This window comes from Aliiglaciecola sp. NS0011-25, from assembly GCF_040370605.1.
In the GTDB taxonomy this organism is placed as follows: Bacteria; Pseudomonadota; Gammaproteobacteria; order Enterobacterales; family Alteromonadaceae; genus Aliiglaciecola; species Aliiglaciecola lipolytica_A.
This window is the reverse complement of sequence record NZ_BAABWR010000007.1, coordinates 57,672-115,342: the sequence shown is the minus strand read 5'-3', so window position 1 is coordinate 115,342 and position 57,671 is coordinate 57,672. Positions and strand designations below refer to the sequence as shown.

48 protein-coding genes (2 of these 48 cut by a window edge) are annotated in these 57,671 nt (G+C 39.7%); 17 read left to right on the top strand and 31 right to left on the bottom strand.

All coding sequences use genetic code 11. The features are described 5' to 3' along the window. From ABWV72_RS07940 to ABWV72_RS07870, 15 genes are all read right to left on the bottom strand, one after another. Positions 1–1,136: the 5' portion of an asparagine synthetase B family protein gene (locus tag ABWV72_RS07940; RefSeq protein WP_353369820.1), read on the bottom strand. Its footprint begins 616 nt before the window's first position; the window shows 1,136 of its 1,752 coding nt (coding positions 1–1,136); its start codon is at positions 1,134–1,136; its stop codon lies beyond the left edge, outside the window. A gap of 34 nt (positions 1,137–1,170) precedes the next feature. After that, positions 1,171–2,625 carry an oligosaccharide flippase family protein gene (locus ABWV72_RS07935; RefSeq protein ID WP_353369818.1) on the bottom strand — a complete coding sequence of 485 codons (1,455 nt, stop codon included), beginning with the start codon at positions 2,623–2,625 and terminating at the stop codon, positions 1,171–1,173. Continuing rightward, positions 2,618–3,610, bottom strand: coding sequence for a hypothetical protein (locus ABWV72_RS07930; RefSeq protein ID WP_353369816.1), 993 nt, complete (start codon positions 3,608–3,610; stop codon positions 2,618–2,620). Before ABWV72_RS07930 ends, ABWV72_RS07935 begins: the two co-directional genes overlap by 8 nt. Positions 3,611–3,619: 9 nt before the next feature. Beyond that, positions 3,620–4,318: a tetratricopeptide repeat protein gene (locus ABWV72_RS07925; RefSeq protein WP_216048106.1), complete on the bottom strand. Its 699-nt coding sequence runs from the start codon at positions 4,316–4,318 to the stop codon at positions 3,620–3,622. Between the two features lie 10 nt (positions 4,319–4,328). Continuing rightward, a complete protein-coding gene (locus tag ABWV72_RS07920; protein WP_216048105.1) occupies positions 4,329–5,660 on the bottom strand; it encodes a putative O-glycosylation ligase, exosortase A system-associated in 1,332 nt (443 codons plus the stop codon). Positions 5,661–5,739: 79 nt separating this feature from the next. After that, positions 5,740–7,098, bottom strand: coding sequence for a phenylacetate--CoA ligase family protein (locus ABWV72_RS07915; protein WP_353369813.1), 1,359 nt, complete (start codon positions 7,096–7,098; stop codon positions 5,740–5,742). 3 nt (positions 7,099–7,101) lie between these two features. Beyond that, positions 7,102–8,310 (bottom strand): glycosyltransferase, encoded by a 1,209-nt coding sequence (locus tag ABWV72_RS07910; RefSeq protein ID WP_353369811.1) that lies wholly within the window; start codon positions 8,308–8,310, stop codon positions 7,102–7,104. 2 nt (positions 8,311–8,312) lie between these two features. Further along, positions 8,313–9,509: a TIGR04063 family PEP-CTERM/XrtA system glycosyltransferase gene (locus ABWV72_RS07905; protein WP_252729130.1), complete on the bottom strand. Its 1,197-nt coding sequence runs from the start codon at positions 9,507–9,509 to the stop codon at positions 8,313–8,315. A 12-nt stretch (positions 9,510–9,521) separates the two neighbouring features. After that, on the bottom strand, positions 9,522–11,420 hold the full coding sequence (locus ABWV72_RS07900) for an XrtA/PEP-CTERM system amidotransferase (protein WP_353369809.1): 1,899 nt from the start codon (positions 11,418–11,420) through the stop codon (positions 9,522–9,524). A 10-nt stretch (positions 11,421–11,430) separates the two neighbouring features. Next, positions 11,431–12,573 carry a TIGR03088 family PEP-CTERM/XrtA system glycosyltransferase gene (locus ABWV72_RS07895; RefSeq protein ID WP_353369807.1) on the bottom strand — a complete coding sequence of 381 codons (1,143 nt, stop codon included), beginning with the start codon at positions 12,571–12,573 and terminating at the stop codon, positions 11,431–11,433. Between the two features lie 45 nt (positions 12,574–12,618). Continuing rightward, positions 12,619–14,073 carry an exosortase A gene (gene xrtA / locus ABWV72_RS07890; protein WP_353369805.1) on the bottom strand — a complete coding sequence of 485 codons (1,455 nt, stop codon included), beginning with the start codon at positions 14,071–14,073 and terminating at the stop codon, positions 12,619–12,621. Further along, complete coding sequence (locus tag ABWV72_RS07885; protein ID WP_353369803.1) at positions 14,070–15,263, bottom strand: TIGR03087 family PEP-CTERM/XrtA system glycosyltransferase; 1,194 nt, start codon at positions 15,261–15,263, stop codon at positions 14,070–14,072. The genes xrtA and ABWV72_RS07885 overlap by 4 nt, the downstream gene beginning before the upstream one ends. A 6-nt stretch (positions 15,264–15,269) precedes the next feature. Further along, positions 15,270–16,316 (bottom strand): FemAB family XrtA/PEP-CTERM system-associated protein, encoded by a 1,047-nt coding sequence (locus tag ABWV72_RS07880; protein ID WP_353369801.1) that lies wholly within the window; start codon positions 16,314–16,316, stop codon positions 15,270–15,272. After that, a complete protein-coding gene (locus ABWV72_RS07875; RefSeq protein ID WP_353369916.1) occupies positions 16,317–17,129 on the bottom strand; it encodes an XrtA system polysaccharide deacetylase in 813 nt (270 codons plus the stop codon). Positions 17,130–17,157: 28 nt separating this feature from the next. Further along, positions 17,158–18,567: a TIGR03013 family XrtA/PEP-CTERM system glycosyltransferase gene (locus tag ABWV72_RS07870; RefSeq protein ID WP_216048097.1), complete on the bottom strand. Its 1,410-nt coding sequence runs from the start codon at positions 18,565–18,567 to the stop codon at positions 17,158–17,160. A 158-nt stretch (positions 18,568–18,725) separates the two neighbouring features. Between ABWV72_RS07870 and ABWV72_RS07865 the strand changes: the two genes are divergently transcribed. The 4 genes from ABWV72_RS07865 to ABWV72_RS07850 are packed head-to-tail and all read left to right on the top strand — an operon-like array spanning position 18,726 to position 23,658. Next, positions 18,726–19,361: an XrtA/PEP-CTERM system exopolysaccharide export protein gene (locus ABWV72_RS07865; RefSeq protein ID WP_342804807.1), complete on the top strand. Its 636-nt coding sequence runs from the start codon at positions 18,726–18,728 to the stop codon at positions 19,359–19,361. A gap of 50 nt (positions 19,362–19,411) precedes the next feature. Continuing rightward, the gene (locus ABWV72_RS07860) at positions 19,412–21,016 is read left to right on the top strand and encodes an XrtA system polysaccharide chain length determinant (protein WP_216048095.1); all 1,605 of its coding nucleotides are present in this window, start codon (positions 19,412–19,414) and stop codon (positions 21,014–21,016) included. Further along, complete coding sequence (locus tag ABWV72_RS07855; RefSeq protein WP_342804809.1) at positions 21,013–22,032, top strand: XrtA-associated tyrosine autokinase; 1,020 nt, start codon at positions 21,013–21,015, stop codon at positions 22,030–22,032. Before ABWV72_RS07860 ends, ABWV72_RS07855 begins: the two co-directional genes overlap by 4 nt. 12 nt (positions 22,033–22,044) lie before the next feature. After that, positions 22,045–23,658 carry a TIGR03016 family PEP-CTERM system-associated outer membrane protein gene (locus tag ABWV72_RS07850; protein WP_353369797.1) on the top strand — a complete coding sequence of 538 codons (1,614 nt, stop codon included), beginning with the start codon at positions 22,045–22,047 and terminating at the stop codon, positions 23,656–23,658. 746 nt (positions 23,659–24,404) lie between these two features. On the opposite strand, the gene ABWV72_RS07845 is transcribed toward ABWV72_RS07850, so the two are convergent. Beyond that, complete coding sequence (locus tag ABWV72_RS07845; RefSeq protein WP_216048092.1) at positions 24,405–25,490, bottom strand: XrtA/PEP-CTERM system-associated ATPase; 1,086 nt, start codon at positions 25,488–25,490, stop codon at positions 24,405–24,407. A 201-nt stretch (positions 25,491–25,691) separates the two neighbouring features. Between ABWV72_RS07845 and ABWV72_RS07840 the strand changes: the two genes are divergently transcribed. Beyond that, entirely contained in the window at positions 25,692–26,534 is an 843-nt protein-coding gene (locus ABWV72_RS07840; RefSeq protein ID WP_353369794.1) for a mechanosensitive ion channel family protein, read from the top strand. Between the two features lie 80 nt (positions 26,535–26,614). On the opposite strand, the gene hldE is transcribed toward ABWV72_RS07840, so the two are convergent. Both hldE and trhA read right to left on the bottom strand, forming a co-directional pair. Further along, positions 26,615–28,042, bottom strand: coding sequence for a bifunctional D-glycero-beta-D-manno-heptose-7-phosphate kinase/D-glycero-beta-D-manno-heptose 1-phosphate adenylyltransferase HldE (gene hldE, locus ABWV72_RS07835; protein ID WP_353369792.1), 1,428 nt, complete (start codon positions 28,040–28,042; stop codon positions 26,615–26,617). Between the two features lie 65 nt (positions 28,043–28,107). After that, positions 28,108–28,758 carry a PAQR family membrane homeostasis protein TrhA gene (trhA, locus tag ABWV72_RS07830; RefSeq protein ID WP_353369914.1) on the bottom strand — a complete coding sequence of 217 codons (651 nt, stop codon included), beginning with the start codon at positions 28,756–28,758 and terminating at the stop codon, positions 28,108–28,110. 85 nt (positions 28,759–28,843) lie between these two features. Between trhA and ABWV72_RS07825 the strand changes: the two genes are divergently transcribed. Further along, positions 28,844–29,206, top strand: a complete 363-nt coding sequence (locus tag ABWV72_RS07825; RefSeq protein ID WP_353369790.1) for a GIY-YIG nuclease family protein — start codon at positions 28,844–28,846, stop codon at positions 29,204–29,206. A 15-nt stretch (positions 29,207–29,221) separates the two neighbouring features. Here ABWV72_RS07825 and ABWV72_RS07820 read toward each other — a convergent pair whose 3' ends face one another. Then, complete coding sequence (locus ABWV72_RS07820; protein WP_342804812.1) at positions 29,222–30,124, bottom strand: DUF350 domain-containing protein; 903 nt, start codon at positions 30,122–30,124, stop codon at positions 29,222–29,224. A gap of 317 nt (positions 30,125–30,441) precedes the next feature. On the opposite strand from ABWV72_RS07820, the gene glnE reads away from it, so the two are divergent. Then, complete coding sequence (gene glnE, locus ABWV72_RS07815) at positions 30,442–33,318, top strand: bifunctional [glutamate--ammonia ligase]-adenylyl-L-tyrosine phosphorylase/[glutamate--ammonia-ligase] adenylyltransferase (protein ID WP_353369787.1); 2,877 nt, start codon at positions 30,442–30,444, stop codon at positions 33,316–33,318. A gap of 64 nt (positions 33,319–33,382) precedes the next feature. Here glnE and ABWV72_RS07810 read toward each other — a convergent pair whose 3' ends face one another. The 3 genes from ABWV72_RS07810 to ABWV72_RS07800 all read right to left on the bottom strand — a co-directional run bounded on the left by ABWV72_RS07810 (position 33,383) and on the right by ABWV72_RS07800 (position 36,631). Then, positions 33,383–33,994, bottom strand: coding sequence for a TcpQ domain-containing protein (locus ABWV72_RS07810; RefSeq protein WP_216048086.1), 612 nt, complete (start codon positions 33,992–33,994; stop codon positions 33,383–33,385). 29 nt (positions 33,995–34,023) lie between these two features. Continuing rightward, a complete protein-coding gene (gene lpxL / locus ABWV72_RS07805) occupies positions 34,024–34,956 on the bottom strand; it encodes an LpxL/LpxP family Kdo(2)-lipid IV(A) lauroyl/palmitoleoyl acyltransferase (RefSeq protein WP_353369785.1) in 933 nt (310 codons plus the stop codon). Between the two features lie 148 nt (positions 34,957–35,104). Further along, a complete protein-coding gene (locus ABWV72_RS07800; RefSeq protein ID WP_353369783.1) occupies positions 35,105–36,631 on the bottom strand; it encodes a M20/M25/M40 family metallo-hydrolase in 1,527 nt (508 codons plus the stop codon). Between the two features lie 332 nt (positions 36,632–36,963). Here ABWV72_RS07800 and ABWV72_RS07795 point away from each other — a divergent pair, with 332 nt between their 5' ends. Further along, the gene (locus tag ABWV72_RS07795; protein ID WP_353369781.1) at positions 36,964–40,533 is read left to right on the top strand and encodes a response regulator; all 3,570 of its coding nucleotides are present in this window, start codon (positions 36,964–36,966) and stop codon (positions 40,531–40,533) included. Positions 40,534–41,278: 745 nt separating this feature from the next. On the opposite strand, the gene ABWV72_RS07790 is transcribed toward ABWV72_RS07795, so the two are convergent. Next, positions 41,279–41,923, bottom strand: a complete 645-nt coding sequence (locus ABWV72_RS07790; protein WP_342804816.1) for a GNAT family N-acetyltransferase — start codon at positions 41,921–41,923, stop codon at positions 41,279–41,281. Between the two features lie 283 nt (positions 41,924–42,206). Here ABWV72_RS07790 and ABWV72_RS07785 point away from each other — a divergent pair, with 283 nt between their 5' ends. Next, on the top strand, positions 42,207–42,437 hold the full coding sequence (locus ABWV72_RS07785; protein WP_216048081.1) for a DUF2789 family protein: 231 nt from the start codon (positions 42,207–42,209) through the stop codon (positions 42,435–42,437). A 70-nt stretch (positions 42,438–42,507) separates the two neighbouring features. Here ABWV72_RS07785 and ABWV72_RS07780 read toward each other — a convergent pair whose 3' ends face one another. Beyond that, entirely contained in the window at positions 42,508–42,870 is a 363-nt protein-coding gene (locus ABWV72_RS07780; RefSeq protein ID WP_216048080.1) for a DUF3192 domain-containing protein, read from the bottom strand. A gap of 231 nt (positions 42,871–43,101) precedes the next feature. On the opposite strand from ABWV72_RS07780, the gene ABWV72_RS07775 reads away from it, so the two are divergent. Next, a complete protein-coding gene (locus tag ABWV72_RS07775; RefSeq protein WP_353369778.1) occupies positions 43,102–43,326 on the top strand; it encodes a hypothetical protein in 225 nt (74 codons plus the stop codon). Between the two features lie 849 nt (positions 43,327–44,175). Here the strand turns inward: ABWV72_RS07775 and syd are convergent. Further along, the gene (gene syd / locus ABWV72_RS07770) at positions 44,176–44,718 is read right to left on the bottom strand and encodes a SecY-interacting protein (protein WP_353369776.1); all 543 of its coding nucleotides are present in this window, start codon (positions 44,716–44,718) and stop codon (positions 44,176–44,178) included. 164 nt (positions 44,719–44,882) lie between these two features. Between syd and queF the strand changes: the two genes are divergently transcribed. The 7 genes from queF (at position 44,883) to ABWV72_RS07735 (ending at position 51,835) form a co-directional block, all read left to right on the top strand. Beyond that, positions 44,883–45,734 carry an NADPH-dependent 7-cyano-7-deazaguanine reductase QueF gene (gene queF / locus ABWV72_RS07765; RefSeq protein WP_353369774.1) on the top strand — a complete coding sequence of 284 codons (852 nt, stop codon included), beginning with the start codon at positions 44,883–44,885 and terminating at the stop codon, positions 45,732–45,734. A gap of 21 nt (positions 45,735–45,755) precedes the next feature. Then, complete coding sequence (ppnN, locus tag ABWV72_RS07760) at positions 45,756–47,111, top strand: nucleotide 5'-monophosphate nucleosidase PpnN (protein ID WP_353369772.1); 1,356 nt, start codon at positions 45,756–45,758, stop codon at positions 47,109–47,111. 88 nt (positions 47,112–47,199) lie between these two features. Next, entirely contained in the window at positions 47,200–47,574 is a 375-nt protein-coding gene (locus ABWV72_RS07755; protein ID WP_216048075.1) for a DUF3192 domain-containing protein, read from the top strand. Positions 47,575–47,608: 34 nt separating this feature from the next. After that, the gene (locus ABWV72_RS07750) at positions 47,609–49,321 is read left to right on the top strand and encodes a hypothetical protein (protein ID WP_353369769.1); all 1,713 of its coding nucleotides are present in this window, start codon (positions 47,609–47,611) and stop codon (positions 49,319–49,321) included. Positions 49,322–49,465: 144 nt separating this feature from the next. Continuing rightward, positions 49,466–50,473 (top strand): isocitrate dehydrogenase, encoded by a 1,008-nt coding sequence (locus ABWV72_RS07745; RefSeq protein ID WP_303498879.1) that lies wholly within the window; start codon positions 49,466–49,468, stop codon positions 50,471–50,473. Positions 50,474–50,682: 209 nt separating this feature from the next. After that, positions 50,683–51,270, top strand: coding sequence for a CCXG family PEP-CTERM protein (locus ABWV72_RS07740; protein WP_353369767.1), 588 nt, complete (start codon positions 50,683–50,685; stop codon positions 51,268–51,270). Between the two features lie 241 nt (positions 51,271–51,511). Beyond that, positions 51,512–51,835, top strand: a complete 324-nt coding sequence (locus ABWV72_RS07735; RefSeq protein ID WP_216048072.1) for a ComEA family DNA-binding protein — start codon at positions 51,512–51,514, stop codon at positions 51,833–51,835. 42 nt (positions 51,836–51,877) lie between these two features. On the opposite strand, the gene galU is transcribed toward ABWV72_RS07735, so the two are convergent. The 6 genes from galU to ABWV72_RS07705 all read right to left on the bottom strand — a co-directional run. Continuing rightward, positions 51,878–52,771 carry a UTP--glucose-1-phosphate uridylyltransferase GalU gene (gene galU / locus ABWV72_RS07730; protein WP_303498875.1) on the bottom strand — a complete coding sequence of 298 codons (894 nt, stop codon included), beginning with the start codon at positions 52,769–52,771 and terminating at the stop codon, positions 51,878–51,880. A 1-nt stretch (position 52,772) separates the two neighbouring features. Beyond that, positions 52,773–54,113 (bottom strand): UDP-glucose dehydrogenase family protein, encoded by a 1,341-nt coding sequence (locus ABWV72_RS07725; protein WP_353369764.1) that lies wholly within the window; start codon positions 54,111–54,113, stop codon positions 52,773–52,775. Positions 54,114–54,282: 169 nt separating this feature from the next. Then, positions 54,283–55,149, bottom strand: coding sequence for a glycosyltransferase family 2 protein (locus ABWV72_RS07720; protein ID WP_353369763.1), 867 nt, complete (start codon positions 55,147–55,149; stop codon positions 54,283–54,285). Continuing rightward, positions 55,146–55,976, bottom strand: coding sequence for a glycosyltransferase (locus ABWV72_RS07715; RefSeq protein WP_353369761.1), 831 nt, complete (start codon positions 55,974–55,976; stop codon positions 55,146–55,148). The genes ABWV72_RS07720 and ABWV72_RS07715 overlap by 4 nt, the downstream gene beginning before the upstream one ends. Before the next feature lie 250 nt (positions 55,977–56,226). After that, positions 56,227–56,919: a sulfotransferase family protein gene (locus ABWV72_RS07710; protein ID WP_353369759.1), complete on the bottom strand. Its 693-nt coding sequence runs from the start codon at positions 56,917–56,919 to the stop codon at positions 56,227–56,229. Between the two features lie 117 nt (positions 56,920–57,036). Further along, a protein-coding gene (locus tag ABWV72_RS07705; RefSeq protein WP_353369757.1) for a glycosyltransferase family 2 protein crosses the window boundary here: on the bottom strand, positions 57,037–57,671 show its 3' portion. 499 nt of this gene lie beyond the right edge of the window; only the last 635 of its 1,134 coding nucleotides appear in the window; its start codon lies off the right edge, out of view; it ends in the stop codon at positions 57,037–57,039.

The window sequence follows — 57,671 nt, the reverse complement described above, 5'->3', positions numbered from 1 at the left end:
GGCAAAGCAACTTTAGCTTGGGCAATATAGCTAGCTACTTTTTTGAACAATGGAAGTTTACGTGTGAGTTGGTTATTCAGCAGAAAATCTAAACCATTCGCCAACCATTTTGGTAACTTCGTATAATGCTCAAATACTTTTTGTTTTGCATAGCGCTCATTACCGGCAAAAAACTCATCGCCACCATCACCTGCAAGCAACACGTCTATGCCCTTGTTTTTAGCGAATGTTGCACAAAAATAAGCAGCCATTGCTGAAGAATTACCAAATGGTTCATCAAAAAATTGTGCCACTTTAACAAATTCTTTAGCGGCTTCTTCTGGTTTTAAATACAAGACTTCATGATTTGTATCGAAATGCTTAGCAGTGATGAGTGCATATTCTGTTTCGTCATAACCCGGCACTTTAAAGCCAATTGAAAAGGTCTTCGCTTTTTCAGGTGTGTCCTTTTTGCCTTGAATTTTAGCCAGCATACCTGCCACAGTTGAGCTGTCTAATCCGCCACTTAAAAAAGCACCAACATTATCGCTTGAATGAGATTCTACGGCGGTTTCAATAGTACTTAAGCATGTTTTTAACGCAGCTTCAGGATCATCAAGTTGTGTGGCGAATTCAGGGCAATAAAGTAACTCACTATTTACAATACCGTCAGAGCCAAAATATATAGCTTTACCCGGTTCAATTTTAAATACGTTTTCATAAACTGTAGTAGGTGCAGGGATACAGTGGAAATAAATATAATTGTATAAAGCTTGTTTGTTTATTTGTAATGAGACGTTTTCAAGCGCTTTAATGGCTTTTAACGAATCACTAATATAAAGTTTGTTGCCCAACTTAAAATAAAAGCATGGTTTAGTGGCTAGGTGGTCTGTTAACACAATAGCTGGTTGGTCTTTTTCATAGATAACCATCCAAAACTGACCTGATAACTGTTGATAAAAAGCGGATAGCGAAGCGCTTGCTAAATACGCCTCTAAAACAGATTTGGAGTCTGCTTTAAGACCATTTAACAAAACATAACCATGAAAGATGATGTTGCCTTCTGGTGAAGTATAAGCACTTGTCTGCTTGTGATGATGAACGAACAACTCAAATTCACTGCCATCGGCTATTTGATACCAATCCGCTAATTGCACGCTGATTTATCCTTTAAAAAATTACGAAACAAAGTTAGTTATACCCAAAAGCTTTATTAAACACTAGGCTTTCCAGTGTATTTTCAGGTCGACCTCGAACCACAAAAAGCAACACAATAGTGGCTAAATAGCTAACCCCACCGAGGGCAACTTTGGCTAGCAACACTATAAACAAAGGCCAATCAAGCACAGGGAATAACTGCAAGACAACAAACATCACGAAAGCTCCTGTCAATGCTGGCCACCAGCTGTATAAAATACGTTTTAAAGTTATTTCTAATTCACGACTGATACTCACTAATACCATTGGTAAAGCTACCAGAGCACTAAAGAACAACATTTTAGGCAAGTCAGAAACTTGTCCATAAGAAAGCGTCAATACAATAGTGGTAATTAAAATGATATTCCGAGCCCACATCAATCGATTGGAAACGACTTCTTTTTCCATCATGACCAAAAACTGCTCACTAAAAAACATCATTATACCGCCAATCATCGCATATAAGCTAAACCACTGTAGCAGTGGAATTGCGGCAAGCCATTTATCGCCTAAAAATACCGGCACAAACTCTTGTGCAACCATTGATAATCCAATACCAACAGGTAGAAAAACATAAACAGCAGCAGCAAATGTGACTAATAATATGTCTTTGAAGTTAGCGCTTTCTCTAAGTACCGATAAATTAGGTATTAGGCCGCGGATCACTGGCATCAGCAATTCTTTTGTGAATAAACCGGCTAGATTAACTGCAATATGATAAAAACCTAAAAATTGCGCAGAGGCAACTCTTCCAACAATAGCAACATCAGCCTGATTATTAATATATCTAGCAATGCTCAATGGTACGGTAGCCTTAGAGTATTTGAGCATGTCCCGCCAGTTATACAAACTAAATTTCGGTCGAAATGGATGTAAAAAATAACTTAAACCGCAGCCAAACACTGAAGATATCAATTGACCAAACACTAGCGCCCAAAAGCTCTGCAAATACCACGCAAAGCCTATTGTAGCGGTAAGATAACTTAATCGAGTCCATATGGTTAACACAAAATCGACTTTAAAGTTCATTTCCTTTTGGGCGATTATAATTCCAAAATTATTTAATCCTTGAATAACCCGAACAAGCGCTAAGCAATAAATAACCTCAGTAAGTACAGGTTGATTATAAAAATCAGATATAAATGGGGCAAGTATCACTAGAGGAATTGCAATGACAAAAGCCTGGATAATCCCAACGGTCCATGCGGCGTTAAAAACACGAGTATCATGTTCTTTATATCTTAATATATAAAGATTCAAACCAGCCTGAGTCATTGACTCTAGCAAGGCAACGACAATGGTCGCCATTGCAATAATACCAAAATCAGCTGGAGCCAAAAGTCTGGCGAGTACAAATGTGCTCACCATTCCAATCAGTTTAGAACCCCATTTAGATAAAATAGACCAGATAATACTAAAAAGCGTATTGGTCTTAACTGTCTCAGTCATAATTGAAAGGCAAAATCCCGTAGATAGCGTCGATTAGACCATCAGGCGATGAATAAACTTTTTCGACTTTCCGTGTGCGTATATTTAATGCGACCACTAATGAATTGTTACCAGAGGAATATTTAAAATTTCCTTTTGACAGAAACTTAATTTTTGATTTCAGATTTGTTTTGCGTAATTTTGAATAGCCGACATAAAAAATATCGCCTTCAACATGTAAACCTCGGCACCAGCCCATAGGTCGATTTAATGCCCCGCCAAAGGGATCATAAGTCTCGATGACTTTCTTTTCGATTGGATCACAAAAAACCAGGTTTCCATCTACACGGGTAAATATCAACTTGTTGTCATACCAAATACCATCATGGACACTAACATCGCCCCCTAAACTGATATCAATCACATCATCAGGATTAGACAAGTTCACAGCATCTTCTTGGGTACAGCGCGTAGCCCATAAATCATCTCCAATTTTGAATACAAAATTAGGATGGCTATCATGTGGACGAGTAGAATGAACTAATCGATAATCAACCGCTTTATCAAATCTATGCCAAGGGTTTTTCCCTTGTGTATTTAAAATTGATTTAATTTCTCCACTCTCAATATCCATAACAACAACGTTATCTAGACCTGTAGACGTAACAACAAGATCGCCGTTTAAAACGTGGGCTGAATGAATATTATGAAAGCACGGGTGAGAAAAAACAGACAATAGCTTTAAATCAGGCAAGCTATAACAGTGAACTTCTGTGTCTGTTGGCAACCATAATTTATCGCCATCGATACACCCCGCTGTAAATTGTAAATTAGGATGTTCATCTGGATAATTATCGCCGCCTTCCGTTTTTGTGAGTATTTGAGAAAACTCTCCAGACTCTAGATCCAATAATACTAAACTGGCCTTTCCATAATATTTACCTTCCCCCAACTCAAAACCATTTGAACGTAAACAGCCTCCTGACAACATCAGTTTCTTAGACACCCTCAACTCCTAGTTATTTTGTGCTTTTTCTAACTCAGCGATCTTCATTTTTAAACCCGGTAAAGGATAGCCCAATTTGTAGGCTGCTTCGGCATACTTTTTAGCATTGGCAAGATCGTTTACTTCAGCATATGCAAGCCCAACGTTATATTTTGCCTCTGCAGATCCTGGTGAAAGTTTGTCAGCCTCCAAGAATTTTTCTAAGGCTTTCTGATGCTCACCTCGGCGATAATAATAAATTCCCCAGGTTAAATAGGTAGAGGCTTGTCCTGGATAAATTTTAGCGGCTCGTTCAAAAAAGCATCCAGCGTCATATTTAGGTTCATCTGTATTTAAACTAGCTTTGAAAGAGCGGGAATTTTCCCACTGATATTCATAGCGAGCATAAGCATCTAGAGCAACAGGATGGTTAGGTATTGACCCCAGCACAAATAATAAATCACCAGGTTGTTTACTGGTGCTACCTTCTATTAATCGTCGCACCTTTTTAGTAAAGTGGGCTGATTCTACTAAGTATAATAACCCCCCTCGGTATGTTCCGGTACTTTGTCGCGTTTCTGCCGCATAATAGTCAAATGGCTTACCACGCCTCCACCCCATTTTCATACAATCAGATTTAGCAAAGGCTTCAGCAATTGGCCCAAAAGCCAACAAAGCAAAAAGCACTGACTGTATCAGTGTCGTTTTCGTTATTTTAATTTTAGCCATATTTAAGTTCTTATATCTGTTTAATAGGTTGTTTTACTGTCGACCGATTTTCGGTCACTTTCTTGGCATTCACTATATGAATTGAAATTGCGCAAACCACACCAACTATCGTATAAAATAAATCAAAATAAGCCAAACTCACATTACCACCAGTAATACAATATCCAACGAGTGTCAGCGTCAGCGCCTTACTTAAATTAACTAGCCATACTTCATTATTTTGTTCTGCCCATTTTTTATTTTTAAAATTCATCCTTAGTGTACCCAAGAGTATCATCAAAAAGATAAACAAACCGCCAAACCCATGATCACCCAGCACCTGCATGTAAATATTATGAGCTGCCTTTGCACCCAGTTTAGGCGGAATTGGCGGTGTTTCTATTGGCCCAAAATTCGGTGTCATTGGCGCATAGTAACGCCATAACGGAGTATCTTTAACCGCATGAAAACCACCTCCAGTGAAAGGGTTATCCAAAGCAATTAAAGTAGAAATTTTCCAAGCCCATAATCTACCAATAAACGAGCCATCTTCACTCGCAGCAGTTGACACCGTATTTTGCCTTTCTTTCCATTCTCCTGGAGCAAAAGCAAAAAAGACTGGGATGATGATTGCGGCTATTACCCCATACAAAAATTTGCGCTTTGAAGTCCACCAAAACGCTGCACCAAGAATCACCAAACCAATAAATCCGCCACGAGAATACGTACCAATAATAGCCAATATATTGAGTAATAAGATGATCTTTAAGCCACGTTTTACTACAAAATTTTCAGTCACTGAGATCAGATAAATAACCAGTGGTATACACATATTTATCGCTACTGCTAAATCATTCCGATCGTGAATAATTCCTGCCTTACCCACAATTCGGTGGCTACCACCAGATAACATGAATTTAACAGCCTCCATTGCTGCAAAGGAGGATATCGCCAATACAATAGCCCAAACCATTGTATTTATGTGCAGTCGCTTATAGATAGTTAAGGTGATAAAAAAGTAAAGTAGGATTACTTTAATAAATTGATTCCAATAATCCCAAACGAAATAAGAATAGGATGTCTGATTCGTCGCAGTGGAAAGCAGTGTCCACAGGGCAAATAGTAACACCCAAAAAGTTAAGCCATTGAATTTCCATTGTTTATACTTTTGGACGATGATATACGAAAGCGCAGTGATAACCACTATGGTTAGATTCAAACGAAAGTGACTAGAAAAACCAAACGCCCATTTTGCCGGTGCGGTAAGTGCAATCCACACCCATGCAGCCGTGCCAATATAGGGACGTTTAAAACTGTAATAAATGGCAACAAATAGGAAACCAACAAGGAGCAGATCACGCATCAGTCATCATCCTGCATACTCGACCACCAAAACATATAACAAATAGCTGCAATATCAGCCATAAGATACAAACTGTCTATCATGTTACGCTCACTTTGCTGATTACATATCGATATTTGCCGGATTTCTCAGGGGCAATTTCGGTTAAAGGTTCTACAGTAACAGATACTTCTGCGCCAAGTCTTGCTTGAATTCCGGTAATAATAATATTCTGCGTCTGCTCATCGACTTCACCATTTTTTGATACAACTTGCACATGGGTATGTTGCATCGACTCTTGCACAATTTTAAACGCTTCGACGCTTTTGATATCCCTGAGAATATAAATTAGAGAAAGGCCATGCAAAATTGTCCCATCTGCAGCTACAACAAAATCGGTACTGCGCCCTTCAATTGATTCAAGCATGGGTAAACCGCGTCCGCAGGCACATTTTTTATCGGACATAATGGCAATATCACCGGTCCGATAGCGGATAAATGGAAACTCGGATGTCCCCATATGGGTAACAACAATTTCACCAGATTGTCCTGCCGGCAGCGGATTGCCCTGAGGATCGATTATCTCCACGACTATATCTTCATAAGACAAGTGCATGCCGCCTTCAGGACATTGGTGAGCAATGAATCCAGCATCTCTACCACCGTAACCATTAGCGACTGGGCAACCAAACACTTGTTCAATACTTTCGCGCTGATAGGGGTAAAGTCTTTCTGAGGTAACAAACGCGACCTTAATGCCTAAATTGTTCATTTCCATTCCATGTTGCTTAGCGGTTTTCGCCAGCAAATCGAACACCGAGGGATAACCAAATAGCATTTTCGGTTTAGTATCTCGAATGGTTTTTAAAAATGACAACAGCTTTTGTTCGGTCATATCAAATGCAGGAATTAATTCAGAGCGAAACAACCCATCACGAATCAAACGCACCCTATCTTGCGCTCCTAACTCAATGGGTGACCCCCAAGCAACAATCTCTTTATCGCCAATATCCACATCCCACCAACGCGTGGCACGCCACTTTTCTGCTACGTCGTGGGATACTCGTTCATTGCCTAATAAAAAAATGAGAGGCTGACCGCTTGAACCTCCAGTATTAAATCGCGCTAAAGGACCGGCAATCTCAGATTTTAGTTTTTCAAAATTTGCCGAAATAGTGGCTTTGTCTAAAAACGGCAATTTGACCAGATCTTCGGCGCTTTGTATGTCATTAGGACTGATGTTCGATGAATCAAACATTTGACGATAATAGGGCACATTTTTATATACGGTTTGGATAAAACGCTGCAACCGATTCGATTGTTCCTGCTTCAAGGTTTCTTTATCAAACCACTGGGACTTTTCTAACGATTTTCGAATTTTAACCGTATCATGCTTTTTAAGCTTTTCATGCAAAGGAAACAGCACATTAGAGACTATTTTGGTATACATTCCAGACATAAACTAGTGCTCCTTTGGGCTCAATAAATTGTTATAAATATCCATAATTTTAGCCATTCTGGTATCCCAATGATTTTGCTGTGCATATTCAACGATAGCCTGTCGATCCCACTCTTTGTTTAAGCCTTTTTTGAGTGATGTCAGCAGCGCCAAATGATCATCAAAAGGCACTATCTCGCCAACATCGTCACTATTTATGACTTCACTATTACCGCCAACGTCACTGGCGATAACAGGCGTACCGCAGGCCATACTCTCTAGAATAACATTGGCCCAACCTTCATTGGCAGTCGAAAGCACAAAGAGATCTGCAGATGATAGAGGATTACTGAGCTTATCGGGAGGTAGTGAACCTAAAAACTTAACCTGACTCTCCACCCCTAACCTTTTGACCTGTGCACGCAATTCAGCTTCAATATTACCTTCGGCACTCGCTCCACCGACAATGAGATAAACCAAATTAGGATAGATTTTTAATAATTCAGGAAGACATTCAATAACCCGATGAAAGCCTTTTCGTTTGACCAAACCGCCTACCGTAATAAGCACTTTAGCATCTTCTTCGATTGCCAGAAATTGTCGCGCTTTATGCGGACTCATCGCGGAAAACTTATGGGTATCAACCCCATTCCCTACAACCGTAAATTTATTCCCATCAGCACCTAGAGATACGGCAAGCTGTTTTAGTGAGTCGGCGACACAAATCATGTGATCAGCGTCTTGCCATGCTTGCAGCATTAACTTCAACTTATCAGGATCTTTGCTATGGGTTAACTCTGTTCCGCGCAATGTGATAGTGACTTTTTTATTCATGCGCTTAGCAAGTTTAGTCGCAGCTAATCCATCAGGATAAGTAAAGTGGCTATCGATAATATCAATTTTGTGTTGTTGCTCTAATTTTTTGAGTACTTTGTAAGCCGCTCGGGCCATCATCGCCCCATCTAACTTTCGAAAAAACTTCGGAATAGATAAAAATCGAGGGAAATGAACGGTGATCCCCTGCTGAACTTCCTTTTTTTCAGGCATAGGGCGATAATTAGGTTTGAAAAACCGAATCAAACCCTGTCCTGGAAACCATGGAACAGGGCTTATCACTTCAATGTCGGCATACTCTGCCACGCGAAACATTCTTTCACGCACAAACAAGCCAGATTGTTTGCGCACTGAGTTAGGGAATAAAGAACTCAAGACAACAATTCTTGGGCGTTTCATTGTCACTTACTCAGTAAATTTTCGTAAATAGACTGATAATTGGCAACTGAGTTTTTCCAGTTCCTAATTTGCATCACAAAATTACGTCCATTCTCAACCATTGCAGGCCAAGAATCACGATTTGATAAAACCTTTATAGCTGTATTGGCCAGCGCATCAATATTGCCACTGTCAAACAACCAACCGGTTTTGCCGTCTTCAATCAATTCTTTGTGCCCCCCCACATCAGAAGCAAGAACAAGTTTCCCTTGCGCCATAGCTTCCAACGGTTTAAGCGGCGTCACCAATTCAGTTAAACGCATGGGTTTTCGTGGATAAACAAGTAAATCAACCAAACTATAATATTTATCTACTTCAGAATGAGGAACGCGGCCAGGCATAATCACATGCTCTTGCAAACCAAGTTGTTTAATCTGATTTTTTAAATTCTGTTCTTGAGGTCCGCCACCCACTAACAAAAATACAGCATTAGGAATAGTTTTAAGAATTTGTGGCAAAGCGGCAACGATTAAGTCTAATCCTTCGTAACCGTAAAAGGATCCAAGGAATCCCAGCACCACTTTGTTATTTAAATTGTACTGTTTTTCTAATGCTTGATTACGCTCAGTGATAATATTGAATTGTTCAATATTGACTGCATTGGGTATAACGGTAATCTTACTGTCTGCAATGCCCCGAGCAAGCAGATCTTGACGCAGACCTTGGCAAATAGTGGTCACAGCATTCGCTTTATTAACCACGTGAGTTTCCATTTTTTGTGTCAAACGATAACGTAAGTCGCCTTCTTTACAGGTACCGTGATCAACCGCTGCATCTTCCCAAAAAGCACGAATCTCATAGACTAAAGGTAGTCCGGTTTTGTTGGCTGCTTTGATAGCTGCCAAACCATTTAAGGCCGGTGAATGAGCATGCAAAATATCCGGCTTCTCAATTTCAATCGCTTCTAAAATACGATCTCGCAGAGGGTTCACTAAGGATAATTGATTTAACACGGGGAGTTTGCTGCTTAACCCTGTAGGTGGTTTAGTTCGATAAAACCTTAAACCATCCACATCTTCAATTTCAGCTTCACATATCCCTTGTTTAGCGCTAGTAACATGACAAGTTTCCCACCCTCGAGCACGCTGCTGATTCAAAATAGAGCGAGTACGAAAAGTATAACCACTGTGCAACGGGATGGAATGATCTAAAATGTGCATTATTTTCACGGCTTACTGCGCCTTTTGTTGACGTAAAAATGACTCAAACATCATTAATGTCCACAATGACGCGCTGTTGTCTCGTCGCCCAGAAATATGATCATTAATCAATCGTTGTAATTGTGACTTGTTGAAATAACCTGATTCAGTCATCTGTTTAGATAAAACCCCTTCATACAATCGTTCTTTCAGAGGCCCCCTAAACCAATTTGCTAAAGGCACGGCAAACCCCATTTTTTTGCGATACAGAACATCATGGGGAAGATGCGGTTCTAATGCCTTCTTGAATGAGAGTTTTCCGCCCCCGTTAGCAAGGTTTTTATTGGTAGGCACGTTAAACGCCCATTCAACAAATTTGTGATCGATAATTGGCACTCGAACTTCAAGAGAATGTGCCATGGAAGCCCTGTCGACTTTAGTTAAAATATCGCCAACCAAATAGGTTTTCATGTCGATATACTGGGCTATTTTGGTTTCATCCAAATGTTTAACTTTATCACCGTATTTTTGGAAGATTTCCAGCGAAGTGTAACCATTAAGACTTTGTTTATAGTCTTCTGAAAATAGTTTGGCTCTATCATCTGCACGCAGAATACTCATGGTGTTGTGATAGCCCTCTACAGTATCCATTGCCATGGATTGAAAGGTTGTTTTAGCCCGCAAAAATTTAGGAGCCCAATCCGCTTTTGGATATAACTTGCCTAGTGGACCAAAGATTGGCTTGCGCAAACCCAAAGGTAATAAGTTACGAATTTTTTCTTCGGCCTGATGCATTCTGTAGCGACTATAGCCTGCAAACAACTCATCGCCACCATCACCAGAAAGCGCTACGGTAACGTGTTTCCTCGCTAATTCGCAGACTCTAAATGTAGGAATTGCTGAACTATCTGCATAGGGTTCATCGTATAAATGCGCTAATTGATCGACTAAATCAAAATCATCTTGGCCAACCACTTCAACACGATGATTGGTTTTATATCGATCTGCGACTGATTGTGCATATTCTGTTTCGTTAAATTCTTTTACATCAAAACCGATTGCACAGGTATTCACAGGTTCCGTTTGCAACTGCGACATCATAGCGACAACGGCACTTGAGTCTACGCCTCCGGATAAAAATGAACCTAAAGGTACATCAGCAACCATACGAATATCGACCGCTTCTTTGAGACGCTCTACAAGTTGCTCATCGATTTCCTTCTGATCTAGCGGATGGTCATAGTTTACAGGTACATCCCAATACTCTTTAGATTCTGGTAACCCTCTATCACCTTTGTGCAACATTAAGGTGTGACCAGGTGACAACTTAAAGGCGTTTTGATAAATAGTGTGAGGCTCTGGTACATAACCTAGGCTGAAGTAGTCTTCAATAGTGGTATTTCTAAGATCACGATTAAAAGCTGGGTGAGCTGTGATGACTTTTAATTCAGAGCCGAAAATAAACTCACCGCTAGGTAATAGACTGTAGAAAAAAGGTTTAATGCCTAAACGGTCACGAGCAATAAACAAACACTCTTTTTGTCTATCCCAAATCGCAAAGGCAAACATCCCTCTTAATTTATGTACACATTCTTCCCCCCACTCTAACCAAGCATTAAGGATAGTTTCAGTGTCACCATGGGTATTGAATGTGTAACCTTTAGCAGAAAGCTCTTTATGCAATTCTTTAAAGTTGTATATTTCGCCGTTAAAGACAACACAAGCACGCTTATCAGCGCTTAACATCGGTTGAGGGCTGCCTTCTAAATCGATAATAGATAGACGTCTGTGAGCAAGCGCCACGCCTGGGTCAAAAAAGTAATCACCTGCATCAGGTCCTCGATGAATTTGTCGATCATTCATCTTTGCAATCAAATCAGCATCAACTCGGGTTTGATCTGACAGGTGAAAAATACCAGCTATTCCGCACATTCGTTAATCCTCAACCACTAAAGGCTTGATAAAGCTCATTATATTTCCCAACCATTGTATCTATACTAAAGTTTGCCACGCAATGGTTTCTTACGATAAGGCCATTTTTATGCTTAAGTTCAGGTGAACTAACATATTGACTCATCGCCGAGACTAGTGCGTTAATATCATTAACTTCAACTAGATGTGACTTTTTTAAATCTGCTGCAATCAATTCAGGATTTCCACCAACATTGGTGGCAATCACCGGTAAGCCGCTTGCCGATGCTTCAAGAATAGTGTTCGAAATCCCCTCAGCTAAGGAAGGCAATACAAAAACATCCATACAGTTCATTAGTTGCGCCACTTCGGAACGATTGCCAGCGAACCAAACTTGCGATGACAAATCTACTTGTTGTGTCCTAGCCAACATTTTTTCCATCAGCACGCCATCACCAACAATGACTAAACGGAGACGCTCTTTATGTTCAGGAAATTGACCAACAAGCGCGATGAATGCTTCGAGTAAAAAGGGTTGATTTTTAACTTCGGCTAAACGACCTACAGTGCCAAAAACAAGCATGTTTTCGGTAGCGAAATGTTCAGGAAATAAGCTGAGGTCAGAATTTTGAGGGGTAAATTTATCGACATCGACACCATTACAAATATGTCGGATGTCATCAGTATAAACACCAATCGTATCGCGCAAATAATCAAAGGCTTCAGTAGATAACGCAACATACTTATGAATATAGGTTTTCATAAAGCGCCTAAGCATTTGGTATTTTTTGTTTTGCCCATGCATATCATTGACATCCCAACCGTGTTCACCATGAATACGGTATGGCACCCTGCACCACCATCCTACCAACTGATTTTCGATAGTGGCAGTATTACGAGTGTGCAGAATATCTGGGTTGAGCTTTTTTAATAATTTACGCAATTTAAAAAAGATACTTATGTCGTTACCATCTTTTTTTGCTAAATCAAAAAATTCGACGTTTTGAGTTTGAATACGTTGACAAAAAAGCTCAGAATAACCTTTCAAAGTAACAATTGTATGTTGGTACTTTTGAGAGTCTAAACGATTTATCAGATTGACCACACCATTCTCTAATCCACCGGTGTCAAACCGGTAAATGATATGCATGATGTGAATCTTTTTGAAATCCATGTCGATGTTATTCCCTACTCAATCTCAATTTAGCTAGAATTGTCTTCACTCAGTCTTGCTTTCATTCAGTAATGATTGCAATTCATCATTAAAAATTTGCTGCGACATATTCTCTAGCACTTGTTTGGTTTTTTCATTCTTGTCATCAGGAACTGACAACATAATCAAGTAGCCATTTTGAGCCTGACCAAACAGCGCCTGAATGGCTTGTACCAATTTAATCTCTAAGGATTTGTGTGTCACCCGCCATGGAGTGACATAGGTATAACTTAATAAACGTTTATTCCCATAATTATCAATTATTTGCATCGAGCGATAAGTTGGGTTTCTATCTTCCGACACAATTGACCATTTTTCGATGTTATACAGTTTATTGCGTCCGTTAATCAATTCTTGTCCCTGAATATTCGCATTGTAATACGCAATGAAGAATTCAACGTCACGATTGGTGCCACGATAAACACTGGTTGGATTATGAAAAATCGGCAACCAAGTTGCAGTGTTGGACGTCTCATCGAGATTAAAGCTTGCGGCAAAATCTGGGTTAACAGGACTGACTGGATTCTCGAAAGCTGATTTATAACCTATGCTTACTCCGAGTATGAATACCAACGCTACTACAGGTTTGATTATCGAAGAAACGGGATAATCTGGTCCAGCTTCATTTTCTAGTTTTTCAGTTTTCGGAAGCGGATCAGCCCATCTCCCCCCAACAGTAAACATAATCAGAATAACCAAACCAAAAAATAACCAACCATAAATAAGGTGGTCGACCCCTGTAGCATATTTCATGTCCGACAAATGAGCGATCATCACTATGCCGTAGGCTCTTATTCCATTAGCCAGTAATGGTAAAAAGATTGAGAACAGGATAAAAATCAGACGTTTCTTAAGACCGTTATAATTCAAATACGCAAACAACGTACCTAGAGTAAACGAAGCGATTAAATATCGAATCCCCGAACAGGCTACCGCCACTTCAAATAGACCTCCTGGAATAGCGATATAGAGTCCTTCGCGGAATACTGGAATACCGGTCAATTGGATCGCAAAAACAGTAATATCAGCGGTTAACTCTTGTAACTGGGGAATCAAAAACTCACCTGCAGGAACGCTGAATAGCCAGAAGAACGATGTAAATAGCAGGATACGCGCGACCTGATTGCCCATCACGCACCAAATCATCATAGGTAACATAGCAAAGCTTGCTAACTGCTCTATTACTAAAACTTGCGCCATGCTGCCAAATAGCCAAACAAAAATAGTGCCGACTACAAAAATTAACGATATATAGGAAGGTTGAAGTGTGGCGTTATTTAATTTAGTCCATTTAAGTTTAATCAGGTAAATACAGATAGGTAAAATAATAAAACAATGGGTGAAGGTTTCTGAACGAATCCATATGGCGACTGTTGACGAAATACTGTCAAAGAAAACAGCTCCCCAAACAATAAATATCGCGATTAAATATTTGAAGATACTACTTTTCCAAAATGTCATAATTCAACCTTAAATAATCCAGCTAACTTGCTCATAGTGGCAGTCCACTGTAAATTTTCCATAATCCACTGTCGATTTTCGGGTACTTCTGCAGGAGTATCCAAATAATGACAAACCGCTGAACAAAATTGCTCTGCATCATCAGTCACTCTGATATGTTCGTTTTTAGCCTCAATCCCTTCTATTGCCATACTTGTTGCCACTACGGGCTTAGCCATAGATAAAGCCTCTAACACCTTGTTCTGAATCCCTCTGGCGATTTGTAAAGGAGCCACAGATACTTTGGCGCTGCGTATAAAGGGTCGAACGTCTTTCACTCTGCCGGTAACCACAATACCATTAGTATTGTTTAACGATTTAACCTGCGCAGTTGGGTTGCCTCCAACCACGTAAAAATTCGCATTTGGGTGCAACGCTCTGATTCTAGGCCAAACGTGATTGACAAACCATATCACCGCATCGACATTTGCCCAATAATCCATTGCACCAGTGAATACCACATCCACCTGTTCGGTTACCGCTTCAATGTCGCTATCAGGTGAAAAGTAATCCACGTCAACACCGTTCAACAAACCTTGTACTTTGCCATGCTGAAGCGTTGGCAATTGTTGTTTAAATAGCTCAGCTTCAGGATCAGAAACAAATAAAGCATGCTGCGAACGCTCGCAAACTCGATTTTCAAATCTTTTTAATTTCTGATGCTCTCGTCGATAAACCCAACGACTGATGCCGGTCTTGTTGTCTGCGTACTGTCGCCATTTATCTGAATCTACATCCACATAGTCGACAACCTGATGAATCCTTTGTTGATGGGATGAAGTAAACATAGCCATCACCGAAGAGTAGATGAACACTTGTGTAATCTGTTGCTGGGGCAACGTTTTATCTACCCATTGTTGCATCTTAGAGTTTGCGTAATAGGGTTCAGAAATTGACTTACCGCTAATAAAAGCAGTTAATCCTTTGATTTTGGACCAGGTTTTATTCTGATTAATGAGAAAGACTTGCTTGCAGTATTTATCCATCTTTGATGCATATTGCCAATCGTAGGGATCATCCACGAAACTGCCTAAATAAATATCAAATCGTTCGCTCAATACTTTGAGCATATTAAACGAACGAATTTTGTCACCTTTATTGGGTGGAAAAGGAATCCGGTGACACAAAAAAAGCAGCGGCGGCTTATTCATTCGCTTCTATCCCAAAAATTTGGATAGAAAGGGTCCAATGCGACGACTCAACCAAACAGGCAGTTTTTGCCACATTTTGATAAAGAACTGATACTTTGGATTATTTGGACTTAAATTAGGTAATGCTTCAGCTTTTACCAAATGAAATTGATAGTGCAACGCAACCGGTTCCATACCCCAGGTACGTTTGTACTTAAACGCACCTGAGTCGTCTTTACTTCGACCAAAATCAAAATAATTGCATTGTTTATTTTCCAACGCATGGCACATCAACTGGTAATACATAAAGTCATTACTTTTCAGTGCTCTGGCATCAAACAAGCCTCCACCATAAAAAGGTAAGACTTGATTTTTGTAATAAAAACTAAGCACCGAAGAAACTGCTTTATGGTCTTTCTCTACGGTCAATACGTCACAGTTTTCAGCAAACTCTTGTTTTAATGCCGCGAAATACTTTTTCGGAAATACTGGCGTCCCTAAGTTGCGAACACTTTCAGAATACACATCGTAGGCTGTTTTAGTATCCTCTTCGATACGAAAACTAAGATCATTTTTTAAAGAATGCCTAACAACGGCTCTTTGTTTCTTTTTGATACCCGCTAAGATCGCTTCTGGTGTATCAGCGAGCCCCCAACCAAAAGAGGAGTGGGCGCATTTTTCCGTTAAATCAGGATTATTGCGCGCAAATGGATAACGCATTTCTAAATAATCCACCCCAAGATTATGGGCGAGTTCAATAGCCTGCTTTTCTAAAAATAATGTGGCCTCTTCAGAGTCTGAAGCAACACCGCCATAGACACAGAATGGCGTGGAAATGAGCGCATGACCAAAGAGTAAACTTTTTTGTTCAACTAAGGGTAGAACGCCGACAATAGTGTTATCAATGGTTGCATAAATATAATGACAGGAGTGACCGTAAACCGACTCAATAACTCGTTTCCAACCTGTTAAATGGAAAAAAGTGCCGGTATCAATACTATCTACAAAATCATTCCATTTTTGCGACTCTTGCGCACCGTCACCTAACTTACAAAGTTGGTAGTTTTCCGTCACTTATGCTACTCCATACACGTCTTTCATCGTTGACCAATTAAAGTCTGCCAGTAATCTTTCTAATTTTGCCTCGGTTTTATCCAAATTGATATAATGTCTAAAACGCGATTTTAATGGGGCATTAGTTAATCTTGGCTGCGCACCATCAATCTCCCAAGGATGAAAATAGAAAGAGTAAGGTTGTTTTTCCTGACTCAAATAGCGATTCATTAACATTCGAGTCATTTTATACGGATATAATCGAAAATAGCCCCCACCTCCAATAGGAATTTGTTTGCCCATTAGCTTTAACGTAGGGATAGGAATTTCGATAATATTTTCTGGTCGTTGGTAAGCAAACCTAGGCCAATCAGGTGTACCGTACAAATCATGTTTAACCGGATAAGTGCTAGAGCTATATTTAAAGCCCAACTCTGCTAACACTTCAAACGCCCATTCGTTATCATAACCAATAGAGAAACTTGGTGCCCGATAACCGATAACAGGCTCACCAATTAAATCTTCTAAATGATTTTTTGAGCGGGTAATGTCGGCAGTGAGTTCTTTACGGTTCTGCTGATAAGCTCTTCGATGTGCGTAACCATGGCTAGCAATTTCATGGCCTTGGGCATGAATATCTTTAATCAGTTGCGGATAAAGCTCTGCGACCCATCCAAGAACAAAAAACGTAGACTTCACATCGGCTTTAGCGAAAACATCAAGCAACCTGCGCGTATTAGCGTCAACACGGGGTTTATATTGATCCCAGTCTTCAGGCTTGATAATTGAGTCGAATGCAGAAACGTGAAAAAAATCTTCAACATCAACTGTCATAGCATTTAGCGCCGTATTTTTTACCACTTCATCGTCCCTTTCCGAACAATACAACTTCCACTGTTCGAATAAAAATAAGCATATCTAACAATAAACTTTGATGTTTCACGTAATAAAGATCGAATTTTAACTTTTCCATCGAATCTTCGACACTTGCGCCATAAGGATAATTGAGTTGTGCCCAACCTGCCAGTCCCGGCTTCACGTTATGGCGTTGATTGTAATATGGAATTTCCCTTATTAATTGTTCAACAAACTGCGGACGTTCTGGACGAGGGCCAATAAATGCCATTTCGCCTTTCAGCACATTAATTAATTGCGGTAATTCGTCGATACGATATTTCCGGATGAAAGCACCAATACGAGTTACCCTACTATCATTTTGTGAGGCCCATTTTGCACCGTCTTTTTCGGCGTCAGGGCGCATGCTGCGGAACTTTATTATTTTAAACAGCTTGCCATTTAAGCCCACTCGCTCTTGTTTATAAAAAACTGAAGTGCCTGTCCGGCGCCCGTCATCCAAATAAATAATAACCGCGGTAAGTAACATGAAAGGCCATGTGAATAGCATCACAAATATAGCAACAAATGCATTGATGCCATATTCAAGAATATCTCGTAAATAATTTTGGGAATTAAATCCATTTGAATACACGACCCAACTTGGATACATCAGATTCACCACAATCTGACCCGTTTCACGTTCCATGAAATCAAGTAAATCGGTAATTTCCACACCGCGCAACCTGCAATCAAATAAGACTTCAATTGGCAACGTTCCTCTGCGTTGGTCACAGGCAATAATAATTTCGTCGATTTCATTATCAATTACATAATTACGGAAATTATCATCGATTTTAACGTGTACTAAGCGCTCGTTACGGATACCGTCCTCACGATTGTCTCCAGGGATAGGGATAAAACCTAATAACTCGAATCCCAACCTATCAACATCTCTACGCATTCTTTTTTCAATAATTGAAGCTCTTTCACCGGCTCCAATTACCACGATTCGAGTGCGTCCAAGTCCAAGTAGACCTAAACGATTGGTAAAATAACGGAATGTGACAAGAGATAGAATCACTACTCCAGCAGCGACTGGCAGGAAGTAAGGATGCATCCTCAGCTCTTCCATAAAGGTACTGGTTATTACTTCTACAACGAAATAAGTTAGGGCTAAGCTAACAAAGATTCGTCTTATAATGCCACGGAAGGTTTCTCTTAATTTGGCTTCATACAATCCCACAGAGAGAGATGAAACCAACACTAAAAAGGTCATAAGAGAGATATTAGCCGCTAGTTTTAAAATGCTTGGAGATTCTACATCTAGAATACTCACTACTAAAAAGTTTGCTAAGTACGCAGAATAAGAAACGATCACTGCTTCTGCGAGAACAAGAGCATTGGACCTTTTATTTTGTTTGTTGGTCGCTGCCATTAGCTCTTACCTATGGATTTTTTTGCTAAATTTATCATATGCTAAACGAATTATTTGAGATAGACTAACTTTCCTGGTCAGCCATTATAGAGATTATAACGCTCGGGTAAATGGCTGATTTGCTACATTTGTTTCTGTTTGGATAGGAAAGACATAATATGAAAGCAAGTAGAATAGCTCAATTATTGATTGCAGCTGCTGCATTTACGGCGTTAAATGCATGTACCAGCTCAGGCAATTCTTTGCCTCAAGCAACTACAAGAGCATCTTTAACCACGAATATAGACGACTACAGTTATTTGATCGGTCCAGGAGATAACCTTTCGATTTTTGTATGGCGTAACCCAGATGTATCCGGATCATTTTTGGTTCGTCCAGATGGCATGATTACAACTTCATTGGTTGAAGACATCCCAGTTTCCGGTAAAACCCCTACAGCTCTAGCCCGTGACTTAGAACAGGAACTTGGCAAATATATACGTGATCCTATCGTGACAGTCAGTGTCAGTGGTTTCAACGGCCCTTTTAGTGAGCAAGTTAGAGTAGTTGGCGAAGCATCTTCACCGAGAGCTATTAGTTACTCTGAGGACATGACGTTATTGGATTTGATGATTCAAGTAGGCGGTCTAACTGAATTTGCAGACGGAGACGGTGCCAAATTAATCAGAGTCGTAAATGGTGAGCAAAAGGAATTCTCAGTGAGATTGGATTCACTGGTTAAAGAAGGGAATATTTCAGACAATGTAGATATCCTTCCCGGTGACATATTAATTATTCCAGAAGCTTGGTTTTAGGCTTTACAGTTAGTAATAATTAGTAAATTAAAGGTTAAAAAGACTTATCTATGTTAGGAATTCAGGAAGCGATAGATCAAATCCACACCTATGTAAAAGGTGTCTGGATAAAGAAACGCTATATCATCATATCGACTTGGTTAATATGTCCACTCGGATGGGCATATGTGGCTAATTTACCAGACCAATATGCATCATCTGCGCGTTTATTTGTTGATACCAGTAGCTTGTTACGTCCACTTTTGAGGGGGCTCGCTGTATACAATAACCCCAGTGAACAAGTTAATCTTGTAGCGCGAACCTTATTGAGTCGTCCAAATTTAGAAAAAATAGCCAGGGAAGCGGATCTTGACATTACCGTGACCACCCAAGCTGAAATGGATGACTTGATAAATAACATGCGCAGGGATATTAAGCTCAATAGTACTGCTGAGCAGAATATTTATAGTATCAGATATAATTCCCCTTCCCCTGAACTAGCGCAAAAAATCGTTCAAATAACACTCAATGAATTTGTCGAAAACTCGTTAGGCAACAATCGCCAAAGTAGTGACTCTGCAGAAGAGTTTATTAATCGCCAAATTGAGGAATACGAGCAACGACTTGAAGAAGCTGAACAACGATTAGCAGCCTTTAAAGTTAGCCGCATTGACCGTGCCCCAGGCTCTAGCCGTGACTATTACAGTCAATTACAACGTCAAATAAGTGAACTACAGTCCACTGAATTACGCATTTTAGAACTTAACTCCCAATTAGAAGCGGCTAAAGCGCAAATGATTGGCGAGGCTCCAGTTTTCGGTTTGGCAGCCCCAGATTCTCGTGTGGCTCCTTCGATTTCTACTAAGTATGATAATCGAATTGCAGCCCTTGAAAGTAGCATTGATGACTTACTTATCCAATACACAGAAATTCACCCTGAAGTCGTCAAAACCAAAAACTTACTTGAGAATTTATATGACGAACGTGAAGCGCATATAAAAAGTTTAAGTGATGTGGCTGAAGAAACTGGCTCCTACAGTCAATTTGGGAATATTAACCAAAATCCCGTTTATCAAGAATTAAAACTTTCTGTTGCACAGTATGAAGGCCAATTATCTCAACTGAATGTTCGAGCTGATAATATTCGAGCGAAGATCGCCGAGTTAGAGAAGATTGTTGATTTAGTTCCGCAAATTGAAGCGGAAGCTCAAGGTCTCAACCGAGATTATGAAATTACTCGGGAAAAATACCTCGAGTTAATAAGTCGCCGTGAACAAGCTGAACTATCACGTAAAGCTGAAGCAACTTCCGATGATGTACAGTTTCGTGTAATCGATCCTCCTACCCTGCCTACCAAACCTTCTGGGCCAAATAGAATATTGTTTTATTCAATGATTTTATTTGTCGGTTTTGGCACAGGTCTTGGTATCGCGTTTTTAGTTAGCCAAATTAACCCTGTTGTACTTAGTCCTAGTCAATTAGTAAGTAATTTTGGTATTCCTGTATTTGGTAAAGTTTCCCATATCGATGCAAAGGCTATCGCTAAGGTAGATCGGCGTAGAATGCTTGTATTTAGTGCTTCAAGCCTTGCATTATTGTTGATATTTATTGGATTAGTCTATGCTGATATTGTGTACGGTAGATTGCCTATTTATCTTTTGGGGAATTTGATATGAGTACTATAGAAAAAGCACTACAAAAGAATAAACAATTGAAGGCTGAGAATTCAGAGAAATCAACTCTAGAAGCAGCTCAAGAAAAAGCCCAGCAAATAGCCCAAAACGCTAAGAGTGAGGCAAGCAGTGAAAACAGTGGTTTAGAGTCTAAAACTGATTTAGATGTTAAAAATGAGAGCTCAGCAGCTCAACAAAGCGACATTCTTACACAAACAGATGAAAGACAAGAGCCTGTTATATCTGATAAAGAGCCAGAAGTATTGTCCTACGAGACGTCAAAGGAAAAATTCATTCCTTTAACCCATATTCAAAAAGAAGGTTTTGTCTCTAACATGGGACGCAATACCATCAATGAAGAATATCGCGCGATAAAACGTAAAGTTTTGAGTAACGCTTTTGGTCCTTTGTCAAAAACTTTGACCAACGCAAATATTGTGATGGTAACGAGTCCGAACCCAAATGAAGGCAAGACATTTACGGCCATTAACTTAGCGTTAAGTATAGCCTTGGAACAAGATAAAACAGTGTTACTGGTTGATGCAGATGTGCTTAGACCCAGCGTAATGAAAACTATCGATCAACCATTTGAAAGTGGTTTAATGGAGTATTTGTTAGGGGAAGTAGATGATTTAGCAGACGTTATTCATCATACCAGCTTAGATACTTTGAGAATCATCCCTGCGGGTAAATCTCACCATTTGTCTACCGAGCTTTTGGCCAGTGAAAAAATGTTGGAGTCCGTGAGTGAGTTTGCAAATCGTTATCCAGACCGTGTTGTAATCATAGACAGTCCTCCTTTATTGGGCATAAACGAAACTGCCATATTAGCGAATCTAGCAGGGCAAGCTGTGGTTGTAGTGCAGGAAGGCAAAACCTCATTAAATAGATTATCCCAAGCCGTTGAGCATCTTAATCCAGACATGGCTAAAGGATTTGTGCTTAATAAGTCTAAACAAAATAATAGTAACGGTGCAGGATATTACGGTTATTACTATGGTAGCGATGAGAAAAAGTAGTAGGGAAGAATTTTGAAATTAGTTTATGTTTTTGCATCTGGAACGCTTGCTTTTTCAACGCTAGCCAATGCTGAGTTAAAATTCAATTCTAATTTTATGGCGTCTTATGTAAATGACTCGTCTAAATCTGAGGCTTTTTCTCGTCGTAAGTCCAATATTTTAACCTTGCAACCCTCTTTGGGAGCCGTGTACACAGCTAAAAAAGTACAAGGCGCTGCGAACGTTAAATATATCAAAGTTAACAATAATGCTAGTGGTGGAGCTAGTGATATCGAACTTAATCAAAACAATACCTTTACCAGTTTTGATTATAACGGTCGATTAAATGTGATAGAAAATGTGCTTACTCTCTCGGCAGTTGGTGCGCAGTCATATAATAATACCATTGCAGGAAACGCTTTGGTAAATGATGAGTTATTTGGAAGCCAAGAGTTATCTAAAACGCAAAGAAATACTGCCAGTTTCAATTTTAATTTGAGTCAAGGAGATTGGATTGGTTTAGGAATGGGCGGCAGTTATTCCAATGTAAAAAGTGATAGACAAGTTTATACCGATAGTAAATTGGACAGTGACAATACATCCTTAAATGCTCAAATCTACTCTGGTGATGAAGTAAAATTAGTTAACTGGAACCTTGTTGGTACCTACAATGAAACAAATGGTTCTGGTTTCAACGATTCTATATCACAAATGTATCAAGGCGATTTTAGAGTAGGTTTGTTTAGCGAATTGAACCTGGTATTCACCGGGCAAAGTGAAAAAAATGAAATTAGTAGTACTGATACAGATTCTACAAGTAACTTTGATTACAATAGTTATGGTTTAGGTTTATCTTGGTATCATTCTGCACAGCGCTTTATCGATGTGACTTACAATCGTTCCACGAGAGACGAGGATGAAACCCAAGGTTTCTTGGGCCTGAAATTTAATTGGCGCTTCACTTCAAGAACATCTATACACGGAGAATACGGACGCCGATTTTATGGAGAAAGTGGTAGCTTAGGGCTAAGTCATAAAACTAGAAAAATTCGTACCGAAATAACTTATGAAGAAGATGTAACTAACTACACGCGGTTAATTGCGGGTGACGTTATTACCGGTTCTTTTGTTTGCCCTATTGGATCTAGTGATATATTGCAGTGCTTTCAGCCTCCCTCTATAAATTATGAACTGCAACCTGGGGAAGAATATTCGAACTTCAGTTTTATTGTTCCTGAAATTAGTGAAGCCGAAATACTAAGAAAAAGTTTTATAGCAAATATTGGTTACAGCTTCCGTAAAGTAAATTCTAACCTGACGTTTAGAAATACAAATACAGAATATTTAGACGGCTCACGGGAACAGCAAACCCAAACCATATCGTTGAATAACAGCTTACAAATGAATCGTAAGTCGACGCTTAGCGGTTCTTTAACTTACACTCGTTTTGATAATACAGTAGATGAAGATAGATTGAGCGCAGATAACGACGAAGTATTAAGTGCAAATATCAACTTCACTCGAAAAATAAATCGAGATCTCAACGCTACGATTAGTTATCAACATACACTTCGTCGCTCCCCCGTGCAAAATCGGGATTTTGATTCTGACCGAATTTCATTGCAGCTAAAATACAAACTGTTTTAATTCTGCGGTTGGTGTATAAGTCTCGACTTAACTTAAACTAACATTGATTTAAAGTTATAGTAATTTAAGATTATTTAGGATTAGTCAACTGCGGCGAAAATAGAAGTGTTAAAGAGGATAGTTCTTAATACGAGGGTAAATTATTGTTAAGAACTCAATGCTAGTTCCTCATCTCTTAATTCAGCTGTAATGTATATATCTTTATTTTTACACATCAAAGTAGCTTCAAATCAAAGTAAGATAAATAAATACTGCCTGCGTTATAAATACGTTTTTAGGAATTAATTACCGAGAAAATGGGACACGCGGAGGATTAATCGACCGATAAATCCGCAGCCAATAGCTAACTTCCCTCAACAGTCACTCAACTAATATATCTTTAGTTTTAATCAATGAGCGCGGTAAGGTTCTGTCAAATAACTTTAGCGCTAGCCAAAACCCAACTTAAGATAGATACAGCAATTAATACGGTAAATATTTCTCGATTATATTTACCGTGAAAATACGCCTTTCTTCTATTTCTAAATTGGTCGTGAAATCTAGCCCCACTGTTTCCTGTACTTTTTAACGGTCTCATGGCTCCCCCAAAATATCGGTAAAATAAATACTCCAGAACTATTAGAGATTAATACACACAATTAGTTCAAATTTCAACCAATTAATTTCATAGGTAAAATTGTAAAACCACATTTTTAAACAATTTACCTATTAATTCAATCAATTAGTTGAAATTTCAGGTCTAGTTTTTAGTCATCCGATTTCAAGCGAACATAAGTTTTATATTTTTTCTTTAATAAATTGTCGATATAGCGAGTCAATTTTATTTTATGGCTGATAGCGTTATCTAATGCGTCAGTCAATTCATTCAACATGGTTTTGTAATATTGTACATCTTTGACTCTGCCATCAGGTGTCAACTCAGACATCACCTCAGCCCCACCGTCAGTCTTTGGTTCGGGGGCTTTGGGCTGCGGTTGTCCTGCAGCAGGCAATGGTGTTACCCCTGTCCCCTCTTCGGGACGGAACATTTCATCAGCCACTTCTGCAGTCACGGTATCAACCGCCTTTTCATCTAAATACGTCAGCTCTTCTAAAAATCCATATAAAAGAATGCGATCCATTAGTGTATTTATTCTACGAGGAACGCCGTTGGTAAATTGATATATTTTGTCAAAGGCACCGTCTGCAAACAGTTTGTCATTTTCTAAACCCGCATGTTTTAAGCGGTACTCAATATATTCCCTGCACTCGGGTTCATTGAGAGGCGCAAGATGACATGATGCAACAATACGCTGACGAAACTGCTCCATATTGGGTGCTCTTAGAATCGGTTGCAATTCTTCTTGCCCCAATAAAAAGCTTTGTAGCAATGGTTTACCTTGTTGTTGAAAGTTCGACAGCATTCGCAACTCTTCAATTGTTTCCAACGGTAAGTTTTGCGCCTCATCCACAATCAACAGTGCTCGCTTGCCTAACTTGTGCAAATCAAATAAGTACTTTTCCAAGTCTTTTAGAATGTCAGCTTTGGTTTTATTTAACGTATCGACTTCAAATTTACTAGCAACCATTTTTACTAATTCATCTGGCGACAGCTTTGGCGTCACAATTTGTGCAGCCACAATATCATCTTCGATGTTATCAAGAAGACTATTAGCAATAGTTGTTTTACCGGTACCTATATCACCAGTAATTACGATAAATCCTTCCGCCTGCGACAATCCATATTGAAGATAAGACATAGCTCTTTTGTGCCATTTACTGGCAAAAAAGAAACTAGGATCAGGTGTAAGTTGGAAAGGCTTCGACGAGAGTCCATAATAATTTTCATACATAGCGCAAAATCACCTGAGATACTGATTACTTTTGAGGTGAGTAGCTTAGCGGGGTGTGCTGCAAGTCGCAAATTTTTTATACAAAATGACGATGCTTAAAAGGAGAAAACTACCCTTTTGATATATGCAAATAAAAATTTATGCTTTTCTTTTAAACTTTGCAATACTCTCAATTCAAGCAACCTTCAAGCGGTAAAAAAAATGGACGAAACTATGCAAAATGGCTCAGATACGATTGATATGATCACTGAGACAGGAATAGAGTTATCAATGACCTATGGGCCAAAGCTAGTGCTCGCCTTGGTGGTATTAATTGTTGGATTTTGGGTCATTGGCGTGATTTTAAAGGGCATTGACCGTGCTTTGGCAGGGGCTAAAGTTGACGAGACCTTAAACAAATTTTTACACAGCATAATCAGTGTCACGCTTAAATTAATGTTAGTAATAGTGTTTGCCTCAATGATAGGGGTAGAAACAGCGTCGTTAATCGCTATGCTTGGCGCAGCTGGTTTGGCTATAGGACTCGCACTACAGGGCAGTTTGGCCAATTTTGCTGGCGGGGTGCTGATTTTATTATTTAAACCTTTTAAAGCCGGTGATGTCATTGAAGCTCAGGGGTTTTTAGGTAAAGTCAAAGAAATTCAAATTTTTAATACGATTGTGCTGACTCTTGATAATCGAAGGGTAGTCATCCCCAACTCATTACTTTCTAACGGTTGTGTTACTAATTTATTTTGCGAAGAAAAACGTCGTGTAGAAGTCACTTTTGGGATTAGTTATGACGATGATATTGCTAAAGTAAAACAAATTCTAAAAGATGTATTAAGTGCTGACGAACGCATTTTAACCGATCCTGAGATGGAAATTTTTGTTTCTGCACACGCCGACAGCTCTATTAATATACTCACCCGTTGTTGGGTAAAAAGTGAAGACTATTGGCTGGTGCATTTCGGACTACATGAAAAAGTGAAATACGCGTTTGACGAAAACGACATCACAATTCCTTTCCCACAACGGGATGTGCATCTATTTCAAGCTAAGTAAACTGGCAGCAATTAGCTGCAGTAGATATGCAGCAATGAGCACTGCAGATACCTAAATAACGAACACTACGGATACCTAAATCAGGTATCCGTGGATTGCACTATTGTTTTGATGATACTTGATGTAGACACACCGTCTTCGAAATTCAGTACTTTCACTTCCCCACCGTTTGCCATAACTTGCTTGCCACCGGCGATTTCAGAAACACTATAGTCCCCACCTTTGACCAGCACGTCCGGTAACAATTCGCTAATCAAACGCTCGGGAGTGTCCTCATCAAATTCAACCACCCAATAAACTGACGCTAAACCAGCCAATACCGACATACGTCGATTAACGTTATTCACCGGTCTTCCAGGGCCTTTTAAAAGACGCACTGAATCATCGGAATTCACTGCGACAATTAATTTATCACCGAGTTTTGCGGCATTTTCCAGATAAGAAACGTGGCCTGCGTGGAGAATATCAAAACAACCATTGGTCATCACAATTTTATCACCACTACGCTTGGCACTGTGAACAGCAATGGACAACTGCTGTTGGGTCATAACCCCTCGACCATAATGCTCAACTTTCTCGACTGCTTGACGCAACTCAGAGCTACTTACCGTGGATGTTCCTAACTTTCCAACCACGATGCTTGCTGCGGTGTTCGCTAGAAAACTTGCTTCAGAAAAACTGCAACCAGCAGCAATTGCGACAGACAAAGTTGAAATAACAGTATCCCCTGCCCCAGTTACGTCATACACCTCTTTGGCTTTAGCTGGGAAGTGAACTTCATCCTGATTGCCTTGCAAAAGCGTCATACCGTTTTCTGAACGGGTCAACAAGAAGGCATCTAAATCTAAGTTTGAGATAAGTTGCTGCGCTCTCTCAACCAGAACACTTTCGTCATGACACTGACCAACAATGGCTTCGAATTCACCCATGTTCGGTGTCAATAACGTAGCTCCACGGTATTTGTCGAAATCGTCCCCTTTAGGATCAACAACCACTGGCACATTGTGCTGTTTAGCAAGAGCTATCAGCGTTTCCACATCGCTTAAAGCGCCCTTAGCATAGTCAGACAGTATAACTAAATCGGCGTTCTCTAAGTGCTGAATAAAGCGTTCTTGCAATTGAGCTTTATCTACGTCAGCAAAACTCTTTTCAAAGTCCAAACGAATTAATTGTTGATTTCGACTCAATACCCGAAGCTTGGTGATGGTATCAAATCCGGATATTTGACAAAAATCGCACAAAACACCCAAAGAATTTAAGCCGCGCTGCAGAATCTGAGCAGATTCATCCTGCCCAGTCATGCCCAGCAATGTCACATTAGACCCTAGCGCTGCCACATTCATTGCTACGTTTGCAGCTCCTCCTGGCCGGTCTTCGATATCACGAATCGCCACTACAGGCACTGGGGCTTCTGGAGAAATACGTCCTGTAGGACCGGTCCAATATCGATCGAGCATGACATCGCCCACGACTAGGATACGACTTTTCGAAAAATCAGGTAACAGCATAAACCTATTCCGTAACTAAACTTAATTAGCTGAATTATACTTAAGTTAAAAGGAATTGCTTTACTCTAAATAACAAAATAGTAAATAGCGAAATAATGACAAGCACACCCAGCAATAACAAACAGGTGCCAAATGGCATGGGTAAACGCCAGATGTTTTTTAACGTAGAAAATTACGCCTATACTAAAAAACAGCCCTCCGGCCACCAGCAGTAATAGGCCATATGCTGCCAAATTTTGGTATAACGGGTAGACCAAAATAACCGACAACCATCCCATGACTAAATACGTGATAACAGATACTTTAGGAAAACGATGACGAACAAAACACTTAAACACCACGCCGAATATTGCAATCGACCAGATAACAGCTATTGAAGTCCATCCAACCCAACCGCCAATACTGATGGCCAAAATCGGCGTGTAAGTACCAGCTATCAACAAATATATTGCACTATGATCCAATAACTTGAAAAATTGCTTGGCATGGGGGCCTCTCACCCAATGATAAATTGTCGACGACAAAAACATAATGGTTAAGCTTGCCCCATATATAGCAGATGATGTCACCGATGTTGCTGTGTCACTTCTTAAGACAAGATATACTAAACCGATAATCGCGAAAACTAAGCCAATAGCATGACTCACAACATTCATGACTTCTTCTTTGTGGGAATAAGCTTGCTCGGAAGTATTGACTAATGGAGCCGGTCTCACGATTAAATCCTGTTCTAAGGTTGACAGAATTTTAAGTGTACTCACTGAGCGTACACTTGTACACTGAATTATTTATAGGCGAACGATGGTAGAAAAACAATGGTCGATTTACATGATCGAAAACCGATTAGGTATGAACTATTGCGGAATTTGCACTGATTTATCTAGGCGATTCTATGAACATGCCAGCAACTCCAAACGTTGCGCAAAAGCGTTACGGGGAAAAGGCCCGTTAGTATTAAAATATGCGGCAATAGTCGGCGACCATTCAAGCGCTTTAAAGCTCGAGTATTGGTTCAAAAAACAATCAAGAACGATAAAATTGAAAATAATTAATGGGCAGTTAAATCTGCCATCAGACCCAATCAAAGTTGAGCAGAGCCAACTAAATGAGCTTCAACAGCAAATCGAAAATAAATTGATGACGGGTACCTCTCCTGACACTTGAATAATTAATGTCAGACTAAGTAAACAATCCGCTTACGATTAATGCAAGGCCGACACTGAGCACCATCTCAATACTGGCTACACCTACATTGTGCTGCTGTTCAACCTCCTGAACTAAATTCAAACCAGCCAAAATAACCTTTTTGGCGATAATCACCAGTACAACCAATGATAAAGATAATCCCATACCGACAATCAACCAGCCGGTTAAATTACTTACGTAACCGGTTGGATTATAAATCAGCAGGTTACTACTAGTTGAAACAACGATTGCCGTTGCAAGTAAATTTCCCGAATGCTGAACCGCAACAGCCAATTGACCTTTGCCAATGGTTTGCTGGAATGTGCTACTTTGATTAGTGGCCAGAAAACGACGTTCATAAATGCGTGTTCTGATTAACAAAATAGCTTGGGTAACGATAAATCCGGATATGACCGCAAACAAAGCGTTTAAATCGGTGCCAATAACCCACAACATAACGTTACTGACAATCAAGGCGGTAGAAACTGAGCTAGCGGCATCTATCATTGCAACGCTGGTATTTCGCTCTTTGATCATTTCTTCTTTGTTAATGCGATTTAAAATAATCTTGTCGTGTAAAATTCTGCCAATTTTTATCAAAAAGATACCGACTAAACCATACAACAACATACTCAAAGCAGCTTCTTGGTAGCCATTTGTGTCAGAGCTCGCGGCAGCCGCAGATAACACCAAACATAGCGCTAACATACGTCCAGCTACACTAATGCCGAAGGCTATATTATCTTGCGAGCCAAGTTCCTCGGTGGTACTTACTGATGCCATTTTTCCCGACATTAACCGCAAGGCAAATAAAAGGCAAATAGCGATGCAAATATCAATCCCCAGATAAACCCAAGTCTCAGGTGATAATGGCACTAAGTTAACCAAATCTTGCATAAACAATAATTCCAAACTTCTAATGTTTCAATTTTCATATTAACAGTTTAACGCTAGAAAACACTAGGGTTGTTAGCGTTACTGCACGAATTTTACCCGCTGCTTTTGTGCTTTATATTTGGCATCCCTCACAATTCATTCGTGAAAAATCTTGTCGCCCTAGTGAAATACAATCAATTAATATAATTAAACGTTAGAAACAAATTAAAAGTTCAGATCTAGTACAGAATTGATTTAACCTTTTGATTGTAGCGACACATGATATAGCATTGATATTTATGATCATTCAAGACAACTCCAATTTGGTTGCAATCACTATGAATACTTCTTTCCCGTTGGTAAATAAAACCGCTGAAAAAAACTGGCAACAGTTATCTGAAATATCCGCTATTGAACAGCAACCAAGTGCAATTCAGAAAAAGATAAAACAGCTTCTAGGATTAAGTGACTTTATCAGTGACGCCTTACTTGCTGATCCACTGAAGCTAGAGCCACTCATACAAACACTCGAAAATCCCACGCAGAATTTTGAATATAAACAATGGCTAGCAGAGCAGTTAGAAAAAGTAACCAGCGAGCCTGAACTGTTAGATTGTTTGCGGATATTTCGAAAACAACAAATGATGGCTATTGCAGGTTTAGATTTATTAAATCTACAATCCATTGAACGTTCATTAACCCTTACCTCGGAGTTGGCAGATACTCTCATCAACGGAGCCTATTCTTGGTTATATGATAATTTTTGTGCCCGTTATGGCACCCCTATGGGCGACTTTGGGCCCCAGCCACTATTAATTTTAGGGATGGGTAAGTTAGGCGGCAAAGAGCTCAACTTTTCTTCCGACATAGATCTGATTTTTTGCTACCCAAGCAAAGGAGAAATAGATAATGGCAAAAAATCCCTAGAGCATCAGCAGTTCTTTAGCCGACTTGCACAACGCCTTATTCATGCCCTGAACCACACCAATCAGCAGGGGCAAGTGTTTCGTGTAGACATGCGATTACGTCCCCTAGGTGAAAGCGGCCCCTTAGTCATGCACATGGCGGCTTTTGAGGACTACTATCAAGAACAAGGTCGCGAATGGGAACGCTACGCCATGGTCAAAGCTCGCATCCTCAACGATCAATCTGAATATGCACAAGAATTACACGACATACTCAAACCTTTTATTTACCGACGATATTTAGATTACAGTGCTATCGACTCCCTCAGAGATATGAAGTCGTTAATCAATCAAGAAGTTAGACGTCGCGGATTGACCAATAATATTAAACTGGGTTCTGGCGGGATTCGTGAAGTGGAGTTTATTGCGCAGAGTTTTCAACTTATCAAAGGTGGTCGAGAGCCGCGCTTACAATTTCCAAGTTTACTCTACACCCTTGAGCAGTTGACGCAGTTAGATCTGTTACCTGAAAAAGAATCCTTGCAGCTTAAAGAAAGTTACTTGTTTTTGCGCAAAGTTGAACATTGTCTGCAACAATTTGCAGATAAACAAACCCAAGTATTACCAGAAACAGCGTTAGATGAAGAGCGTCTTAGTAGTATTATGCAATGCAAGGATTATTCTGAATTGCAGCAACAATTGAGTAAGCATTGCAGTTGGATAAATCAGCAGTTTCAAATGTTAATTGGTGATAACCCAAGTGACAATGATGACCAAGACCTGACTCACATTAGTGCATTTATGGATGCATGGAAGTTAGATCTGAGCATACAAGAAATATCAGATTTATTTGATCAATTGGCCTCACCAGAAACCTCGCAATTACTTGCACAACACATCAATGAATTAAAAAGTCAGGTTGAGAAAAAGCATCCATCACCAAAAGCAATTGTCGCCTTGAATACTTTAGTCCCGCAGTTGTTAGCGAACATTATTAGCCTCGATGAATCGAATATAGATGGCAGTGAATTATCGGTGTTACTCGACCGAATTAATCATATTCTATTAACGGTTTTAAGAAGAACCACCTATTTACAATTACTGGTTGAAAATCAAGGAGCGCAGCATCAGTTAGTCAGACTGTGTTATGCAAGCCCATGGATAGCCGAACAAATAGCAAAATATCCAATTTTACTGGATGAACTCCTCAACCCAGCGTTGTTATATCACCCCACAGAATTGCATGAATACCCAGATGAATTGCGCCAATCACTGTTGCGAGTAGAGCCGGATGATCTTGAACTGCAAATGGAAACCCTAAGGCAATTTAAACAAATCCAACAACTTAAAATTGCAGCCGCAGATGTCACCGGTGTGTTACCCATAATGAAGGTAAGTGATCACCTCACCTATTTAGCCGAAGCAATCATTAGTGAAGTGGTGAATATGGCTTGGGAACAAATGAAGGAAAAATATGGTGTTCCTGAAGGCAGTTCTGAACAAGATAAAAAGTTTGCAGTAATAGGCTACGGCAAACTAGGGGGAATAGAGTTAGGTTATGGTTCAGATCTGGATTTGGTCTTTGTTCACGAATGTGATTCACAGACCGTCACCGATGGTACTAAATCAATAGAAGCCAACCAGTTCTACACGAAATTAGCGCAACGTATTATGCACTTATTCATGACCAAAACGCCGTCAGGTCAATTGTACGATATCGATATGCGCTTGCGTCCATCCGGCAATGCTGGTTTGCTGGTTTGTCATATAAATGGCTTTGAACAATACCAATCGCAGGAAGCGTGGACATGGGAACACCAAGCTCTAGTCCGCGCAAGAGTAGTAAATGGCACGGTAGAATTTACCCAGCGCATTGAGGCTATTAGACGGGATATCTTGTGCCGCCCCAGAGATAACCAAACTCTACAACAGGATGTTGCAAAGATGCGGCAAAAAATGCGCGATCATTTAAATAAAGGAAACGAAGACTGGTTAGATGTTAAACAAGACGCTGGAGCTATGGCTGACATCGAGTTTTTAGTGCAATTTTGGGTACTCAAAAATGCCCAGCATTTTCCTAAAATGGTAGATTGGTCTGATAACATTCGATTACTGGAACAATTGTGTCAAGCTGATTGCATTAGTGCTGAGTGTAAAACACAACTAGAAGAAGCTTACTTAGATTACCGCAACCGTTCTCACAGATTAACCTTGTTAGAAAAAGACAATTTAGTCGATAAAAGCCAGTATTCAGAACACCAAAAAAATGTAAAACAGATCTGGGATGCGACATTTGAAACAAGTAATTAGCGTAGTTATGTTAGCCCTTTGACATAATTGCATTTTCAATTTATATGATGTTAAAGGGCACGTCTTACTCTAATAAAGTACAATTTTCCCGAACATACTCATTGAGTTCTTGAGTGACAATCATCGAACGTTGTTTGGGGCAAATATAAGCTTTGACTTCCCCTTCAAAACTGCCATTTACAGCACTGGCTATTTCGGCAATTGAGCCTGTAATGGTATCGTCTAATTGGAACTGACTTTTAATAATGAAGTCTTTATCCAGCTCCCACAATACTTGCATTCCCTCAGATTGAGCATAATTGGTAATTGCTTCTCGAAGGGTGCTACCCGCTCGAAAACTTCGATACTTGTGTTCTCCAACCCACCTAGGATTAATATTACTTTGAATACTTTCCATTTTTTTCAAGCGTTCTTCTAAGGGCTGTTTGGGGGGATTGACAGGTAACACAAAATCACCAATATCATCTTCAAAGGGTTTCGATGAAGACATCCGGTAAGCAGCATAAAAGTCAGTCATACCTTGGGAAACACTTTTTTGCTCTGACTGCCCTTCAGGTTTAGGGCTGGACATATTAAAACGTTGAAAATTGAGAACTATCGCGGCAATTATAATCAACGCTAAAGCTAAGCCGATGTGCCTAATCCAAAACAGAAAGTTCGATGTTCTCTTGCTCATATTTCGAGCCTCATTTCCAAGTTAAATGGTTAATCATATAACGAAGGGTCATCTTCATGGGGACGCGTTTTAAAACGTTTATGCATCCAAAGGTATTGTTCAGGAGCAATACTAACCAACTCTTCAATTTTTTGATTAATTCTAGTTATATCTTGTTTATCGTCCCCAGACGGAAAATTATTAAGTCCTGGTACGAATTTGACTTTATAACCATCTTTGGTGCGCAACGATACAATAAACACCATCTCGCTATTTGAATTTTTCGAAAACAGTATGGTTCCTTTAGTGGAGGCCACTTCTTCAACCGCAAAGAAAGGGACAAACTCACTAAAATGACGCCCATAATCTTGGTCTGGCAAATAGAAACAGACTTCTTTTTGGTTTAGTGCCTTGACTAATCCTTTGGCGTTACGTTTATGAATCATGTACTTATTAGAACGCGCCCTACCGTGATACTGCATGTATTCCATCAACGCATTATTGTGTTTTCGATAAAATGCCACTGAAGGATTTTTTAAACCCGCTATTCTACATCCTAGTTCTAAATTCATATTATGGATAGCTAATCCAAAGACACCTTTGCCTTTATCTAAAATCGCCTGCACATGCTCGTAGCCTTCGATTTGCCCATGACGCTTAACCCGCCAATCTGGCCACCACCATCCCATACTCGACTCAAGGACTGCCATGCCAGCATACTCGATGTTTTTAGCCAGTATCTCAGCTCGCTGTTCTTCAGTTTTCTCTGGAAAACACAATTCGAGGTTACGTTTGGCAACGGCAACACGCTTTTTACCAAAAACTTTTAATAAAAAGCTAATTCCTCTACCTATAAATATCTGCAATCGGTAAGGCAGCCATGAAATGCTATAGAGCACCCCCACACCAATCCAAACAGGCCAGTATTGGGGCAGTAAGAAAGACATTTTAAATGGGGGGGCAGTCACCCGAGCGTTCGACAAGCGTTAACCTCTTATTAGAAATTTTCGCTATTGTAATTAACAAACGCCACAGTTACCAATATTGTCACCGTGAAAATTATTGCGACACTAGATTAAACTATCAACTGAATGACATTGATGACGAGAAACTGTGCCGCCACTGCTTAATTTAAAATTCCGAGTTCAATAGCGATAATGAGATATGAATGCCTTGGCGTATATTTCCGATTCGGATGTTCTCATTCGGGCTGTGTTGGTTATTGTCCATGTTTACCATAGGAACAATCACCGTGGGAATATTCAGCGCATTTATGATTGGCACAATCGGAACCGTGCCGCCCATCATACGAATAACCACTGGTTCTTCGCCCATGCCCTTAGCAAGGCTCGCTCTTACCTGTAAGCCGAAATCGGAATCTGGATCAGTTCTAAACGCACTCACCCCTTTTGAACCATTGAATTTAACAATTTTTTTATATTCACGTCGTTCAGCGTCGGTGGGATCACGATCAATGACGTAATATCCTAAACCTTCAATATGCTTTCTAATCTTATCCAACTGCACTGCCCCTTGCGTTTCTGGAACCAAGCGGACATCAAGGTTAGCGGTAGCATATTCAGGGATCACCGTTTTTAATCCCTCACCTTTCCAAGATGTACCGATTTGACGCACGTTAAGTGATGGATACTGCAATGCTTGCTGGTAATTAGCGCCTACCTGTTCTGCGGAATGAATACCTAACGCTTGATTTACTTTTTCGCCATCAAAGGGCACTGCGTTGAGAAGCTTTTGCGTATCTGGATTTAGCACTATTCCTTGGTAAAAATCTTTAATTAACACTCGACCATTATCATCTTTCATAGACGACAGAAGATTCGCTAAAGTAAACACAGGATTGGGAGAATAGTTACCAAAATGTCCACTGTGTTGCGGCAGTTTAGCGCCAAAAGTTGTGATACTAGCAGTCGCTATGCCGCGACAACCAAATGTGACTGTTGGTTTATTAGAGTCGTGAGCGGGGCCATCCATCACGATAAAATAATCGGCCTGATAACGCGCTTTGTATTTGTTCAAGGTGGACTGTAACCCACGTGAACCGTATTCTTCTTCTGGATCGAAGATAACTTTAACGTTGATTTTGGGCTTTTCCCCTTGCATCTCAAGAGTTTTAAGGGCGCTGAGAAACATTGTTATAGGCGCCTTATCATCAGCAGCCGCACGCGCAAAAATACGCCACTCATCGTCAATACGTTGATTTAATGTTTGCCAATCGATAGTGCGCCATTCACCACTTGCGTCTTGTTCTTTCAGCTCAGGTACGAATGGATCTGCTTGCACCCAAGCTGCTGGATTAACAGGCTGACCATCGACGTGAAAGTAAAATAATATGGTTTTATAACTTGGATCAAAGACTCTTTCCGCCAGCAAAATAGGTAACGAAGGAGTTTCTAATAAAGTCGTTTTAAACCCTAAGTTGTTATATTGCGCTTCAGCCCAGTGAATATTCTCAAGCATCTGTTCAGGATTCGCAGGCAAACTGGGGATACTTACCAGTTCTTTGTGCAGTAAAATTGTTTCTTTGAAATTTTCATCAACAAGTAATTCAAGATCAGACTTGGCCACTACCGTCAATGAAATAAAAACAAGAGTGACCGCAATAATCCGCGTTAAATGTGCACTGACTTGGGTTTTCATTTTGCTCCTTTTTATTCTCAGGTTGAATTTTTTTGCACTCAATTGACGCAAACTTAGCGATTTTCAGACTTATTTAAATAATTTTAGCCCGTTTGCGAACTTTAGGTGTTTTTAAGGCAAACTTTAAGCCAATATGAGTATTGTAAATGGATTAGTCATTATTATTTGTTTTCAATAAATTGACAGGTCTCAATAACACGATCTTTTGCACTAATGTTAAATCTGGATTGGTTGTAAAAGAGGGTAAACACAAACTGATTGTATTTACCGTAAAAAAGAATTCTTTATCTATAATGGTAGGGGTAGAGAATTCTCTTATAGGATATTTGAACGTGACAAAAAAAGATAATTGGAAACTTGATGTAGCTCAATCGTTATTCGAGCAAAGTTCCATTGCAATGATAGTCTGCAATACCACCGGCCAAGTAGCCAATTTAAACAACGCGGCGCGGCGATTATTTGATGTTGATACCTCATCAATAATTGGCAATCCGGTTGATGGGCTTTTCACCTTAGATCACAGCAGAGCTATTTTTGTCGAATTATTTAAGCAGTTAAATGCTCCCCACGAACTTAACCTACACTTTGAATTAAATGACGGCGATCCCATCGCTATTTCAACCCCAACTTTCGCCATTAGTTATGTCACCGTTTTAATCGATGAATTATCCAACAATGATTTCCAAGGTGTGGTCATTTCCTTCAGCCCTGCGAAAAAGCTGCTATCCGCTCAAACCATCGTTAAAAATCTATTGGCAAGGTATGAAGTGGCGAAACAGTCGGGCATTGGTGTTTGGCAATATGACTTTTCTACTAAACAAATGGTGTGGGACGAGCAGATGTGTCGATTGTACGACGTATCTCCAGAGCATTACTCAACTGACATACAAGATTGGTTTTCATTTATCCACCCTGAAGATAGAGAAATGGCGATCAACGAATTTCAGCAAGCCAATAAATTAAACAATAGATATGAAGCTGAATTTCGAATTAAAACCGCAACTGAAAAAGAAAAATACATTCAAGCGTTTGGTCAGGTTATACGCACAGGCGACAACAGCCCACTTAAAATTACGGGTATCAATATTGACTTAACGGAGCAATATGAAACCCAACAAAAACTACTAGAAAGCAAAGCGGAAAATGAGTTTTTAGCCAGCATTGTGCAAGAATCCGAAAACGCGATCATGATATTTAACCCAGATATGACAATCGAATGGGTTAATCCGGCGTTTATCAAATTGAGTGGCTTCACCCTAGCGGAAATCGTCGGTAAATCCCCTCAAGAGTTTTTGTTTGGTCCTCAAACAGACACCTCAACGGTGCTTAAAATCAAACAAGCAATCGCTAATGGCAAGGGCCACAGTTACGAGTTAATTCATTATAATAAACAAGGTCAAACTCTTTGGTTTCGGGCAAATATAAAACCGCTATTTGAGAACGACAAAATCGTTCGAATCATAGTTGTTGCCACAGATATTACAAAATCTAAACAACAAGAACTCGAGCTCGTAAACTACAGTAACATGCAGGACGCTATTCTAAATAGTGCCAATCTGATCATTATGTCCACCAATTTATCGGGCAATATCATCACTTACAATAACTTTGCAGAAAAGACACTTGAGTATCATCGAAGTTCGGTCGTTGGTCTATTAACCCCAGAGTTGTTCTTTAAATCAGAGTCATTAGCAGTTCATGCCAAACACCTCAGCACCAAGCTCGGTAAAGAAATCCCATCAGGAATGGCGTCAATAACCTATTCCGCCAGACAAGGGATTGCTGACGAATTTGAAACTCAATTTATAAGCAAGAGTGGCAAGCTAATTCCAATTCAGTTAACGATAACCCCAGTGATGAATGCTGACAAAGATGTTGAAGGCTTTTTATTTATAGGGCGAGATATCACTGAACTTAAGCGCATCGAAGAAGAAAAAGAACGCAGTGCTTCGTTATTGATGGCCACTGGAAAAGTAGCCAAATTAGGGGCTTGGGAAGTGAATTTTACAACGGGCGAGATATATTGGTCTGATGAAGTTTATCGCATTCATGAACTTCCCATCGGTAGCAAAATTGATGTTGAAAATGCGATTAATTTTTATCTGTCAGAAGACCGTCAAAAAGTACAAGACGCATTAACCGAAGCAACCGCTAACAACATCCCATTCGATTTTCAATTGCCGTTTATCACCGCAAATAACAAAAAAATATGGGTGAAGTCTTTTGGGTTTAGAGAACACAACCAAAAAGGTGAGGTTATTTTACGAGGCGCATTTCAGGACATAACGGAATTAAAAGAAGCAGAGGAAAAAGCAAAAGTTGCCAGTCAGGCCAAAAGCGACTTTTTAGCGAATATGAGTCACGAAATTCGAACTCCCATAAATGGCATTATTGGTATGAATGATCTTCTGCTAAATACGCCGTTGTCAGAACAACAGTTAAAATATGCAGAGTTGGCGCAAAGTAGTGGTCATATTTTGCTGACCTTAATTAATGATATTTTAGACTTTTCAAAAATCGAAGCCGGTAAGCTAGAAATCGAAAATATAGAATTCGATTTACATGAAATGCTGAATAAATTTATTGAGAGTTTCTCAATTCGAGCAGAAGACAAACATTTGGAACTGATATTTTCCATGCACCCAAGTGTTCCAAGGTGGATTCAAGGTGATCCTGGCAGAATACGGCAAATACTCACAAACTTAACCAGTAACGCAATCAAATTCACCCAACAAGGTGAAATCGTTATTAAAGTTAATTTGACCAGTGAAAATAAACTGATCTTTTGTGTGATAGATTCTGGAATGGGTATTTCCAAAGAAAAACAACAACAACTATTCCACAAGTTTAGTCAATTAGACGCCTCAACCACGCGCAAATTTGGTGGCACGGGTTTGGGTCTTTCCATCGCCAAAGAACTGGTAGAGTTATTAAACGGCGAAATTGGGGTTAACAGTGAATGGCAAAAAGGCTCAGAATTTTGGTTTACCCTTCAGTTTGAGCCTGCTGTAAATAAGCATAACACGCAAAAATACGATTTATCCAAAGCAAATCTAGCGCAATTGAAAGTGCTGGTTGTGGATGATAACCAAACCAGTCGAGACGTTTTGTCATCCATTCTGGAATCGGAAAAAATTAAGGTAGTGCAAGCCAAAAATTCTCCTGAAGCGTTAAAAACACTGCGTAAACATTGTGAAATTAGAGACAAAATAGATATCGCAATTATCGATGCGGATATGCCTGGTATCAATGGCACAGAATTAGGCAAAGCGATTAAAAGTGATGAAAGGTTTGCATCGTTGAATATGATTTTAATGACTGCGAGTGCAAGACGAGGAGATGCTCAGAAGTTTAAAAATATAGGTTTTGATGCATACTTTCATAAACCCATTAAAAATGACGATTTGTTTTTTGCAATTACCCAAATTAGTAATCAAAAACTCATTAAATCAGAAACAAGAAAACAACAAATTGAATTAATAACCCGACACAACGCTACCAGTCCATCAAAAGCAGTGCCGCGTATTTTGTTAGTCGAAGACAATGCGATTAACCAAGCAGTAGCAAAGGAAATGCTTAAAAAATTAGACTGTATTACTGAGTTAGCAAATAACGGTATGGAAGCAATTGAACAGTTGAGCCGAGCGACGACTCCTTTTGATATTGTACTAATGGATTGCCAGATGCCAATAATGGATGGCTACGAAGCCAGTAGAATAATACGTGGATATCAAGGTGTAAATTTTGATCCGAACATTCCGATTATCGCGTTAACCGCCAATGCAATGAAAGGAGATAAGGAAAAGTGCTTTGATGCTGGAATGGATGGATATATCAGTAAACCAATAATCATCGAAGATTTAGAGCAAGGTTTACTCAAGTGGATCGACAAGAAGCATTAAACAAATAAAATAAAAAAGGTGTGTCTAATAAATTAGACACACCTTTCAGAATTTTGAGAATCCCTCTCAGCTTTCCTTCGCTATTAAACCATCCCGGTCAACATCCGTATACGCCCCTTTCCCTCTATTCTCGCTCATCCTTAAGTGAGTCACTCTTCCTAAGTGAGTCCCTTTCCTTTATTCCTTATTTAGCTGCACATCCTTACTTACAGCATTTCTCATCCTTAAGATTGTCCTTCGTCTTCCCTATCTATCCTTGAGTTTGTAGTCCTTTACTAAATGCTCATCCTGACCATTTTCTTTCATCCAATGAAAGTGTCCTTCTGGCTTTCCTTAAGTCTTCCTGACCCGTCGTATTTCCCTGTGACGAGTTATAAGATAAAGCAATTAAAAGTTTCTACTAGTACCCAATCTAGCTTTATTTTGTAAGCCATTATACTAAAGTCTACATTTTGAAAAATAAGTCTTTAAATTCATAAAGTTAAATAAAAGGTAAGCTTTACCCTAAGTGTTTATTCCGCTTAAGACCTACAGCCATGTACGAAATATCTTACAAATAAAAAGGTTATTTTCTTACTCTAGAATTTGAACCTAATGGATTTAATGAAAATGAATTTAAAATTTTACTGATTTTGCGGATTTTAGATTGCTGAAAATGACAATAAGAAACGGTATTAGTAGGGTAAAGTAAGACTAAACAATGCAAGATGGTTACTTTACCCTTTAGAATAAATTCCGCGGTTTTTTACTCTGACCGAGGTCTAAACATTATTTGCCCAGTTATGCGTGAGACTTTTAGTTCATCAATATGTTCATATTTTCCGTCGGAGAAGAATGACAAACATTTAGGCAGAGTGACATAAACCCCGACACCTTCACTTTTTTCTTCTTCTAGCACAATACTATCAATCGCACTCATTAAAACGTGTCCAAGACCTCTGTGCTGATGATCTGGATGCACTCCAATAAACGACAACATATGGTATTTTTCATGGGGAATACGCTCTCTTACCCGCTGTTCCTTTTCGATCATTTGCTTGGTGCCTATATAACCAGCGGTAAGCAACATCTTTAAGCGCCAATGCCAAAATCGGTCGGGGTTGAACGCACTATCAGGTTTAATCATACATGCTACTGCCAATAAACGTTCATCTTCAAAAAGACCAATCATTGGCTGTTTAGCGGTCCAAAAGGCATTTAACTCTTCTCTAATTGCGCCTCTTAAACGAGATTCATACCCTTCCTTCTCAGAATCGAATATATCTAAAAACAGCGGATCATCATGATAAGCTTGATATAAAATTGATGCGGCAATTTTTAAATCTTCAGCGGCCAGATAAACAGCTTTGATTTTATCTAGCGGATTTATGTCTTGTGCAGTATTTGACATAGTTCGACTCTCTTCAATTAGGAAGTTTCACTCTACATAATTATTAACCAATTGTTAACAACTCATTAAAAATAACGGCAAACTAATTTTACTATTTTGGCTAGATGAGGTTGATTTATAGTCTTTTCCCCCCAAGACTTAAGTAGAGGCAGTGAAAGGGTGCGAATGACAATGAACTAGATTGACTCAGTGAGAACAAGTAATCCAAACTTTCACAACAAGTACCAATCTACATGAAATGCCAACACAACTCGAGTTTAGAATTCCATCAAGGAGACATTAAATGCTAACTGAAAATTTAGAGTTAAAGGATTTGTTTCTGCAATTAGGTTTAGCCAATGACGAGGAGTCAATTGAAAACTTTATAGCCAAACACAAAGGATTGGATAAATCGACAAAACTAGAAGAAGCTAGTTTTTGGACACAGGCTCAATCGACTTTTATTAGACAATCTTTTTTTGAAGATGCGGAATGGACTGAGTTGATCGATCAGCTAGACAATCGACTACGATAATATTAATAGCAGGCCAAGAATATGGCTTGGCCTGCTGCTTCCAAACTAGGCGTAGCAGAAAAAGTGAAGCTTAGATATTGTTGTAAGCAGAGTCGCCCCAACCAATTAAATTACCATTTTTGAACACCAAAGGCGTGCATTCATCTTTAGTTGTGACACCATCACCTTCGCGACGCTGGGTGCGATAAAACAAAACATTTATTTCATCATTATTTTGTTGATATAGTTCACTGAAATCTGGCGTGCCCATGCGACTTCTAATATCTTCGATGGCTGTATTGGATTCCAGTCTTGCAATCGCCTTTCTATTTTTACGTTCTTTTTGTTCCCAATCCGATTGGTATGAGTAATCCCCTTCCCCACCGACCGATATAACACATCCAGATAATGTCAGTGGTAATACTAATGCTGCAGCAACAAGCGTTTTTTTCATTTTAGTTTCCTTGGTGTTGTATTTATGTTTGTTAATTAGCATTCCACAATACAAAATCGAGGCCAAAATTTAACTTATTGTTTTATATATAAAAAAATTAATGCATGTGATTACCAATACCGCTAAGATAGGCACATTCGCTAAATATTAGTGTTTTTCATCATGTCTAATCAGTTTCAGTATATTGCGTCACTATGTAAGAACTTAAAATCCAACGGGAAAGTTCCCAGTGTGGCATTAATTAAAAAGGCCTCAAATCGTCCGTTACCATTGCGGGATATCATTGATGTACTAAAACGCTGGCAAGACGATCCAGATCAATTCCCTTCTACACCAGTTGAGGAAGCATCGCCTCAAAAACCAAATGATTTAATGCAGCATATTGTTACATTGGAAAAGCGCATCGAGTCATTGGAACAACAAGTATTGAATTTAACCCAGTCCCTGCAAAAATAATTGCATTGAGGGTTAATCCTTGGCCTGTAGGCGGGTGTTTTAACCCCGCGGGAAATTAGATAGATTCCATGGCCTAAAGACCATGCTACAACGGCGGTGATTTGATTTATCCCATGGCCTGTAGGCGGGTGTTTTAACCCCGTGGGAGATTAGATAGATTCCATGGCCTGAAGACCATGCTACAACGGCGGTGGATTAATTTATTCCATGGCCTGTAGGCGGGTGTTTTAACCCCGCGGGAGATTAGATAGATTCCATGGCCTGTAGGCGGGTGTTTTAACCCCGCGGGAGATTAGATAGATTCCATGGCCTGAAGACCATGCTACAACGGCGGTGATTTGATTTATCCCATAGCCTGTAGGCGGTGGCTTTAGCCCCGCGTTGGAACGATATTATTCCATGGCCTGAAGGCCATGCTACAACGGCGATGGATTGGTTTATCCCATGGCCTGTAGGCGGGTGTTTTAACCCCGCGGGAGATTAGATAGATTCCATGGCCTGTAGGCGGTGGCTTTAGCCCCGCGGGAGATTAGATAGATTCCATGGCCTAAAGACCATGCTACAACGGCGGTGATTTGATTTATCCCATGGCCTGAAGGCCATGCTACAACGGCGCATGCTACAACGGCGATGGATTGGTTTATTCCATGGCCTGTAGGCGGTGGCTTTAGCCCCGCGTTGGAACGATATTATTCCATGGCCTGAAGACCATGCTACAACGGCGTTGAAACGGTATTATTCCATGGCCTGAAGACCATGCTACACCGACTGTGATTTGATTTATCCCATGGCCTAAAGGCCATGCTACAACGGCGATGGGTTGGTTTATTCCATGGCCTGAAGGCCATGCTACAGGCGTGGTGATAACTGCTGGATGAATTCGATTAATGAGTCCGCTAAGGTTTCTTGGGGCTCTAACCCTATCTGCTCTAACATTACTCGCCCAGACTCATTGTGTACACTGACAATAAAATCATCTTCGTCGGTAACGGCAAAGAACAATGTATCTTGTTGACCTAAACGTCTTTTCATCAATACATGGGCAACTAAATTTTGCTGTAAACGCTCAAAATCTTCGTCGTTCCACGGCATCAACAATTGCAAGTTTCCCCGTACCGTTTTAGCATTTAGATTATCACTCCAAAAGCAGGTATAGTACTTCTTAAGTTGTTCATCCATCTTAATTTCAAGGGCTTGCTCAAAGTGCTCGAAGTGCTTTTGACTTGTTTGTTTGACGGGTATCCAAGGAACCCATTCATCTTGCTCACCGGTTTGTTGATAGCATTTTGATGGCCAATTTTCATCATACTGAATAACTAACGGGTGCTGATTGCGTTGATGACAATCGACATATTCAGAAACAAAATTTTGTAGTGCCGAATCTATGCTCACAGACTACACTTCCTTATATTTAAATTTAAGATGACTTGAAACAATCAAGGTGAATACCAATTATCTGCGATAATACGCAAACAAAACCGGTCAAAAGTACAGATACCTAAGATAAATCAACACTTAAGGTATACTGCAGAAGTATTGTATAACGAGAAGGCTAAATGACAAATAAAACCGATGAGATACGTAATTCGTCTCCGGCACTAGAAAACCTTACATTAGGTAAGACAGTAGAATATGTGCAAACCTATTCCCCCGATTTACTTCAGGCAGTTCCGCGCAGTCTAAGCCGGCAAGCAATTGGTTTAACCGATAAACTGCCATTTAGCGGCGAAGATATCTGGAACGGTTATGAGCTTTCATGGCTTAATCTGCGAGGTAAACCCCAAGTCGCAATCATGCAATGTATCGTTCCTTGTGACTCGCCAAATCTAATTGAATCAAAAAGCTTCAAATTATATCTAAACAGTTTCAACCAATCTAAAGTTGAGTCAGTTGAACAGTTAACTCAAACTTTGCAGTCTGATTTGTCAAACTGCGCTGGAAAACCGGTTCAGATAAAAGTGATTTTACCCAAGGATTTCGCAGCCCAGAAAATCCAAGAAATGGCTGGCCAAAATATTGATGACCAAGATTTAGAGTTTACCGATTATCAATTAGATGCCTCGGCATTGAAGGTAACCGCTAAGCAAGTTAGTGAAACCTTGTACAGTAACTTACTAAAATCCAATTGTTTGATCACCAATCAACCCGATTGGGGAAGTATCATGATACGTTACACTGGTGCACAAATAGACCAAGAATCACTTCTGCGTTACCTCATCTCATTTCGCATGCATAATGAGTTTCATGAACAATGTGTAGAACGAATTTTTCGCGATATTAAACACTTTTGCGAACCATATAAATTGACAGTTTATGCGCGATACACTCGTCGTGGTGGGCTCGACATTAATCCTTTTAGAAGTGACTTCGAATCGGCTTACAGCATTTCAAGACAAGCGCGTCAGTAAGAAATTAAAATAGGACAATCTATGCTTTCAATACAATTAAACCCAGTTGGGCCCCTAAGCCAACTGTCACAGTACGAAGTAGATAGACTCAAACAATCGGTAAACAGTGCTCTGTATAGACTTTTTAGAAACTGTTGTTTAGCTGTATTGAATTCAGGTGTAGAAGAAGACAATTCCGAGCAACTTTTTTCACCCTACGAGAACTTTGAAGTCAACCTAATCAGGCGCGAACGCGGAGTTAAAATTGAATTAGTCAATCCACCAGCAGTGGCATTCGTGGACGGACAATTAATTAAAGGTGTTCATGAACATTTATTTGCCGTGCTCAGAGATATTCTGCACATGGGAGTGAAATATAAGCTTGATGAAGTTCATGAATCCCAATCGCGAGATTTAACCGATTTAGTGTTTGACATGTTACGCCACGCAGAAGTCATTAAAGTGGGCAGCGATCCTAATATGGTTGTGTGCTGGGGCGGTCATTCAATTGGCGAAGTTGAGTACAAATACACCAAAGAAGTGGGATACCAGCTTGGCCTACGAGAAATGAATATTTGCACCGGCTGTGGTCCAGGGGCGATGAAAGGCCCGATGAAAGGCGCCGCAATTGGACACGCCAAACAACGCTACAAAACCGGCCGTTACTTAGGTATGACAGAGCCATCCATTATTGCCGCAGAGCCGCCCAATGCTATCGTCAACGAACTGGTTATCATGCCTGATATTGAAAAACGTCTGGAAGCATTTGTGCGTGTTGCCCACGCTATTGTGATTTTCCCTGGCGGCGTAGGGACAGCAGAAGAATTGTTATATCTGCTCGGTGTGCTTCTAAATGAAGATAATCGAGAGCAAATTGTCCCAATCATTCTAACTGGACCTGCCCATTGTAAAGACTACTTTGAATCAATCGACAAGTTTGTGGGTGCCACCTTGGGACCAGAAGCACAAGCTCTTTATGAAATTATTGTTGATGATGCCGTTAAGGTCGCGCAAAAAATAAAAAGCAAACAATTAGAAGTACGTGCACACAGACGCAATACTGGTGATTCATATTTGTTTAATTGGCTATTAAAAATTGAACCGGAATTTCAAAAACCCTTCGAGCCAACTCATCAAAGCATGCAAGAACTGAATTTGCATTTTTCTCAACCCAAAGCCGAACTTGCTGCCGCACTGCGCAAAGCATTTTCAGGAATTGTGGCGGGAAATGTGAAATCAGAAGGGATTAAACAAATAAGACAACATGGACCGTTTAAAATTAACGGCGATCCTAAATTAATGAGTATGCTAGACACCCTATTGCAATCATTTGTAAAACAGCAACGAATGAAGTTACCCGGCAGTGAATATAGCCCGTGTTACCAAGTAATAACCTAAGTTAAGCCATCCGTTTTTCACGTTTAGTGGCCTTTATTCATCGCCGCATTTTGATTAAAATGAGGATAATTGAGTTTGAGAAAAGTTTATGAATAGTAAAGTAATACAACGTATCGGAATTGGCGTATTTATCTACGTATCGCTAGTTGTAATGCTGATATTGTTTAATCCAGATGATACATCCAGTATGGGATGGGAAGATCGTCAGGAGTACAATAAGGTACAGTTGACCAAAATTAAAATAGGCGACCTTAGATCAGGGATCGTCGAATTATTAGGGCCACCAGACATTAGTGAAGCCAAACTGGTGGGAGATACCCAATTACAGGTCATGTTTTACCGCACGACTTGGAACCAATCGGATGGCATAACCACCCAAGACGAATGTACCCCACTTTTGTTTGAAGATGAAAAGTTAATTGCCTGGGGCGAAGGCACGTATCAAAGTTACTTAAAACTCTAGTGGCTTTTATGCATTTATTAGTGTTAGTTAATTAATGCCAACGCAGAGCTTGTTAAAAGCATTCGGGCAGGTTTCCACGGTACTTGAAGAAGTGCGACAAAACCCCGTTGGACCTGAGCAAATTAAACGCATTGTCAAAGTTTCTGAATACTTTTTATCTGCATTTAAACTCTCGCCTGATGTTTTTGTCGCCCAACCGCTTCTGTACAAATCTAGAAGTGGTTTTTTAAATAATCTAACGTTTAACACCCTAGTCTATTGTGCACTCATTTGTAACCGAGCACGCATCAACGACTTATGCTGCCAACAATTATTGAGTTGCATACTCACTCTTTATTGTGAACGTCAGGAAGATCTACAAGGGTTTTATCAACAAAACCAACGGCCTTCCCACCACCGGAAAAGCGTTCGACTATTGCAAATTCTTAACAGAGCCAATCTACAAACTTGGATGGATGGGTATCAAGTCTACAAATACCTTTTTTCTAAATTTGAAAATAACCGGAGTTGGCCAAAAGATCTGACCAAAAACCAACAGGTTATTTTGTTGGCCCATCAACTTGCGACGCAAGTTACTCCCAGTGAGGTAAAAAAGCCAGTCCATTTCTCCAGTGCAATCCGAAAACTGACTCAAACCTGTCCAGAGAGTTACTTAAATAGCTTAAATGGATTGCTCCAATATCCAACGCTGATTTGTCCCGGCACGCTAGTAAAGCTTGATCAACAGCAGCCTGCGGTTGTGTTGAGTGTATCTGAAGATAAAGTACTGGTAATTATCATTAATTCAAAAGGAGATGAGAAAGCCCAATTGAAGCGCGTATTTAACGACAATATTCAACGGGTATCAGCGACACAAACAGTAACTGGCTTTAGTCAAATTCAGCGATGGTGGGATATCAATTGGCAAATTGAAAAAAGCGATTGTATCAACCCAATAGAAGATAACTTCCCATTAGACAAACCGCCTACATTACTGCTGGAAGTTCAAAAGCACCTTAATAGCGGTTCAGTGGATATCGACAAATTAGCATTGCAAATTAGTTCCGAGCCCGCCTTTGCTGATTACCTAAAACAAACAGCGACAATTTCGAATAGAAATAAGCTACCAGTGCAACAGGTAAAGCATGGTTTAATGATGCACGGTTACGTGAAAGCAAATTCAATGCTTATTCAACAAGCTTTGTTATTGAGATTGAATCAAAGTCATTTCCCCTTGCAACAAAACTTTACGCAATTTATTCGATTGGCCTGTCAAATTGCAGCCAACCTCAGCGCACAAAATAAACATGTATCTCCAGAGGAAGCATCAACATTGTTGTGTTTTGCCTGCAGTGGCCTATTTACCCAACCAGCACTAAAAACCCGTACTCAATGGACTCGGCGTCAAGAGCGACAACAAGACATTAGCTATTTATTCGATTTTCGTAATCCCGAAACGTTACGCAATCACAGCCTAAAGTTATGCCAAGCTTGGCAACAACCCACTTTATATAGTGATGCAATAATGGCAAATAGTCAGGATTCCGATGAACTGTCGAAAAATCCGATTCTTAACACATTGACAGTAACACTAGGTTTAAGTGTTCTATTAGCCAGACGACTGTATTTTTCCGAACACCAATTAAATGATGTATCGCAACGTTTTTATACTAACAGCTTAAGGTTTTTAAAATTAAATGAACAAAAAGTTAGCGAATTGTTAGCTAACTCACTGCAACAAAGTCACAGTTACTGCGCTTTACCTTAAAATTCAAAAAATCTACTGGAATAACGGTGAAATGGCGGTAATACGTGGAAAATTAACTGAAAAAATGGTATAAATTCGCCCCTAAATTTCAGTCTAGACGCCGGTTAAATACCCAGCCCTCAAAGTGTAAAATAGGAATTCATCATGACACAACAACGTATTACCGTTATCAAAGGCGATGGTATCGGACCTGATATCGTCGATTCTGCCCTACAGATATTAGAAAAAGTTGGCTGCGACTTTGCGTATGATTTTGCCGATGCAGGTTTAATGGCGCTGGAGAATCACGGCGAACTGTTACCGCAAGAGACTTTAGATCTTATTGAAAAGAACAAAGTTGCGTTAAAAGGTCCACTGACAACGCCAGTGGGAGAAGGCTTTACGTCTATTAACGTTAGCTTGCGTAAAAAGTTCCAGATGTACGCAAACGTTCGTCCAGTTTTGTCTTTCAAAGGTACCAAAGCACGTTACGAAGACATTGATATCATTACCGTCAGAGAAAATACTGAAGGAATGTACTCAGGCTTAGGGCAAGTGGTTTCAGACGACGGCACAGAAGCCGAAGCAAAGAGTATCATTACGCGCAAAGGCGCAGAACGTATTATCACATTCGCTTACGAGTTAGCTCGCCGCGAAGGACGTAAAAAAGTTACAGCAGTACACAAAGCGAATATTTTAAAATCAACATCAGGTTTGTTTTTAAAAGTAGCCAGAGAAATAGCCGATAAATATCCCGATATCGAGTCAACAGAGATGATCGTTGACAATGCGTGTATGCAATTGGTTATGAACCCACATCAATTTGATGTCATGGTAACCACCAACTTGTTTGGTGATATTCTATCCGACCTGTGTGCAGGCCTAGTGGGCGGTTTAGGTATGGCACCAGGTGCAAACATAGGTTCAGACTGCGCCATTTTTGAAGCGGTACATGGCTCAGCACCAGATATTGCAGGTAAAAACCTAGCGAATCCAACCTCTGTTATTCTTGCCTCAGTACAAATGCTTGAATATTTACAGATGGGTGATAAAGCTGAAAAAATCCGTAATGCCCTCAAAGACGTTATCGAATCTGGTGATCGCACCACACGAGATCTGGGCGGCCAGCACGGCACCACAGACTTTACTCAAGCGGTATTAGATAGACTTTAAACTAACAAATTAGATTCGATCTACATCAAGCCATTACATTTAATATTGTAGTGGCTTTTTCGATTTAGAACTGTCGAAATATTTAACACAACTAGTCGGACCTCCTGCCAATTTAAAATTTATTCCATTAAAATCAACAACTTAAAATATGGCACACATTGTGCTTTACCCGGTTTTTAAAATTATTTTTAGTATCATAGGAAGTAGTCATGATAAATCTTTTAAAATCTGCTTTATTAGCAAGTTTGGTAATCTCCGCATCGGCAAACGCAGCCGTAATCACGTTAGAATCTCGCGATATCGACGCCAGCTTTAATAGCAGTGATCTGCAAGCCGCGTTTGATTTATTGCCTTCATCTTCGGTTAACACCATTAGCTCTACCGACAATTTCAATACAGATAGAGACAGTGTGAATTTACTAACTGTTGAATTTGACATGAGCTATGAAGGAAGTTGGACACTTGAAGCAGGGTTAGACGCCGGTTATGGTGCAGAACTGTTTTTTGATGGAATCTTAGTTTCAGAACGAACTGACAACCTTTGGTGGAAGTACAATTGGAACAACTCAGATGTTTTTACTATTGATTTGAACAACATCGCAATTGGTAGCCACACTATCGAATTGTTTTGGGCTGAAAACTGCTGTAGTGGTAATAACTCAATCAGACTGACTGAAGTGAGCTCAGGTGAAGTTCAAACATTATCTGCTGCTTCTGTAGACGCTGCCAGTATTCCTGAGCCTGCAGGTATTTTATTACTAGGCATGGGTTTATTAGCGCTTGGTCGCAGAAAATAGCCTAGCATAAACCTACACTGAAGTTTCTACTGAACAGTAGAGTCTAACTAAGGTCCTTTTCAAGGGCCTTTTTTAATCCCTTTAAAAAATGTCTGTTTTAATGACGACCTTGCAAACCGCAATTTCTTACCCAATATCTACTTTGACTGAAAACTAGACTTTACATGTATTCAAAGCCGGACTAATTTTAAATCGTGCAAATTAAGCACTAACGGATTAAAAATGAACACGGAGAATCTATATGAAAAAGTTCTTACCTACTTTAGTAGTTGCTTGTGCAGTCTTTTTAGCAAGCAGCCCACTAACCATTCAAGCGAAAAGTTTAAATCAAAAAGTTGAAACTGCGAAGACTCAGTTACAAACTCAGTCAACACCTATCAATTTAAATACAGCAACAGCCGACGATTTAGAAGCCTTACCTGGTATTGGTTCAAAAAAAGCGCAAGACATAGTCGCTTATAGAAAAGCCAATGGCAGCTTCAAGCGTGTGGAAGATATCACCAACGTTAAAGGCATTGGCAATCGAATGTTAGAGAAATTGAAAACATCTATTTCGGTGAAATAAAAAATGGCGCCAAATTGGCGCCATTATTAAGTTCTTTCAGTATTATTTAATCGTCTCTTTCAGAAACTCAAGAAACTCATCTTTAATTTCTTCGTGGCGTAAGCCGTATTCGATATTGGCTTTCATATAACCTAACTTACTTCCACAATCATGGCTTTTACCGGTCATGTAATATGCATCAACCTGTTCTTTTTCCATCATGGTATCAATGGCATCAGTGAGTTGAATTTCATCGCCAGCACCTGGCTGAGTTTTTTCCAATTCATCCCAAATACTTTCAGATAAAACATAACGACCAACAACAGCTAAATTAGAAGGCGCTTCTTCCAAAGGTGGCTTTTCTACCATCTTATGGATTTTAGCTGACTCACCTTCACCCAGCTCTTTTCCAGCTAAATCAACCACACCGTATTTATGAACCTGATCATCAGGCACCGCTTCCACCATGATTTGACTTACCTGACTGGTATTAAAAGTAGCCACCATATCAGCCAAGTTATCTTTCTTCGGATTACATGCGGCATCGTCAATGATGACATCAGGTAAGACAACAGCAAAGGGGTTGTCGCCTATCATTGGACGGGCACATAGAATAGCGTGGCCCAAGCCTTTCGCTACACCTTGACGCACATGCATAATGGTTACATCTTTAGGGCAGATAGCTTGCACCGCTTCGAGCAATTGGCGTTTAACACGTTTTTCTAATGTGGCTTCCAATTCGAAACTGGTATCGAAATGGTTTTCGATACTGTTTTTACTCGCATGAGTTACTAATATAATTTCTTTCAAACCTGCGGCAACACATTCCCCAACCACGTACTGAATCAGTGGTTTATCGACTACTGGCAACATTTCCTTTGGAATAGCTTTTGTTGCTGGTAACATCCTCGTCCCCAGTCCTGCAACTGGAATGACTGCTTTTTTAACCTGACTCATATTAACGTTCCTTTATTGATAATCCACGACCTATGGCGTAGTAATGCAATCCGTATTCCTGCATTAACGAAGGTTCAAATAAATTTCGTCCATCAAATAATAATGGCTCAGATAACGACTGTTTTATTAACTCAAAATCAGGTGCTCTAAACGCCTGCCACTCTGTACAAATAACCAAGAAATCAGCACCTTTAAGTGCGGCTTCTTTGGTACCTGTTAAACTCAAATCATCACGTACACCGTAAATACGCTGTGTCTCTTCCATCGCTTCAGGGTCGTAGGCTTGTACCTTTGCGCCAGCTTCCCATAAATTTTCCATCAAAACACGACTAGACGCTTCGCGCATATCATCTGTATTGGGTTTGAACGACAACCCCCAAATAGCGACAGTTTTGCCTTTCAAATCATTGTTGAAATGACGGCAGATATATTCGAATAACTTTTCTTTTTGTTTGTAATTAACCGCTTCAACCGACTCAAGAATCTTTGCAGTATAACCAGCTTCACTTGCACTACGAGCGAGCGCTTGCACATCTTTGGGGAAACACGAACCTCCATAACCACAACCAGGATAAATAAACTGATAGCCAATTCGTGGATCAGAACCTATGCCCAGTCGCACATTTTCAATGTCAGCACCAAACACCTCGGCTAAATTAGCCATTTCATTCATAAAGCTGATTTTAGTAGCCAACATGCAGTTAGCAGCATATTTGGTCAATTCAGCACTACGAATATCCATCACAATAATCTTGTCATGGTTGCGATTAAATGGTGCATAAAGCTCTCTTAGCTTTTTTTCTGCACCATCACTGTCAGTACCGATAATAATACGGTCCGGTCGCATACAATCATTGACTGCAGCGCCCTCTTTTAAAAATTCTGGGTTTGAAACTACATCGAAGGGAATTGATTTGCCAAGAGCCTCTTGGACTTCAGCAATTTTAGCTTTCACTTTATCCGCAGTACCAACAGGAACCGTTGATTTGTTAATCACAATTTTATGTTGATTCATGGCTTCGGAAATCGTTTTCGCTACCGCAAGCACATATTTTAAATCTGCAGAGCCATCTTCATCAGGAGGCGTACCTACGGCGATAAAAATCACCTCTCCATGCTCTACCCCTGCTTTGGCATCAGTGGTAAATTTAACTCTTCCAGCTTCAAAATTAGACTTAACTAAAGGCGTCAAACCTGGTTCAAAAATAGGAATTATCCCTTTTTCCAAGTTGTCCACTTTGTTTTGGTCCACATCAACACAAACAACTTGGTGACCGACTTCTGCCAATACAGCTGCTTGCACTAACCCCACATAACCAATACCAAAAACGGTTACTTTCATTATATTTAATTCCTTTATTTATTTAGCTGTATATTTGTGAGCAATTATCATGCAAATAATTCAATTGAGTAATTTATGAGTGATATTACAAATGGTGGATAGTGTATAACTTCAGAAATGAAAAATACAGGTTGAAAACAAGACTAGAGAGCAAATAGATAACACCTGGTTACCAGTTATCTGAAAAAGCCCCGTTCTTTTTGCATAAACCGTCCCACAAACCACACAACATAAACTTAATGCGTTCTAATTTACGGTCTTGTAATAAACTGTTGGCAAAAAATCGAATGGGTAACACACAAATATTGCGCATTTTCCAATATCGAGGCACATAGCCACGTCTTGTTAAAAGCAGCACATTGCGAAACTGATAGTAAAGTCGAACAGGACTACCCACTTTGTAAGTAATACCTGCAAATTTACTGCGAGAATCACCTAAGCGGTGAATCATCTCAACCTTATCTGCTATGGCTACCATTAAATTTTGTTGCTTCGCGCGCCAGCACCATTCGTGATCCACACCATCTATAAACAACGTCTCATCTTTGTAACCAATGGCATCGAGTTTAGATAAGTCGATCATCATTCCTGAGGAAATAATTTGGGTTACACACACGATCTCATCGTACACTAAGACCTCTCGTTGCACTCTGGGTTTAACGGTTTTTTCAGAAAATGAGCAGATAATGCGCGGTCCAATGGCCACCACCGGGCGATTTTCGACCTTAGATGCCACCAGCAGCGATGACAACCTGAATGCAAAGTCGTCGTCTATGGTGCTATCTTGGTCTAACAACATCCCGAATTCACACCCTGACGAGCGTAAGTCGCGCAAGCCCACATTGTGCGCTGCAGCAATACCTATATTATTGGGGAAGTGATGGTAGTGCATATTGGATTTATCAAACAGCAGTTCAGTGGCAACAGGAGAATTATCCACAATCGAAACCACATCCACTTGTTGCAAAACTGTCTCAAGTAGATCTTGGGTAATACCCATATCTGGTTTGTATAAAATGACGGTAGCGCCTATCACTCGTGTCGAACCCGCTTATTCAAAAGGTAGCGGTCTATCTTATACGCTAATTTAACAATTTTGGAAGGCATCAGACGTAAAAAGAGTACCGCAAAAGCGTAAACAATATTGCCAATACTATAACGCTTTAACACTTTCATAGCGTAAAAACGTGCTTTAAATTCATTGATTGATTTGCTCAAGCCGCGACGTTTATAGAAGTCATTGACTCGCCTGAACTCAAGCAGTGGCTCCGGAAGGTTGGCAAATTTGTAGCCCGCAGCACAAAGCTCAGCCCACAAAAAATAATCTTGGGTGTTTTGCAAGTCTTCGCGGTAACGATAACCTTGTTGGAAAACTTCCATTCTAACGACTACAGTCGGATGATTGATTGCACAACGTTTCGGTAAAATTCGAAAAATATCACCGTGTTTTTTAGGCAGCTTTCGCTTACCCACCTTTTTCCCATTCTCGTTTATTTCAACCAAAGAAGTGCCCAACACTTGCGTTTTTTGATGCGTCTTCAGAAATTTGATTTGTTTTTCAAAACGATCCAAAAGGGAAATGTCATCCGCATCCATTCTGAAAAAGAACTCTGCAGATGGCATATTATTTAATGTCCAATCAATAACGTAGTTCATACAACTACTTAAACCAACATTCACTGAAGAATCAACTAACAGGATGTTATTCCGCGTAGTGCTTAGTTGTTTGAGATAACTAAAAACATCTTTTTTAACTTCACCGTCTAACACGATTACTAGCAGAAACCCTTGGTAACTTTGACAAAGAACACTCTCAATCGATTGCTCAACCCAATTTAAGTGATCATCAATGTAAACACCCATGCCCACTACAGACTCAAAAGTTTGATGTTTCTCAAGCGATTGTAAAATTGTAAAAGAATGAGACTGATGGTTTGGTGACTTCAGAAACTTGCTCCAGCATTTCGATTTAAGTAGTTAGCGCCGCGAAGATAGATAGGCGGCGAAGTATACCAGACTATTTGGTTAATTCACCGTTTAAACCATTGGAAATATTTCTACCATGGTTAAATTCAAATACTTCATGAAAGTCCGATGACTATTCACACAAAAATTAAAGAAAGCCATCAACGATGTTGTATTCGTTTTCTAATAATTTTTGGTACTGCTCTCTATTTGCGGGCAAACCTTGTCCTGACGCTCTCACATTTTTTTCAAGAAGTGGAATTTCAGTCCCCATGACTTGTGATAAACGTTGTAAATCTTCAGCATAACAATGAGTCCGTCCAACAAAATGAAAATCGCTTATGGGTACTTTTGAAAAATGATTCTGATAGGGCCTATTTAATATTTGTAAACGGGGGTGCGTTAAAAAAAACTCAAAAACGTCTAATTTATTTTTTTCTATATTTTCACCAAATTCATTATAAATAATTTGATATTCTTCTTTAGATCTCTGCACTGCCAATAAATGCCCAAGAAGAGACCAAGCTCGCTCCACAGGATCCCTTACCCAAACAATTCGCTTCGCATTTGGGTATAGTTTAAGTTGCTCAGGGTGCGCATGAAAATGACCGTGTAAAATCTTAGTTCCGTAAGGTAAAAGTATTTTTCCACCATTGCCCACATGTTTTACTTCTTCTGGAGAATATAACTGTCTAATAGCACGGGTGCCGAAAGCTTCTGCATAACCTAGTTTTAACGACGTACCTGCCGTTTTAGGGATATGATGAGACAACCATAAAACAGTATCACTACCATCTGATTGAACTCGTAACATATTCAAAATATTTGATAATAAATTCATTAATACATTTCAATTAGTTTCAAGGACTAGAAAAAGTTGATTTATTCAATTTTCCATCCCGACATTACAGACAAAACGCCCGTAATTATTATTTATAAATAGTCTGAATGGTATTCGTTAATCATTAAGCTCACACTTAGATTTTTTCGTTTCCATTGCAGCAACAACATCAGGAAGCGTCACACGCGTAAAAATTTTCGATAGAATTGGAAAAACTTCAGGGGGGGAATCCAATATAACACGTGAAACCTCTTCCCTTTTTCCCATCACAAACTCCCTTCCTAACATAATCTCTTCATGTAACTTATAATTTGCAAAAAAGTTTTCTAAAAACCACTGATAATCAATCAATACTTCACTTTCAAAGGAAATAGACACTTTTGAAGTACGAGGTATATATCCACTTCTGTTCGTTTTAAATACATCGGCATAAGGTCTATTTTGGATCGGTCGACCTCTTAGTAACAATGCTACATATTCCTCTTGGCTGCGAAACATTCGATGTAAAATAAAAATCTCCTTTAAAGGAGACTTCACTTCTTCTCGGCTTATTTTTGCGAAATTATTTTTATCCACATGATATATGCTGCCATCCGCCAATTGGTGCTTAATTTTATAGCCTAAAATGCTATGGGGATTAACATCCTCAACTAAAACATTAGTGCTAACCAGTGATTTTACATGATTTCCTTTGATACCTACTATTTTCTTGTCTATTGATGGTAAAAAAGGGTGATTTTCATTGGTCCGAT

Coding starts and splice junctions, on each gene's coding strand:
- ABWV72_RS07935 (WP_353369818.1), bottom strand. CDS start 2,625: ATGACTGAGACAGTTAAGACCAATACGCTTTTTAGTATTATCTGGTCT.
- ABWV72_RS07925 (WP_216048106.1), bottom strand. CDS start 4,318: ATGGCTAAAATTAAAATAACGAAAACGACACTGATACAGTCAGTGCTT.
- ABWV72_RS07920 (WP_216048105.1), bottom strand. CDS start 5,660: ATGCGTGATCTGCTCCTTGTTGGTTTCCTATTTGTTGCCATTTATTAC.
- ABWV72_RS07915 (WP_353369813.1), bottom strand. CDS start 7,098: ATGTCTGGAATGTATACCAAAATAGTCTCTAATGTGCTGTTTCCTTTG.
- ABWV72_RS07910 (WP_353369811.1), bottom strand. CDS start 8,310: ATGAAACGCCCAAGAATTGTTGTCTTGAGTTCTTTATTCCCTAACTCA.
- ABWV72_RS07905 (WP_252729130.1), bottom strand. CDS start 9,509: ATGCACATTTTAGATCATTCCATCCCGTTGCACAGTGGTTATACTTTT.
- ABWV72_RS07900 (WP_353369809.1), bottom strand. CDS start 11,420: ATGTGCGGAATAGCTGGTATTTTTCACCTGTCAGATCAAACCCGAGTT.
- ABWV72_RS07895 (WP_353369807.1), bottom strand. CDS start 12,573: ATGGATTTCAAAAAGATTCACATCATGCATATCATTTACCGGTTTGAC.
- xrtA (WP_353369805.1), bottom strand. CDS start 14,073: ATGACATTTTGGAAAAGTAGTATCTTCAAATATTTAATCGCGATATTT.
- ABWV72_RS07885 (WP_353369803.1), bottom strand. CDS start 15,263: ATGAATAAGCCGCCGCTGCTTTTTTTGTGTCACCGGATTCCTTTTCCA.
- ABWV72_RS07875 (WP_353369916.1), bottom strand. CDS start 17,129: ATGACAGTTGATGTTGAAGATTTTTTTCACGTTTCTGCATTCGACTCA.
- ABWV72_RS07870 (WP_216048097.1), bottom strand. CDS start 18,567: ATGGCAGCGACCAACAAACAAAATAAAAGGTCCAATGCTCTTGTTCTC.
- ABWV72_RS07865 (WP_342804807.1), top strand. CDS start 18,726: ATGAAAGCAAGTAGAATAGCTCAATTATTGATTGCAGCTGCTGCATTT.
- ABWV72_RS07860 (WP_216048095.1), top strand. CDS start 19,412: ATGTTAGGAATTCAGGAAGCGATAGATCAAATCCACACCTATGTAAAA.
- ABWV72_RS07855 (WP_342804809.1), top strand. CDS start 21,013: ATGAGTACTATAGAAAAAGCACTACAAAAGAATAAACAATTGAAGGCT.
- ABWV72_RS07845 (WP_216048092.1), bottom strand. CDS start 25,490: ATGTATGAAAATTATTATGGACTCTCGTCGAAGCCTTTCCAACTTACA.
- ABWV72_RS07840 (WP_353369794.1), top strand. CDS start 25,692: ATGGACGAAACTATGCAAAATGGCTCAGATACGATTGATATGATCACT.
- hldE (WP_353369792.1), bottom strand. CDS start 28,042: ATGCTGTTACCTGATTTTTCGAAAAGTCGTATCCTAGTCGTGGGCGAT.
- ABWV72_RS07825 (WP_353369790.1), top strand. CDS start 28,844: ATGGTAGAAAAACAATGGTCGATTTACATGATCGAAAACCGATTAGGT.
- ABWV72_RS07820 (WP_342804812.1), bottom strand. CDS start 30,124: ATGCAAGATTTGGTTAACTTAGTGCCATTATCACCTGAGACTTGGGTT.
- glnE (WP_353369787.1), top strand. CDS start 30,442: ATGAATACTTCTTTCCCGTTGGTAAATAAAACCGCTGAAAAAAACTGG.
- ABWV72_RS07810 (WP_216048086.1), bottom strand. CDS start 33,994: ATGAGCAAGAGAACATCGAACTTTCTGTTTTGGATTAGGCACATCGGC.
- ABWV72_RS07800 (WP_353369783.1), bottom strand. CDS start 36,631: ATGAAAACCCAAGTCAGTGCACATTTAACGCGGATTATTGCGGTCACT.
- ABWV72_RS07790 (WP_342804816.1), bottom strand. CDS start 41,923: ATGTCAAATACTGCACAAGACATAAATCCGCTAGATAAAATCAAAGCT.
- ABWV72_RS07785 (WP_216048081.1), top strand. CDS start 42,207: ATGCTAACTGAAAATTTAGAGTTAAAGGATTTGTTTCTGCAATTAGGT.
- ABWV72_RS07780 (WP_216048080.1), bottom strand. CDS start 42,870: ATGAAAAAAACGCTTGTTGCTGCAGCATTAGTATTACCACTGACATTA.
- queF (WP_353369774.1), top strand. CDS start 44,883: ATGACAAATAAAACCGATGAGATACGTAATTCGTCTCCGGCACTAGAA.
- ppnN (WP_353369772.1), top strand. CDS start 45,756: ATGCTTTCAATACAATTAAACCCAGTTGGGCCCCTAAGCCAACTGTCA.
- ABWV72_RS07755 (WP_216048075.1), top strand. CDS start 47,200: ATGAATAGTAAAGTAATACAACGTATCGGAATTGGCGTATTTATCTAC.
- ABWV72_RS07750 (WP_353369769.1), top strand. CDS start 47,609: ATGCCAACGCAGAGCTTGTTAAAAGCATTCGGGCAGGTTTCCACGGTA.
- ABWV72_RS07745 (WP_303498879.1), top strand. CDS start 49,466: ATGACACAACAACGTATTACCGTTATCAAAGGCGATGGTATCGGACCT.
- ABWV72_RS07740 (WP_353369767.1), top strand. CDS start 50,683: ATGATAAATCTTTTAAAATCTGCTTTATTAGCAAGTTTGGTAATCTCC.
- ABWV72_RS07735 (WP_216048072.1), top strand. CDS start 51,512: ATGAAAAAGTTCTTACCTACTTTAGTAGTTGCTTGTGCAGTCTTTTTA.
- galU (WP_303498875.1), bottom strand. CDS start 52,771: ATGAGTCAGGTTAAAAAAGCAGTCATTCCAGTTGCAGGACTGGGGACG.
- ABWV72_RS07725 (WP_353369764.1), bottom strand. CDS start 54,113: ATGAAAGTAACCGTTTTTGGTATTGGTTATGTGGGGTTAGTGCAAGCA.
- ABWV72_RS07715 (WP_353369761.1), bottom strand. CDS start 55,976: ATGGGTGTTTACATTGATGATCACTTAAATTGGGTTGAGCAATCGATT.
- ABWV72_RS07710 (WP_353369759.1), bottom strand. CDS start 56,919: ATGAATTTATTATCAAATATTTTGAATATGTTACGAGTTCAATCAGAT.